The organism is Acidovorax sp. BLS4 (assembly GCF_032929295.1).
GTDB lineage: Bacteria > Pseudomonadota > Gammaproteobacteria > Burkholderiales > Burkholderiaceae_C > Paracidovorax.
Window position 1 is genome coordinate 4,206,594 of the sequence record NZ_CP136797.1, and the last position, 53,299, is coordinate 4,259,892.

A 53,299-nucleotide genomic window follows, 5' to 3' on the forward strand; every position below is an offset into this window, starting at 1 on the left:
CCAGCACTTGCAGAAGCGGTGGCGCTGGTGCCTCCATCTTCGTTGAGCTTGATTAACTGGCCGAGCACTTCGGTCATGTCGGCGAAGGCCTTGGCGGAGGCTCCCGTGGCGAGTGTGCGGGTTTCGGCCGCTGATCCTTCCCCTGCGTCTGAGAGGGCAAACAGTCGCTTCTCCACGGCGATGTAGTCTTCCTGGCGGCGGCGGTAGGTGTCGTAGAGCTGTTTTTCCTCGGATGAGGAGATCATCTGCTCGTAAGCGGAGAGGGCGGCGGGGAGCTTGGTCTCCAGTGCCCGTTTGAATTGTTCGAGCTGCAGCTGCCTGCCTTCCGGGCTGGATTCGAGGATGCGGCGCAGGCTGGCGCGGCGGCCATCATTCACGATGGCCCGGATGTCTCCTACCGCCCGCACGCTGGGCAGCCAGTTCGTGCCCAGTTCATTGGCATGGTGGTTGATGTTCTTTAGCTGCGCGAGGCCAAACACGCCCAGCACGAGCAGCAGCAAAAGCACGGTGCCAAAGCCCATCGCCAGACGGGCGCCGATCTTGAATTGGCGAAGTATTTGCATGGAGGCCCTCTTTGTGTGTAGATGTTTTTATCATATTTATCAAATATTGAATCGATGCTCGCGTTTACCCTGATGATTTGGTAGTTTTCTGTCTGTGGAACGTCTGTCATTTGATTAATATGATGATTTTGATTTTCATTTCGTTCATTCGCCAAGCCAAGGCGGCATGAATGCAGAGCCAGGCAACTCCGTCGTGAAAACGTTGCAGCAGGTCTCCAGCAGAACCCGCACAGATACCCGGGCGTCGGATGGGCTGAGGTCCATGCCCCGCTGACAAGGCAACCTCAAACAGGTCAGGGGGCTCCAGGCCATGCAGGCAAAGGGAGGCGACCCCGATGTCATCGGACCCTCGGGCGCTGAGGCCACCTGCGTTTTTCTGCGACTGCGCCGCAGCAAGCCCCCAAGGTCCAGGGAGCCTTTGCCACGGCGCAGCGGCATGGAATGCCCAAAAGCAAAACAAGCCGGAGAACCACGTGGTGGACGCGGCAGCCCCCATGACACAGTGGCTGCAAGAGGTCCTCAAGCACCACCGCATTCCCTATTCCGTGGAAGCGGGAGTCATTCGGGTGTGGGGCTATACCCGGCCTGGGCCGCAGCCAGATTGGCGTGAGAGGGGCGGCGGTCCATCACCGGAGTCGAGCGCTGTCTGACGGGCGGACGGGAAAGCCCCTGGCCGCGCCGTTGCACACATTGGCGGCGAAGATCGCTCGCCCAGCTCAGTGGTCCCGCATCATCAAATCCACCGACTTGCCCAGCTGCGCGAACATGAAATTCGGTGCGATGCGCGATGCGATCTTCAAGACGTTGCTCAACCCCGGCCGAATTTCCAGCGTGTCTTTTCGCAGCCCGGCCAAGGCATGTTTCACCAGGGTTTCGACCGGCATCGGGGTGACGCCGCCCACATCTTCCTTCGTGAAATCGCCAGAGAACAGCGAGGTATCCGTGCCCGGTGGCGCCAGCTCGAAGACCTGCACGCGGGTGCGTTTGAGCTGCAGTCGCAGCGACCGTGTATAGGCATGCAGGCCCGCCTTGGTCGCGCAGTAGATGGGCGCGATGGCCATGGGCACGAAAGCCAATCCCGAAGACACGTTGACGATCGCCGCGCGTGGCTGCTTTTTCAGGTGGGGCAGGAACATCTGGTTGACCCAGAGGGTGCCTTTCAGATTCGTTTCGACTTCCTGGGTCAGGCCTTGCAGATCGTCCGTGGGGCTCTGGAGATTGATCTTTCGCATGATGCCGGCGCAGTGGATGACGACGTTCAGTGCCGGAAACTCCTGGGGCAGCGGCTGGTGCATCGCGCGGATGGACGCGGGGTCGGCCACGTCGCAAACCCGGGTGTGGATGCCGGGGAGCGAGCGGCTCACGGCCGCCAGCTTGGCGGGGTTGCGGCCGGTGACGATCACGGTGTTGCCGAGGTGCAGAAGCTGCTTCGCCAGTTCCAGCCCGATGCCGGACGAACCGCCGGTGATCAGGACGGTGTTGTTGCTGATGTCCATGGTGTGGCCTTGTTGCCTGACGGTTGAAGGTGGAGATTGACGGTCGTTGGATTCCGCACGCAGCCTTCCAGGCGCCGCTGGGGAAATCGATGGGGTTGAAAGAGGCCAGGCCGTGAGGGCCCGGCCTGCGATCCGTCAGTGCATGGTGATGACGAGCCGTCCGGTCACGTGGCCTTGGGCGCTGAGTTCATGCGCGTCGGCGATGCGGTCCAGCGGAAAGGTCTGTTCGACGGGCAATTGGAATGCGCCGGCGTTGAACAGCGATGCCGCACCCGCCAGCGCCTTGCTGGCCAGGGCCGCGTCCATGGGTTCGAACGAGGTTTTGGCGCCGTGCTGCGGGGCCGACAGGTCGGAGATCGACAGCACTTTCGATGCGTCGCCGGTGATCGCCACCAGTTCCGGAATGACGCCGGAGCCGGCAATGTCGAGTGCGGCTTGAACGCCTTGCGGCGCCAGGGCGGCCACGCGATCGGCCAGCCCGGGCCCGTAGGTCGTCGGGGTGGCGCCCAGCGAGCGCAGGTAGTCGTGCTTGGCGGCGCTGGCGGTGCCGATCGTGCGGATGCCGGCGGCTTTGGCCAGCTGGATCACGGCCGATCCCACGCCCCCGGCGGCGCCGCTGACCAGGAGCGTCTCGCCCGGCTTCACACCCACTTCGGCAATGATGCGCGTGGCCGTTTCGACCGCGACCGGGTAGCCTGCGGCTTCTTCGAAAGACAGCCCCTGGGGCTTCGCGGCCCATTCCTGCAGGACGGCGTATTCGGCCATCGTGTCGATGCCCTTGCCGAAGACCGCATCGCCCACGGCCACGCCGGACACGCCTTCGCCCACGGCATCGACGATGCCTGCCGCGTCGAACCCGCTGCCGGCGGGCATGGCGATGGGCATCATCGCGTGCATGTAGCCGGCCCGCAGTTTCCAGTCGATCGGATTGACGCCTGCGGCTTTGACCGCGATGCGCACCTGGCCGGGGCCGGGCGCGGGCTTCGCGATGTCTTCGATGGCCAGAACCTCTGGACCACCGTATTGGTGAAACCGTACTGCTTTCATGGGGGCATTCCTTGCTGATGGGGTGGAGGGAGCGGGCAGTGAAGCGGGCCGGTTGGCGGCCACTGCTTGCCCACGCCGTGATTGTTCAGTGGCTCATGAATGGTGCATAGTCCGAGAAATCTGGACATGGCGTCTCATCAATGGAACAAAGCATGGACATCACGGCACTGGCCGATTTCAACCGGGTGGCGACCCACGGCGGGTTTGGCAGCGCCAGCCGCGCCAGCGGCGTGCCGAAGGCCACACTGTCCCGCCGGGTGCGGGCGCTGGAGGACGCCCTGGGCGTGCGCCTCGTCGAGCGCGGCACCCGCAAATTGCAGTTGACGCCGGAGGGCGCCCTCTTGCATTCGCGCACGGCCGATCCTTTCGGCGAGATCACGCAGGTGGTCGATGAGCTGAAGTCCGGCATCGGCCGGCCGCGCGGCGTGCTGCGCGTCAGCACACCGCTGCTGTTCGCGCACGTGGCGATGGGACAACTGGGCGCGGCGTTTCTGCGCGCGCACCCCGAGGTGCGGCTGGAGGTCACGGCGGAAGACCGCCTCGTCGATCTGGTGGGCGACGGTTACGACATCGTCGTGCGCTTCAATCCGCGGCCGGACGACACGCTGGTCGGCCGCTGCTTTTTGCGCGACCAGTTGCTGCTGGTCGCGCCGCCGGACTGGCCCCTGCCGCCAGCGAATGCCGCAGCACCCGGCGGCGGCATCGAACTCCCGGCGGTCATGCGCACGGGCCGCACCGTGGCGGGGGCCTGGACGGTGGTCGACCCGGCCGGCAGCGTGCGCACCTACCTGCCCAAGCCCCTGTTGCGCTACTCGACCCCGCTGCTCATCCGGAACGCGGTGCTCGCGGGCGCAGGCCCGGCCCTGGTGCCCCGGACCGCCGTGGCGCCGGACCTGGCCGCCGGGCGCATCGTCGAATGGGGCGTGGTGCAGGGGGCGGAACCCGAAGGCTGGGTGCTGCACGCATCACGCCGGCTCGTGAGCCCCAAGGTCACCGCCTTCGTGGATTTCCTCTGCGATCATTTCGCCTGAGGTGGGCATGCGCGAAAGCGCGCAAGGCCATCGGGCGCGGAAGCTAAAAATCGTTGGCGCTGCGGCTGGATGGCCGCGCCGTCGGCCCGGAGGGCGCGACGGCAGAGGCTGCGGCCTGCAACGCCTCCAGCGCATCCTGCCGCCACCACTCGGCGGCGGCGTAAAAGCCCTCCCACACGCAGCCGTTGCAGCCGCGGCCGCAGCAGGTGGTGGGTTCGGCCGGGGGCGGGCGCAGCGCGACGGCCCGCGCTGCAGCGCGCTCGATCAAGGTGGCGAACATCGCTCGCGCCCCGGGCAGGTCGGCCGAGGGGGCGGGCACCGCAGCGATCGGGAACGGGGCGGCCGGCCCGCGGGCGGCGGCTTCCTGCGTCAAGTCGCTGCTCCCCTCAGTAGCGCCGGCGGCCCCCATAGCGGCGCATGGCGTAGCGCACGAGGAACGCGCCGCCCAGCACCAGGGCGAACCAGCCCACCAGGGAGGCTTGCCGCATCATGTCCGCCACGCTGGACGACCGCGCCACGTAGGGTGCCAGCAGCACGATGAGGCCGATGAGCGCGCAGGTCACGCCCTTGAACAGCAACTCCTTGTCGTGCTTCTGATCGGGGCGGTGAACGGGGGGTGGGGGAAGGGGCATGTAGGCCAGTGCGGAAGGTGAAGACAGGGCCGATTATCCTTGTCGCCCTCGAACCCCCTCAAAAAAGCGAAAGACTCTCCATGGCCATCCAGTGGTTTCCCGGTCACATGCACCTCACGCGCAAGGCGATCGGCGAGCGCATCAAGGACATCGACGTGGTGATCGAACTGCTGGATGCGCGCCTGCCCGGCTCCAGCAGCAACCCGTTGCTGGCCGAGCTGACCGGGCACAAGCCGGCGGTCAAGGTGCTCAACAAGCAGGACGTGGCCGACCCCGCGCGCACGCCGCTGTGGCTCGACTGGTACAACGCCCGGTCGGAGACGCGCGCCATCGCGCTCGATGCCTCCGAGCCCGCGCCGGCCCGGCGCCTCGTCGATGCCTGCCACCAGCTGGCGCCGCAGCGCGGCGGTATGGCCAAGCCGATGCGGGTGCTGATCTGCGGCATTCCCAACGTGGGCAAGTCCACGCTCATCAACACGCTCAGCCAGAAAAGCCAGGCCAAGACGGGCGACGAGGCCGGCATCACCAAGCTGGAGCAGCGCATCACGCTGGCCGACGACTTCTATCTGTGGGACACGCCCGGCATGCTGTGGCCGCGCATCACCGTGCCCGAAAGCGGCTTCAAGCTGGCCGCCAGCGGCGCCATCGGCCGCAATGCATACGACGAGGAGGAGGTGGCGCTGGAACTGATCGGCTACCTCAAGCAGCACTACGTCCCGCTGATGGAGGCGCGCTACAAGCTGGGCCTGCCGGCGGGCGCCGTGGGCAACCTGCAGGACGAAGAGATCCTGGAGGCCGTGGCCCGCAAGCGCGGCGCCATCATGGCGGGCGGGCGCGTCAACCTGCAGAAGGCGGCCGAGCTGGTGATGACGGACTTCCGCACCGCCATCCTGGGCCGCATCACGCTGGAGACGCCCGAGGAGTTCGAGGTCTGGCAGGCCGAGGGCGCCCGGCAGGAAGCCTTGCGCGCCGCCAAGAAGGAAGCCCGGGGCCGCAAGCGCGGCAGCCGGGGCGGCGACGATGGCAATGGCCAGGGCGATTCGCAGGCGCCGGAGAGCGATGGCAACGGCGATGGCGACAGCGATGGGGGCGGGGACGGCGGCGGGGATTGACGCCCAGGCCTGCCGGTTTGAGTCAAAACCGGCCCATGCCCTAGTATCAATTGCCTGATTTGCTATTAAATATATAGCAAATCACGGGGCGTTACCGCTTTGCGCCGTACCCCCGTGCGCCGCATGCAGGCGCTGCTCCAGCACCGTGAACCAGCGCAGCAGGCGCGCCGCATGGTCCACGGCGTGGCGCGGCAGCGGGTGGCGCGGATCGGACTGCCGCTGGGCGCAGGTGATGCGCACCACCGGCGGCGCGCCGGGGGCGGCGGCCTCGATCTCCAGCTGGTAGGCGGCGTGTGCGTCGTCGGGCGCGTCGCCCGGCGCCTCGGTGCCGTTGCGCCAGCTCAGCTTGAGGGCCAGGCCCCAGGGCTCGCCCTGGTGCATGCAGGGCTGGCGCACGCCGACCCACACGTCGCCCTCCCACCAGCCGTTGCGCTCGCTGCCCCACCAGTCGTTGTATTGCTCGGTGAACACGGGCAACTGCGCCAGTGCCTCGATGCGCGCGGGGGACAACGCCGCCTCCAGCCGCCGCCACACGGGGTGGCCGGCGCGTGACTGGGCCGCGGCCCGGCGGGCATGGTCGAGCACGCCGTGCCATGCGTGCAGGCAGGCCTGCAGCGCGGCGGGGTCCCCATCCTCGGCCAGCGGTTCCCAGGGGCCGGGCACGCCTGCGGCATAGCGCCGGTGCATGACGGCCAGGCCGTCGCTGCGGGGCGGTGGCGGCGGCGCGCGCAGGCGGGCGGTCAGCCGCTGCCACCAGCCCTGGCGTGCGGTGCGGTCGTCGATGGACAGGTGAAAGTCCCAGGTCTTCCACACGGTCATGAACAGGCCGTCGCCGTAGGTGTCGCCCTCGTCGTCCACGTGCTGGCGGCACAGCAGGAAGTCGGTCTGGCCGAACCAGCCGGTGGCTTTCTTGTGGGCGGCATCGAGCAGGCGGGAGCGCAGCAACTGGCGCAGGTGGTTGGCGTGCATGGCGCCGCCCGGGCACAGCGCGGTGTCGCTCGCCAGGTCGGCGGCGATGGCGTCGGGGCTGCGCAGCACGGGCCGGCCGGCGTACAGCGCGGCCCGCACGGCGGCGCGGTCGGGCAGGGCGCCCAGGCGGCCGTCCTCGCCCACGGCCAGGCCGTGCAGGCAGGCCGGATCGAACACGGCGGCCAGCGGCTCCGCAGAGAATGCCGCCAGGTCCTGGCCGCCGAACGGGGCGCCGAAGGGGTAGGCCACCCGGTCCTCGCCGCCCGTGCGCAGGCCATAGCCGCCGGTGAACAGCGCCACCTGTGCGCCGAGCGAGCCGCCGACGTCCAGGCCGGGTCCGGCTGCCCCCGCCTCGGCCGGATCAGCACCGCCGCCCCACAGCAGCCCGTCCACCTGCAGGTCGCCGGTGATGACCACCGGCATGTTTTCCAACACCGCATGCCCCCAGTGCGCATCACCGCACACCACCAGGGCCGGGGCGGCCATGCCCGGTGCGGGGGCGGTGACGGCGCCCGCCACGTGCAGGTCGCCGTGCACCAGCAGCAGTGCGGGCGCGGGCGCGCCGGCAGGCAGGGCGAAGGCATCCGCCCACGTGCCGGGCGGCCAGGGCGTTGTCCCATCCCAGGCCAGTTCGGGCAGCGACAGAGGGCCCTCCACGCAGCACACCCGGCTGGTGTCCGCGAGCGGCGGGGCCGTGCCGTGCGCCCTGGCCAATGCCTCGCGCCAGCCACCGGGCCAGCGCGCATGCGCTTGCGTGAGCGGGAGCCACGTGATGGAGGGCGGGGTCATGGACAGGGGGGTGGGTTGCGCGGACCGCTCCCCAGGGCGGGGCCGGTGCCGGCGATCGTACAAGAGCCCCATTCCGGTGTCCGGCATGGCGTGACGGGGACCGCGCCGGGCCCTGCAAAGGCCGCGCGGTGCGGCTACGATGGCCGGCTTCCCCTCCACCTTCACCCCGGACGGGCCGCCGCAGCCAATGGCGCCCTCCGCCGCACCGCGATGACCCTCACCCCGCCCCTGTTCGAAGTCCTGCCCCGCGATCTGTCCGCCTACCGCGAGGGCAACACCGGCATCCCCTACGTGCACCGTTTCGCCTCGGGCCAGCCCGGGCCGCACGTGCTCATCAATGCGCTCACGCATGGCAACGAGATCTGCGGCATGGTGGCCGCCACGCACCTGCTGGACAGCGGCGTGCGCCCGTTGAAGGGCACGCTCACCATCAGTTTCGCCAACGTGCAGGCCTACGAATCGTTCGACGAGAGCCGACCGTTCGACAGCCGCCAGATCGACCACAACCTCAACCGCGTGTGGTCGGCCGCCGAGCTGGACGGCAGCCTGGACAGCATCGAGATGCGCCGCGCGCGCGAGCTGCGCCCCGTGGTGGCCGCGGCCGACCACGTGCTGGACATCCACTCCACCAGCCAGGACGTGGAGCCGTTCTGGGTGTACCCCGCCTATTCGCGCAATACCGAAGTGGCCTGCGCCATCGGCCGGCCGGGCGTGCACCTGCTCATGCCCAGCGGGCTGGGGTCGGGCACGCCGCTGATCCAGCACGGCCGCCTGGGGGAGGCGGGCGGCGCGGGCACGGGGCTGGTGGTGGAGTGCGGGCAGCACTTTTTGCGCTCGGCGGGCGAGGTGGCCACCACGGCGGCACTGGATTTTCTGGGGTACTTCGGGCTGATCGAACGCGAGCGGCCTGCGCCCGGTCCGCAGCGCCGCTACGAGCTGCTCCAAACCTGCATGGTGACGACGCCGGAGTTCCGCTTCACGCGGCCACTGGTGGGGTTCGAGGTGTTTGCCGAGGGCGAGCTGATCGCCACCGACGGCGCGCAGGAGATCCGCGCGCTGTGCGACGGCTGCACGGTGATGATGCCCACGCGCGCGCCCATCGTGGGCCGCGAGGCGGTGTACCTCACCCGCCCCGTGCCCTGAGTCTGAGGTTGAGAATGGCGTGCAGCGGCGGCGGGGGCGGCCGCCGCTGCAGCGGTTGGGTCATGAAATGGCGGGGGAGGTCAGGCGCTGGCCGGGGCCACGTGGTCTTCCTGCTCCGCCTGGCCGCCCTTGGGCAGGATCTTGCCGTCCTGCACGTAGAGCTCGTACTGGTCGCGCGGCATGGCGGCCAGGCCGGCGGCGTCGTTGTCCGCCGTCCAGCTCAGTGTCACGCTGTCGGGGGCGTGGGCGAGTTCGACCGGGCCCTCGGGAATGGCGATCGGCATGCCGTCGCCTTCGCGGTACGTGACTTCTCCGCGGATGGTGGCGTGTTGCTTCATGGGATGGTCCTCCTCGGGGTTGCGGGGGCTGCACGGAACCCGCGCAGCTGAAACCCATTACATGGCAGGCGCCAGGGCCGGCGTGTCGGACCCGTTCCCGAATTGCTGCGGTGCAAGAATCGCCGCCCGAAGGCGTCAGGCCGGCGGCGCGGCCGGAGCCGGCGCACCCCGCGCCAGCCGGGCGTCGTGCACCATCGCCAGGGCGTTGAGCCCCGCCACCCCCACGCCGGCCAGGCACGCAGCGCTCCACCCGCCGCGCTGCCAGGCGGCGGAGCCGAGCGCCGAGCCCAGCGCCGCCCCGGTGAAGTAGGTAGTCATGTAGACCGCGTTCAGGCGCGAACGGGCCTCGGGGGCCAACTGGTAGATCACGTTCTGGTTGCTGATGTGCACGCCCTGCAGCGCCAGGTCGATCGCCAGCATGCCCACCAGGAACCACGCGATGGACGTGCCCCCCAGCCACAGCGCCGCCCAGCTGGCCAGCACCAGCAGCACCGACACGCGGGTGGTGAGCTGCTCGCGCCCCTGGTCCGCCAGTCGGCCGGCCACGTTGGCCATCAGCGCCCCGGCCACGCCCGCCAGCCCGACCAGCCCGATCTGCGCATCGCCCAGGCGGTGGGCGGGGCCGGCCAGCATCAGGGCCATGGTGGAGAACAGCACGCTCACCGAGGCGAACGACAGCCCGCCCAGCAGCGCCCGGCTGCGCAGCCGCGGGTGCCGCCGCGCGAGCGTGCCCAGCGAGCGCAGCACCTGCCCGTAGCTCGGCGGGTGGGGGTTGCGCAGCGTGGGCAGGGCGAACCACAGCGCCGCGGCCACCACCAGCAGGGCCACGCCGCCCACGCGGTAGACCAGGTTCCAGCCGCCCAGGCCCGACAGCAGGCCGGCCACGCTGCGCGCGGCCAGGATACCGGTGAGCAGCCCGCTCATCACCAGGCCCACGGCCTGCCCGCTGCGCCCGGGCGCGGCCAGCGCGGCCGCCATGGGCACCAGCACCTGGGCGGCCACCGAGAACAGCCCCGTCATGAGCGTGCCCAGCGCCAGCAGCGCGAAGCGGTCGGCAAACCCGCTCAGGAACAGCCCCGCCGCCGCCAGCACCATGAGCGTGGCGATCAGCCGCCGCCGTTCCAGCTTGTCGCCCAGCGGCACCAGCAGCAGCAAGCCGACCGCGTAAGCCACCTGCGCGAAGGTGACGGTCAGCGCGGCCGTGCCCTCGGACACCTGCAGGTGCACGGCGATGGAGTGCAGCAGCGGCTGGTTGAAATAGTTGGCGCCCGCGCACAGGCCGCAGGCCACCGCCATCAGCAGCAGCACGGGGGTGGACAGGCCCGCAGACGTGTCGGGGCGGGAGGAGGATGGGGCGGCGGGCAGGGTACGGGATGGCATGCGGTGCGGGATTCTCGGAGGCGGGCGCGAAGGTGATGGGATGGAGTGGATGGAAGCGGCGGCCGGTCAGCCGGCAGGCACGTAGGCGAGGGCGTCGATCTCGAACAGCATGCCGTCGAGCGCCAGGCGCGGCACGGGAATCAGCGTGCAGGCGGGCGCCGGGGCGCCGGCCCACATCGCCATCAGGGCCTGGCCGAACGTCTGCAGCCGCTGCTCGCTGTGGTCCACGATGAGCACCGTGAGCTTGGCCACGTCCCGGGGCTGCGCGCCGGCCGCGGCGAGCGCGGTGCCGAGGTTGGCCAGGGCCTGGGCGACCTGCTGCGCGAAACCGTCGGCCAGCCGGCCCTGCACATCTTCACCGCCCTGTCCGGCCACGTGCACCGTGCGCGCCGCGCCTTGCGCCACGGCCAGGTGCGAATAGCCATTGGGGCGCGGGTCGTACAGGCCGTCCGGGTTGAGGAAGGACAGGGCGAGCGGGGCGGCGCGCTGGCCGCCGGGTGGCGGAACGTACGCGGCCGCGGCCGGGCCGTGGGGCTGCAGCGCGGGGGCGGATGTGTTGGCGGCGGACGGAGCGGATGGGGCAGGCGCGGAGGCGAGGGACATGGACCGGTGGGGATGAAGTGGAAAGTGGGCAGTATCAAACCTCAACTAAACTTGAGGTCAACCCTGGGCGACTTTTCGACTTTTGCCGTCGCCGCTTCGCTCCCGACGCTTGCCATGCCACCAGCCCACTCTGCCCGTCCGCCCCGTGCCACGCTCCCACCGGCATCCCCCGCCGCGCCCGGTCCCACCCCCGAACTGACGGTCGGCGAAGTCGCCGCGCGCAGCGGGCTGGCGGTGTCGGCGCTGCATTTCTACGAATCCAAGGGGCTCATCGCCAGCGTGCGCAGCACGGGCAACCAGCGGCGCTATCCGCGATCGGTGCTGCGGCGCGTGGCGGTCATCAAGGTGGCCCAGCGCATGGGCGTGCCGCTGTCGGGCATTGCCGAAGCCTTGCAGGCGCTGCCGCAGGGGCGCACGCCGACGGCGGCGGACTGGCGGCGCATGTCCGCGGCGTGGAAGAGCGATCTGGAAGACCGCATCCGCATGCTGACGCAGCTGCGGGACCAGCTCGACGGCTGCATCGGCTGCGGGTGCCTGTCGCTCAAGGACTGCCCGCTGCGCAACGCGCAGGACCTGCTGGCCCAGGCCGGCCCGGGGCCGCATTTCGAGGCCGCCGCCGCCCCTGCGGCTGCCGTTGCGGCGGCCGCCGCACCCGGGGCACCCGCCATGCCGCAGTGGATCTGGCCCGCGCCCAAGAAGAAAAAACAGCGGCCTGCGCTGTGAAACCAGGGCAGGCCGCTGTGGTTGGGCCGGGCGGCAGGGCCCGGCTCCGGTGGGGCCGTGGCCCGTTGCCGTTACTTGTTCTTCAGTTTGCCGCGCGGCATCACTGCGGTGATGGGGGCCATGGGGCGGTCGGAACCGCTTCCTTCCTTGGGGGGCGAAGTGTCCTTCTTGGGTTTCTTCGCCATCTTGTTGCTGCGCTGTTCGCCTTTGGCCATGGAGTGCTCCGTTGCGGGTCGCCGGATGGGACCGTGGCGCGATGGTACACGCCGAAGGCCGCTACTTGGTGTCCGGGTGGCTGTCGCGTTCCGTCAGGCGCTGCAGCAGCGGCACGGCGCTGAAGATCGCCAGCGCCAGCAGCGTGCTGAGCACCGCCGTGGCCTCCAGACCCAGGCCGGCCGCCACGCCGATGGCGGCGGTGAGCCAGATGCCGGCAGCCGTCGTCAGGCCCTTGACCTGGCTCTCGCCGTCGCCCTTGAGGATGGTGCCCGCGCCCAGGAAGCCCACGCCAGCCACGATGCCCTGCAGCACGCGGCTGTTGTCCCCCGCGCTGATGCCGGCCTGCTGCGCCACCAGCACGAACATCGCCGCGCCCATCGACACCAGCATGTGGGTTCGCACGCCGGCCGCCTTGCCCTTGTTCTCACGCTCCCAGCCCAGCAGGCCGCCCAGCAGGCCCGCGATGCCCAGGCGCACCACGATGCGCGTGGCCTGGCCCAGGTCGGTGAGGTCGGAGAATTCGGCGGCCACGGTGGTGGCGATCTGGTCCCACCAGCCCATCATCGACGGGCCCCGTGCAGGAGGAGGGAAAGGGGGCAGGTCTGGGTCATCCGGAAATACCTCATGAGAAAAATGAAAGGACGGGGTGCGGGGGAGCGCGTCACCGCCGACCAATGTCGGCGCCGAACCGCACCCCTTCCAGCGGCCATGGGCGACACATCAGGTAGGACGCGGCCGGTGGCACCGGGCGATCATCCGGCAGATCGCCAGGGCAGGGCGAACACGCGCTGCTGCCAGTCGATCGCATCGCCGGCGGTGTCCGGACCCGTGGCGGCGGCCGAGGGGGCTGCCGCCCAAGGGTCGGGCAACCCACTGTCCAGGGCCAGCCATTCGCCTGTGGCCGGGTGCGCCAGGCCCAGGTGCCAGGCGTGCAGCCACAGCCGCTGGCGGCCCAGGCGCTCGGCCCACCAGCGGTTGAGCGGGCCCTTGCCATGCGTGGCATCGCCCAGGATGGGGTGCGCCAGGTGCTTGAGGTGGCGGCGGATCTGGTGGCGCCGCCCGGTGGTGGGCAGGGCCTCCACCAGCGACGCGCGCGTGCCGGGAAAGCGCGGGTCGGCGGCCTCGGGCAGTTCCAGCCGGGCCAGGCAGCGCAGCGTGGTGTGGGCGTCCTGCACGGGGGCGTCGGGCGGGGCGTCGTCGGGGCGCAGGGCGTGGTCCACCTCGGCCGCATCGGGCATCCAGCCGCGCACCAGGGCGAGATAGCGCTTGCGCACCGCGTGGTGCTCGAAGGCCTGCGACAGCGCGCGCGCCGCGGCCGGGTGCAGCGCCATCACCAGCACGCCGCAGGTGCCCTTGTCCAGCCGGTGCACCGGGTACACGTGCTGCCCGATCTGGTCGCGCAGCGTTTGCATGACGAAGCGGGTTTCGCCCGCGTCCAGCCCCGTGCGGTGCACCAGCCAGCCGGCGGGCTTGTACACGGCGACGAGGTGCTCGTCGCGCCAGAGAATGTGCAGGGGGGGCATGCAGTGCGGAAAAGGGGAATGGGGCCGGGGCGGGGTCGGCGGGCAGGATAACCGCACCCTCCGCTTGTCGGGCCGGCCCTCAATGCGGTGGCACCGGGGCGGGCGCCCCCGCGCCCCAGGCGGCCACGATGCGCCCCAGGATCCGGATGCCCTGCTCGATCTGCTCCACCGTGAGGCTCGCATACCCCAGCACCCACCCGCCTGGCCGCGCCGGCCCGCCGCGCTGCGCGTCGGCGAACAGCGGCGACACGGGGTAGATGCCCACGCCCTGCGTGCGCGCGGCCTCGGCCAGGGCGGGCTCGTCCTGCGGCCGGACGAACGGCAGCCACAGCACGCCGTGCAGTCCCGCGGCCGTGCCCGCCAGCTCCGCGGTGGGCGGCAGGTGGCGGGCGATGGCATCGGCCAGCGCGGCGCGGCGGCGTTCGTGCTCGCGCCGGGTGCGCCGCACGTGGCGCTCGTACGCGCCGGTTTCGATCAGCGCGGCCAGCGTGCGCTGCTCCAGCACCGGCGCATGCCGGTCGGCCATGCGCTTGGCCTGGCGGAACACCGCCGCCAGGGCCGTGGGCAGCACGAGGTAGCTCAGGCGCAGTTGGGGCGACAGCGCCTTGGAGAAGGTACCCATGTAGATCACGCGGCCATCGGGGTCGATGGACTGCAGCGCGTCGATGGGGCGCTGGCCGTAGCGGAATTCGCCGTCGTAGTCGTCCTCGACGATCCACGCGCGGTGGCGCTGCGCCCATTGCAGCAGCGCCATGCGCCGGCCGATGGGCAGCACGCCGCCCAGGGGAAACTGGTGCGAGGGGGTCACATAGGCCAGGCGCACGCGGCCGTCCTCGGGCAGCTGCGCGGTGTCCAGGCCGTGCGCATCCACGGGCACGGCCCACAGGCCCGCGCCCGTGGCCTCGAAGCACCGGCGCGCCATGAGGTAGCCGGGCTCTTCGAAGGCGAAGGCGTCGCCCGCGTCCAGCAGCAGGCGCGCGCACAGGTCGATGCCTTGCTGGGAGCCGTGCACCACCAGGATCTGCTCGGTATCGCAGGCCAGCCCGCGCGCGCGCCGCAGATAGCCCTGGATGGCGCGGCGCAGGGCGGCATCGCCTTCGGGCGGGATGTAGCGCAGGCTGTGCTGGTGGCGCAGCAGTTCGGCCTGGTAGGCGCGGCGCCAGGCCAGCGCCGGGAAGTCGCGCGAGGCCACCGCGCCATACAGGAAATCGATGCGCGCGGGCTCCGCAGCGGGCAGCGCGGGCAGGTCCATGCCGGCCAGGCGCTGCCCGAAGGCAGACAACGCCGGGGCGGGCGGGCCCCCGCCGCCCGGGTCGGCCCGGGGCCGGGCGATGGCGGCGGGCGCCAGGGCGACGCGGGCCGCCCGCCCCGGGGCGGTGACCAGAAAGCCCTCCGCCGCCAATTGCTCGTAGGCCGCGGTGACCGTGGTGCGCGACACCGCCAGGTCCGTGGCCAGGGCCCGGGTGGACGGGGCCCGCGCGCCGGCGGCCAGCGTGCCGTCGGCGATCTGCGCGCGCAGCAGGTCGTAGATGCGGCGGCCGATGCCGGGCGGGGCAGGGGGGTGGAACTGGTCCATTGAAATGGTGAAAAACTGGCTCTTCGGATTGTGCCGGTTCTGCATGACAGTCTCGGGCACCGCATTCCGACCGAGCCCCTCCCATGTACATCCCACCGCATTTCGCCGAAAACCGGCCCGAAGCCCTGCAGCGCCTCCTGCGCGAGCACCCTCTGGGCACGCTGGTCACCCACGGCGAAGGGGGCCTGGACGCCGACCACCTGCCGTTCGAGTTCGACCCGGAGGTGGGCCCGTTCGGCCGGCTGTCGGCCCATGTGGCCCGCGCCAATCCGCTGTGGCAGCGCTGCCCCACGGGCACGCCGGTCATGGTGGTGTTCCACGGCCCGCAGTCCTATATCTCGCCCAACTGGTATCCGAGCAAGCACGAGTCGCACCGCCTGGTGCCGACCTGGAACTACGAGGTGGTGCACGCGCACGGGGTGCTGACCGTGCACGACGACGAGCGCTTCGTGCGCCGCATCGTGGCGCGGCTGACGCGCCAGCACGAGGCCGCCGAGCCCCGGCCCTGGAAGATGGGCGATTCGTCGCCCGAATTCATCAACGGCCTGCTGCAGCACATCGTGGGCATCGAGATCGCGCTCACCGCGCTGGTGGGCAAGTCCAAGCTGAGCCAGAACCGCGAGGCGCGCGACATCGCCGGCGCCGCCGACGCGCTGCAGTCGCGCGGCCAGGGGGACCTGGCCGGGAGGATGCGCCCGCCGTCCGCCCCCTGACGGGTGGGTGGCCGCGAGCGCCCCCGGCCGCTTGACCTGGGCGCTCATGGCACCATGTGGTCCATACCACCCCGGGCATTTCGCCCCGGGGGTGCCCGCATGGCCCCTGCCCAGGAATCGGATTGCAATGAAGACCATCGACGAGATGCTGAACCTTGACCTGCTGACCCACGAGCAGCATTTCCAGATCAGTGCATGGATCGCGCGCTCCAGCTCACCGGAGGACATCCTGCAGATGCCCGCGCCGTTGTGGCAGGCGGTGGAGCGCGCCAGCCAGACCATGGGCGTCAACGAAGACCTGCTGCGCCCTCCGGCGCTGGATGCCGGAAACGCCGCGCTTCCCTGACGTGCCGCGGGCCCTGCGCTGCCGGCCGCGCCTCAGCGCAGCACGCGGCACTGGCCGAATTCGCAGCGGATCGCCAGGGCGTCGCCGTTGCTGCAGGGCACGGTGTAGGTCTCGAAACCCGGTCCCTTGGCGGCCAGCCAGGCCATGGGCGTGGCGGTGCAGGACTGGTCGCGCGCAAGGCGCTCGGCATTGAACGTGTCGGTGCCGATGGCGCGCGCGGGCAGGGGCGTGTAGTCGGCGTGTGCCGAGCGGGCGGGCTGGTTGGGCTCCGGCACGGCGGCCACGGCCGGGTAGGTGCTGCCGGCGTATCCGCGCCCGGCCATGCAGTTGGCGACGATGCCCTGGCGCCGCTCCAGCGCCTGCACGCCCTGCGTGGCGCCGAGCGCCCCGCCGATCAGCGCCGAATCCTGCACCGCGTTGCGGCTGCCGCCCAGCGCCCAGACCACGGTGGCGGCCAGCACGGCGCCGGCGACCAGGCCGTCCACGGTCTCGCTGGCCACCCCGATCTGGCTGGCGTAGCGCTGGCAGTCGGCCAGATCGGCCGCCTGGCGCGCGGGATCGGTGGGATGACCCGCGCTGCCGGGCGCGCCGAGCGAGAGGCTGTCCGCGCCGCGCGTGGCGCAGCCGGCCAGGAACAGGGCCAGGACGCAGAGGGACAGCTTGCGCATCGAAAACTCCTTGCGGATTCGGTCGTACACCCGGCAGCAGGCCTGCAAGGCACCGGGCGCCGGCCCAGGGGCATTGGACAGCCAAACCGCTCCCGCTGCCAAGCCCCGGCTCCGGGTGCTCCGCACCATTGCCCAGGCCCAGTGCCCGACAATGCGCCCCATGACGATCCCCACGAAGAAAACCCTCCTGCCCCTGCAACTGCTGGTGCACCCGGACAAGAACGATCCCAACCCCCTGGTCCTGTACCACGGCCGCTGCGCCGACGGCTTCGGTGCCGCGCTGGCCGCCTGGCGCTACTACGGCGGCCAGGCCGAGTGCGTGGGCCTGTCGCACGGGCAGGTGCAGTCGGTGGACGACCTGCCCGCGCTCGAGGGCCGGGCGGTGTACATCCTCGACTTCTCTTTCGCGCCGGACATCCTGGGCGCCATCGACGAACGCGCCGCCAAGCTGGTCATGCTGGACCACCACAAGAGCGCTGCCGAAAAGCTCACCGGCTTTGCCTGCCGCTGCGGCGTGGTGCACTTCGACATGGACAAGTCGGGCGCGCGGCTGGCGTGGGAGTTCTTCTACCCCGACACCCCGCTGCCCGACCTGGTGCGCTACGTGGAAGACCGCGACATCTGGGCCTGGGCCTACCCCGAGAGCGCCGGCTACCTGGCCGCGCTGGACATGGAGCCCTTCGACTTCGCGCGCTGGGAGGCCATCGCCGCGTTCACGCCCGAGCAGTCCGCCGCCTTCGTCGCCCGCGGCAACGCCATGGACGAGAAGTTTCGCCATCTGGCCGCTGACGTGGCGGGCGGCGCGCAGCCGATCACGTTCAACGGCAAACAGGGCCTCATGGTCAATGCCCCGGGCGCCTTCCACAGCCTGATCGGCGAGATGCTGTCCAAGCAGTGCGGCACGTTCGCCCTGATGTGGATCGTCAGCAAGGAGGGCAAGGTGAAAGTGGGCCTGCGCTCGCAGCGCAACTTCGACTGCTCGGTGCTGGCCGAGAGCATGGGCGGCGGCGGCCATGCGCAGGCCTGCGGGTTCCGAATGGGGGCGGAGCGCCTGCCCGAGCTGCTGAGCGGCGTGTTCGATGCAGCGGCGTCCCCCGCTCCGGCGGCCGGGGCCGGAACGGCCGCCTGAGCCGGCCCCCAGGTGCGCCGGCCCGGCCTCAGGCCAGCTTGAGGTCGCGCGGCCGGGTCTGCGGGAACACGCGGGCCAGGGCCGCGGGCGACAGCCCGTAGGTGCGGGCGAACAGGCCGCCCAGCACGGCGCGGTAGTCGTTCAGAACGGGATAGTCGCGGTTCTGGAACAGGGTGGTGGCCGTCAGCGCCTGCTGCTCGCCCGCGATGCGCCCGCCCGCGATGCCCCCGCCCAGCACCCACATCACGCTGCCGTGGCCGTGGTCGGTGCCGCGGTTGCCGTTCTCGCGGAAGGTGCGGCCGAACTCGCTGATGGCGACGACCGTGGTGCGGTTCCACGCCGGCCCCATCTCGTTGGCGAAGGCCGCGAGGCCCCGGCCCAGCTCCTCGAAGCGGTTGGCCAGCGCGCCCGTGGCGTTGCCCTGGCCCACGTGCGTGTCCCACCCGCCCACGTCCACGAACCCCAGGTTGTAGCGCGACTGCATCAGCCGGGCCATGCGGCGTGCCGTGCCTTCGAAGCCCTTGGTGCTCAGCGCGTTGCGGCTGGCGGCATCCATCTCGCCCTGCATGGTGCGCGCCACCTCGTCGCGCGTCTGAAAGCCCTCGGCCACGGCGGCGGCCAGCGGCGTGCCCCCGTACATCGAGGCGATCAGCCCGGCCTGCCGGTCGTCGATGCCGGGCTTGGCCGCGCCCGCGGCGCCCAGGGCGGTGTTGGGCACGTCGTAGCCGCCACGCAGCACCAGCGGCAGCGTGTCGGTGAAGGCCATGGGCGACAGGTGGTCGTGCCAGCGCGGCTGCACGCCCAGTTCGGTGGCCAGGCGGTTGAGAAAGCCCGAGCGGTAGTCGCGCCGCCCGCCCACGGGCTGGCCCAGCTCGATGCTGTCCTGCGTGTCGAAGTGGCTGCGCGTGAGGTCTTCGGTGCCCGAGAACGGCACGAACGCCACCTGCTTCTTCTCGTACAGCGGCATCAGCGAGCCCGCCAGCGCCGGGTGCAGGCCCCAGTCGGCGGTGAGCGGCAGCGCGCCCCCGGCGTCGCCTGGCTTGGCGATGGCGATGTTGGGCCGCGTCTCGTAGTAGTAGCTGCTGGAGGTGGGCACGAGCAGGCTGGCGCAGTCGTAGCCGCCGCGCAGGAAGACCAGCAAAAAGCGTGCGTCCACCGCCTGCGGCGTGGCCGCGAGGCTGGCCTGCAGCACGCCCGGCGCGGCGAGCGCGGCCAGGGCCTGAAGGCACTGGCGGCGGGTGGGGGCGGGGCCGGCCCCGGAAGGGCCGGGGCGGCGGGGGGTGAAGAAGTGCGTCATGGCGAAGCCTTTCAGCGGAACAGCGGAACAGCGAAACGGGGGGGCGAGGCGGGGATGGGCTGCGGGTGGCGGAGAGCGCCGTGCGGCCGGGCCGCGTCAGGCGTACATGAACTCCGGCGCGCTGAGCAGGAAGGTGTTCCATTCCAGCGGCGAGGCCGCGCGCGCCAGCGCCACGCGGGTGGCCGGGGCCAGCTGCGGCTCCAGCGCGCGGTAGTAGGCGCTCTGGGCCAGCGCCGGGGGCGCCACGCGCGGCGGCGGTGCGCCGTCGGGGCGGTAGAGCGCGGCCGCGCCCGCGCCGGCCAGGGCCCGCGCCACCTCGAAGCGCACGGCCATCTGGCCCGAGCTGGTCCACGCGGCCGAATCGAGCGGGTAGCCGTCGGGCGTGGCGCGGCCATACAAGGGCTCTGCCAGGCGCTGCAGCCACGACAGGGCCGGATCGGGGTTGGCCAGCACGCGGTCGGCATAGCCCATGCGCAGGCCGGCCATCACGTACTGCACCGGGTCGCGCAGCCGCTTGCCCAGCGAGGCCTGGAACGGCGCGCTGGCGAACAGCGTCTGCAGCACGGCGGCGATGTGGCCGTCGCTGCGGGTGAACGACTCGGCCATGGCCTCCAGCAGCGCCGGGGGCGGCGCATCGCCCACCAGGTAGGTGGCGAGCTTGCGCGACACGAAGCGCGCCGTGGCCGGGGCGCGGGCCAGGCGGTCGAGCGCCTCGTCCAGCTCGGCCATGCCCTGGCCCTGCAGCGGCTGGCCCAGCAGCTCCTTGGGGCCCCAGTCGTGGCGCTGGGGGTGGAATTCGTACAGGCCGTGGCGCACGTACTGGCGCGTCCACTCGGCTTTGAGCTTCGGGGGCGGCTCGCCCAGCGGGCGCAGCGACACGCCGTGGCCGGTGAGCACGCGCGCCATCTCCTGCACGTCGCGCTGGCTGTAGCCGCCGTCCACGCCCAGGGTGTGCAGCTCCATCAGCTCGCGCGCGTAGTTTTCGTTGATGCGGTTGGCGGCGTTCTGCGCGTTGTCCAGATAGCGCAGCATGGCGGGGTGGCGCACGGTGGCGCCGAGCAGGTCCCGAAAGCGCCCCAGCGCGTGCGGGCGGATGGCGCGGTCCTCGTAGTCGCCCACCATGGCGCGGATGTCGGCCTTGCCGGCGAAGACGCTGAAGTGGTTCATCCAGAACCAGGTCATCTTCTCCTGCAGCTGCGCGGGCGAGTACACGGCCCGCAGCACGAAGCGGCGCTCGGCCTCGCGCTGCAGGGCCCGCATGTCGCGCTGGTAGGTCTCCTGCGCGGCCTTGCGCGCCTCCTCGTCGGGCAGGTCCTTGATGGCCTGCTGGCGGCCCTGCATGTCGATGGCCAGCACCTCCATGGGGGTGCGGGTGATGGCCATGGCGTCGATCTGGGCCTGGGCCTCGGGCGGCAGGGCTGCGGGGGCGGAGCGCAGCTGGGCGGCCAGGTAGCCCGCCGTGCCGGCCTCGGCCAGCGCCTGCTGCGAGGCCGCCGTGGCGCCCCACGAAATGCGGTCCAGCAGGCGCACGCTGCCGGCATCGTCCAGCCCGGGAGGCGCGCCCCCCGGACTGCTGGCGGCCCAGGCGCCGCCGCCGGCGGCGGCGAGCGACACGGCAGTCCATCCCAGCCAGTGCCTGCGGGTGAGGGGCAGGGCGGTCGAAGCGGAGGGCGAGGGGGTCATGGCAGGGCTCCATGGGGAAAACGGTGCCCATGGTGCAGCGCGGCGCGGGGCGCGGCAAGGGGGGCCGCAGGGGTTTTACGCCCGGGATACAGATGTATCCGCGGCAGCCAAAAAAGCTTCAAGCCAAAACCGCCCGCAGCGCAATGTCCACTAGAGCATATTGCTATCGAAATATGAGCGAATGAGCGGGCTGCTGACTTTTTGGTAACCGCTGTCAACCGCTGGGCGTTCAGCGTCAGCGGCGCTGGCGTTCCTCGCTCGCTTCCTCGAAGCGGTCCACGTCGCGCAGGGGCTTGAACAGGAGCGTCCAGGCGCCCACCACCGCCAGGGTGCACAGCCCGCCCGCCACCGCGGCCGGCACGGCGCCCAGCCACGCCGCGCTGGTGCCGGCGCGGAACTCGCCCAGCTCGTTGGACGAGCCGATGAACAGCATGTTGACCGCGTTCACCCGCCCGCGCATGGCATCGGGCGTGGAAAACTGCACCAGCGCCCCGCGGATGTACACGCTCACCATGTCGGCCGCGCCGGCCACCATCAGGGCCAGGAACGACAGCAGGAACCAGTGCGACAGAGAGAACACCAGGTTGGCCGCGCCGAAGATCGCCACCGCGATGAACATGCGCCGTCCCACGTGGCGGTTGAAGGGCCGCAGGGTCAGGAACAGCCCCGCGCCCACCTCGCCGATGGCGATGGCGCTGCGCAGCGCGCCCAGGCCCTGCGGACCCACGTGCAGCACCTCGTGCGCGTAGATGGGCAGCAGCGCCACCACGCCGCCCAGCAGCACGGCGAACAGGTCCAGCGAGATCGTGCCCAGGATGATCGGGCGCGTGCGGATGAAGTGGATGCCCGCGCCGAAGCGGTCCCACATGCGGCCCTGCGTCGGCGAGGGCGGCGCGGCATACGCCACCGTCACGCGCGACAGCAGCAGCGCGCCCAGCGCGAAGCCCGCGCAGCACACGGGGTAGGTGAACGAGGCGCCGCCGGTGGCATACAGCACCCCGCCGATCAGCGGGCCGGTGATGCTGGCCAGGCGCATCAGCATGCTGTTGGTGGCCATGGCCTGCGCCAGCTGGGCGCGCGGCACGATCTGCGGCAGCAGGCTTTGCAGCGCCGGTCCCGAGAACGCCCGCGAGCAGCCGAACAGCACCAGCGCCGCATAGATGCCCGCCACGCCCGCCGTGCCGTGCCCCGACAGCCACCACAGCAGCGCGCTGCACACCGCGCCCACCGACCAGCTCACGGCCAGGATGTGCCGGCGGCTGGCGCGGTCGATCAGGTCGCCGGCCGGCAGCAGCAGGCACAGCATGGGCAGGAACTGCGCGAGGCCCACGTAGGCCAGGGCGATGGGCTCGCGCGTGAGGTCGTACACCTGCCAGGCCACGACCACGGCCTGCACCTGGGTGGCGAACACGGCCACCAGGCGGGCGATCAGGAAGGCGAGGAAGCCGCGGTGCCGGTAGACGCTTTCGGTGCCAGGAACGGGGGGAGCGGGGGAGGCGGTGGGAAGGTCGGGCACGGCGCTGGGGAGGCTGGAGGGTGGCTGGCCGGAGCCTGTGCGGCCAGCGGACGGGCGGACGCGGCGGGCGGCTCCAACGGTGGGAAGTCAGCGCCGCATGCTACCGGTTTATCCGTGCGGGTGCTGTCGCCGGTAGTCCCAGGGGGCGCGCGGGCGCTTTTGCGACCACAGCCCGGTGTGGCTGGCCTGGGCCTGGCGCTGCAGCGCCGCCAGCTGCGGGTAGGCGGCCGCGCGCGGCGTGTACACCCAGGCGAGCCCGGCGCGCACCTGGGCCGTGGCCGCATCGCCCTGGCCGCAGCGCACGTGCGCCACGGTGCGGCCGTAGGCGTCGCGGGCCACGGTCTGCAGCGTGGCTTTCTGCCGCAGGCACAGGCGCGCAAGGTTCTGGCGGGACGGCGGGCCGAACGCCTGGCGGCGCTCGGGCGCGTCGATGGCGGCCAGGCGCACCTGGATCGGGCGGCGGTCGCCGCAGCGGGCGGTGAGGGTGTCGCCGTCGCTGACGGCGACGACCAGGCAGAGCAGGGTGGCGATGGGCACGGGGGATCGGAGCGGGGGAGGGGATGCAATGAAGGCGGGCGCAGGGGCCGTGCCGGCCGCGCACTATAGCCGCACCCCGGAAAGGCGCCGGCCGCGCCCGGCCGCCACTGCCCAAAATGCAGGCACCGGGCTGCAAGCCACTGCCTGCGCCGATCCGGCGGGTTGTCCCTGGGGTTGTCCACAGAACGGCCCACAGAGGGCGGGCATAACTTCGGCATGCGGTGGAGGGGCGCTCGCAACGCAGGCGCTCCAGGCGAAAAATGCTCCCAGGACAATCAGTACTAGGGCATTGCGCTATCAAAAAAGTAGCGTGTTACTGGCCAGCCTGAAACCACTGGATACACTGCCGTCCGCATGCGCCCCCTGACGTGGCTGCGCAGGCAGACAGCACACGACACCAAGGACACGAGGGCATGGCAACGGGGCACGACACATCCACATCCACATCCCCATTCGATTTCGCGCGGGCGGCGTGCCGCCGTGGCAGGGCCCGAGCGGCCGGCATCGCGCTCGCGGGCCTGGGCGCGCTCGGTACGGCGTCGCTGCCCGCCCAGGCCAGCGGCGCACCCCAGCCCTGGGGCCAGCGCCTGGTGCAAACCCAGGAACTGCCGGCCGAAGCGCTGGCGAAGTTCGCGCTGTTCCAGGACCGAAAAGACACCGCCGATGCGGACCGCTCCGCAGGCGCACCGCCCCAGACCCAGGCCTGGACGGGCGAGGAGATGGCGCTGCCCCGCAGCGGCAACCCCTACACGCTGGTGGTGTGGGTCTCGGGCGTGGCGCTGGCCGACGGGGATGCCAGCGCGCGCTGGATGGCGGGCTGGTCCATCCATGGCGCATCGCGCGTGGGTGCCGTGCCCCAGGTCGCCGCACGGGGCGTGCGCGCCGGCCAGGTCGTGGAGATGGCCGGCGCCGCGGCGCCCTTGAGCTTCAAGGAAGACCGCACGGTCCCGCCGGTGCTGGAGTTCGCAGGGGTGAGCAATCTGCGCATGGACCGGGTGCGGCTGGAGGTGTGGTCGGGCATGCGCTCGTCCAACCCGGTGGAACGGCTCATGCCGTGGATGCCCCTTTTCACCGGGGCCGTGTTTCTGGGCCTGATGCTGTGGTGGCGCCGCCGTTGAGCGGGCGGCGGGGCAGCGACGGTGGGGCGGCGGCGCCGGGCCTTGGGGCCCGCGCGCGTCCAGTCACAGGTCCAGCGGCTTCCCGGGCTTCCACGCATCGGCGCGCCGCCGCGCTTCGGCGATATCGACCGGGCCCATCCTGCGGGCCAGCAGCTGAAGGTGCACAGCCCCGTAGCGGGGCAGGGTGAGCGGGTCTTCCGGGTTGCCGCGGCCCAGGCGGTCGGCCAGTTCCAGCAACATGTAGGCGGCAACGGGCCGCTGGGCCACGGTGGCTGCGCCGTTGGCATAGAGGTCGCCCAGCCGGTACAGCCCGGCCGCATCGCCCTGGCGCGCCGCGCGCAGGTACCAGTTCTCGGTCAGCGACATCTGGCGGGGTTCTCCGCCGCGGCCCTCCTGGTAGATGGCGCCCAGCCGCACCGCCGCCAGGCTGGAGCCCTGGTGGGCGGCCCGGGTCAGCCACTGTATGGACTCGGCATGGTCCCTGGGGATGCCGTTGCCCTCGTCCAGCATGGCCGACAGCAGCACCATGGCCCGCAGGTGCCCTTGCTGGGCCATGGCCCGCACGGTGGGCAGAACGTCCAGGCCCTGGCCGCGGCGCCACTGGGTCTCGGCCGCACCGAGCCGGGCCAGTTGTTCCATGCCTTCCCGCTGCGCCGCGATCTGCAGGGCGCGCGCATCGCTTTCGGCGCGGGCGATGCGTTCGGCGGCCTGGGCCTTGTTGTGGTTCCACTTCCAGCCCATCAGCGCCATCAGCACCACCACGCCGCCGGCCAGGACGATCAGGGTCCAGGGCTTGTCGCCGGGGGCGGCGGCCGGCCGGGCGCGGGCGCCCTCGGGCTTTTGCCGCGCCGCCACGCTGGTGGGAAGCACCTTGTCGTAGGCCACCTCGCACCGGGGGCACTGCCAGGCCGGTGCGGTATCGGTGGCCTGCCGGGTGTGACTGCAGCGCGGGCACACGCGCGCGGCAGCGGCGCGGACGGCCTCGGGCGTCTCGACGGGTTCGAGCGAAAGATCAGCGGGGTTCACGGTTCCATTCCTTTTGGGGGAGCGATTGTGCTGCGCCTGCCCGGCCCGAAGCGCCAGCGGCTCGAATATTCGGCAAAAAAGCCGCCAGCACAATGAAATCCAGGGCATATTGCTATCAATTAAGTAGCGATTCATGCGCTATCCCCCAGGCTCTGCGGGCACCGTCGCCGCCTGCCAGGTCCCCGGCGCCAGCCCGTCCAGCGAATAAGGCCCGATGGCGGCGCGGATCAGCCGCAAGGTGGGCAGGCCGACCGCCGCGGTCATGCGCCGCACCTGGCGGTTGCGGCCTTCCCGGATGACCAGTTCGATCCAGGCGGTAGGAATGCGCTGGCGCACGCGAATGGGCGGGTCGCGCTCCCACACGGCGGGCGGCGGCTCCAGGCGGCGTGCCCGGGCCGGGCGGGTGGGGCCGTCGTTCAGCTGCACGCCGTCGCGCAGCGCGGCCAGGGCGGCTTCGTCGGGTGTGCCCTCCACCTGCACCCAGTACGTCTTTTCCATCTTGAAGCGCGGATCGGCGATGCGCGCCTGCAGCGCGCCGTCGCTGGTGAGCAGCAGCAGCCCTTCGCTGTCGGCGTCCAGCCGGCCCGCCACGTACACGCCGGGCAGGTCGATGAAATCCTGCAGCCCGCGCCAGCGCCCCTCGGGCGTGAACTGGCTCAGCACGCCGTAGGGCTTGTGAAAGCGGATGAGGCGGGGCGTGCCGGGGGCGGCGGTGGCTGCCGCAGGGGATCGGGCGAGGGGGCGTACGGCCGGCGGCCGGAGTGGGCGGGATGGGCGCGATGGGCCAGGAGCGCGCGGTGAGTGGGGCGGGGTCGGCATGGGGCGGCAAGCATAGCGCGGTGGGCGTCCCACGCCGTGGTGACCGACGCCCTACAGCAGGGCGTGCCGCTCGCGCAGGCTTTCAGTCGCTGCCGCCCGCCACGGCGCGCACGCCGGCCGCGCCCACGTCCACCGCCGTGCCCACCACGGTGGCGCCGACCTTCACCGTGGTCGCCACCACCGTCACCGCGGCATCGCCCACGGCCACCACGGCGCAGCCGCTGCACAGCACCGCCATCGCCGCGAGCGCGGCACCCAGAAAAGATCGCATGGAAACCACCCAAAAAGGCCAGGGGATCGAAGGCGGAAATTGTCGCTGCCCGCTCCGCGAAGCGGCCCGTTCTTTACCTGCCCGTGTCGGCCCGGCGCAACGCCCGTCTGGCTCAGACGGGCAGGAAGAGCGCCGGGTCCACCATCGTGCGGTTGAGCATCACGCCCCAGTGCAGGTGCGGCCCGGTCACGCGGCCGGTGGCGCCCACCGCGCCCAGGCGGTCGCCGGTCTGCAACTGGTCGCCGACCTTGGCGTCGATGGCGCTCAGGTGGGCATAGACGGTGAGCAGCCCGCCGCCATGGTCCAGCCACACGGTGCCGCCGCTGAAGAAATATTCGCCGGTGTCGATCACCCGGCCCGGCAGCGGCGCGACGATGGCCGTGCCCTTGGCTGCGGCGATGTCCATGCCGCTGTGCGGATTGCGCGATTGCCCGTTGAACACCCGCCGCAGCCCGAACGAGCTGGACCGGGGGCCCGGCACCGGGACGTGCATGCGCAGGTCGGCCGGCTTGGGCAGCGGTGTGGAAAACGCCGCCGTCACCTGCCGCTGGTGTTCGCGCTCGCGCTCGAAGCGGGCGTTGTCCTCGGCGGAGAGGTCCACGGTGCGCGGCGCGACGCTCAGGCGCTGCTCGCGGTACTTCTTGGGCGCGATGGTGTAGGGCACCTTGCGCGCTGCATCGCCCTCGGTGGCCGAACCCCGCACCACGATCCCGGCGGCCCCCGCCTGGGCCGCCAGCGGGATGCCGACGATGGCCGTCCACTCGATCGCATCGCCCAGCACGAGCACCGGCACGTCGCCCGCGCCTTCGTCCACGTGCGCCACCGGCCGCGTGGCCGCCGGCCCCAGCGACAGGCGCGCCACGCCGCCGGGCACTTGCGATGCACGGGGCCAGACGGACGGCGCTGGCGAATGCGCGCTGGCCCGGGGCTTGGCCGCTTGGACGGGGCCCTGCCAGGCCAGCAGGCCCAGCGTGGCCACGAGGGCGGTGCGCCGGCTGGCCTGCAGAGAAAGGGAGGGGGGAGTGCGGTGGTCTGCCATGGCGCGGGCGAAGGGAAGAGGGGAAGCCGGCAGTTTAGCGACGGCGCCTGCGCCCGCGCGCGCCAAGCCCTGGCATGCGCGGACGGCTCGGGAGATACCCTGCCTTGGCCACGCCAGGGCCGCCGGGCGGCGCCGGCCCCGGTACGATGCCCTGCATGCGCCGCGCATGCCCGTTTTCGCCCTTCCATCCGGTTGCCGCGGGCCCTTGGCCGGGTCCGCTGGCACCGCCGTCACCGGCGCAGGCGCTGCCCTCCGGCCTTCGCCCCTTCGGCTCCTGAATTGCGCCATGCCGCCTGCCGCCCGCCCCCATTCCCCACCGCCCGGCGGATCGCCGGCGCGCCGCGCGGCCGATGGCGTCCTGCCACCGCCCCCGGGCCTGCGGGGCCGGATCGACCGGGCGCTGTTCGGCCAAAGCAAGCAGGTGCGCATCCGCATGTCGCAGTGCCTGCTGGCGTTCGGCCTGCTGTGCCTGATCGCCCTGGTGCAGCAGGCCGAGGTGATGCTGGGGCTGGTGGACGCCAGGCAGGCCTATCCGCTGACCGCCTTCGCGCTGGGCACCAGCTTCGTCTGCTGCCTGCTCGTGCGCAGCGGCCAGGGCCGGCGGCTGGCGCCGCACGATCCGTCGCTCTCCATGCTGCAGTCGGTGCTGGCGGCCACGGCGCTCGGCTGGGCCTATGCCATCACCGGGCCCGCGCGCGGTGCGCTGCTGGGCCTGCTGGCACCGCTGTTCCTGCTGGGCGGCATGTTCCAGCTGCGGGCGGGGCAGACGCGCGTGCTCATGGCGTACTGGCTGGTGCTCGTGACCGGGGTCATGCTGTGGCGCACGTCGGGCGAGTCGCCGCGCTACGACCCGCGCGTGGAGGTCATCCACTGGGCCTTCTCGCTCATCGTGGTGACGGCGGTGGCCGCGCTGGCCATCCGCATCGGCCGCCTGCGCAGCCGCCTGGCCCGGCAGAAGGCCACCCTCACCGAGGCGCTGGAGCTGAGCCGCAAACTCGCCGAGCACGATGCGCTGACCGGCCTGCTCAACCGGCGCGCCATGGGCGACCTGCTCACCCTGCACTGGACGGTGGGCGCCGCGGTGCACCCGCAGGACGGCCGGCCGGGCGAGCCCGCCACGGCGCCGATGGCCATGGCCATGATGGACATCGACCACTTCAAGCAGGTGAACGACACGCACGGGCATGCGGTGGGCGACGCTGTGCTGCAGCGCTTCGCCGAGATCGCCCAGGCCGGCGTGCGCGGGCGCGACGTGCTCTCGCGCTGGGGCGGGGAAGAGTTCCTGCTGCTCATGCCCGGCACCGGCCAAAGCGGTGCGATGCGCGTGCTGGAGCGGCTGCGCGGCCAGATGGAGCGCGGCGGCTTCGAGGCGCTGGCCCCGGGCCTGGCGGTGACGTTCTCCGCTGGCGTGGCCGAGCGCGTGCCCGGCGAGCCCCACGCCGCCACCGTGGAGCGGGCCGACAAGGCGCTCTACCGCGCCAAGCACAACGGCCGCAACCGCTTCGAAGCCGGCTGACCGCCGCAGGCCGGCGGCACGCACGCCCCCGCGCAGCGCGCTGCCACGGCCCCGTGCCCTGGCCGAGTTGGAGGCGTGGGCTTACAAGGGCGCAGCCGGCGCCCACCCACAATCGCGCACATGAAAAAAACAGGCCGCACCCTGCTCACCGTAGCACTCACCTTCGTGGCCACCACCGCCATCGTGCTGTTCGCGCTGAACTTCACCGCCGGCGAGAAGAAAGTGCAGCACCAGATCCCGCGCCTGTACACCACCGCCCACCCGCAGTACGAACGCGCCATGGGCAGCCTGCTGGGCCCGGGCATCACCAGCGGCAACGAGGTGGTGGAACTGCTCAACGGCGACCAGATCTTTCCGCCCATGCTGGCCGCCATCCGGGCCGCGCAGAAAAGCGTCACCTTCGAAACCTACATCTACTGGTCCGGCGACATCGGCAAGCAGTTCGCCGATGCCCTGAGCGAGCGCGCCCGTGCCGGCGTGAAGGTGCATGTGCTGCTGGACTGGGTGGGCAGCTCCAAGATGGACGAGAGCTACTTCACCGAGATGAAGGCGGCCGGCGTGGAGGTCGAGAAATTCCACAAACCCCACTGGTACAACCTGGCCCGCCTGAACAACCGCACCCACCGCAAGCTGCTCGTCACCGACGGACTGGTGGGCTTCACCGGCGGGGTGGGCATCGCACCCGCATGGACCGGCAACGCGCAGGACCCCGACCACTGGCGCGATTCGCACTACCAGGTCAAGGGCCCGGCGGTCGCGCAGATGCAGGCCACCTTCCTGGACAACTGGCTCAAGGTCACGGGCAAGGTGATGCATGGCGAGGCGTACTTTCCCGCCATCGCCCAGAGCGGCACGCAGAAGGCGCAGATGTTCTCCAGCTCCCCCTCCAGCGGCAGCGAGAGCATGCAGCTCATGTACCACCTGGCCATCACCTCGTCCGAGCGCAGCCTGGACCTGTCGGTGGCGTATTTCGTGCCCGACGACCTGACCCGGCAGCTGATGCTGGACGCCCTGGCGCGCGGCGTGCGCATCCGGCTCATCACGCCCGGCGAGCACACCGACACCGAAACCGTCAAGGCCGCCTCCCGCGCCACCTGGGGCGAACTGCTGCAGGCCGGCGCCGAGATCTACGAGTACGAGCCCACCATGTACCACTGCAAGGTCATGATCGTGGACCAGCTCATGGTGTCGGTGGGCTCCACCAACTTCGACAACCGCTCGTTCCGGTTGAACGACGAGGCCAACCTGAACGTGTACGACGCACCATTCGCGCAACGCCAGACGGCCGTGTTCGAAGACGACCTGAAAAGGTCGCGGCGGGTGACCCATCAGGACTGGCTGGATCGGCCGATGAAGGAGAAGCTGGCCGAGCGGATGGCGTCGCTGCTCGGCTCGCAGCTCTGATCCGCGGTGGCCGGCGGGGCACCTGCCCCAGCCTCTCACGGCGCGTTGGCCGAAGGCGGGTGCCGTCTCGGGTGGCGAATTCCAGGGCGGCGCCAGCCTTGCATGGCGCGTCCACCGGCTCCCGGCCGGCCCACGCTTTTCCGCTTACATTCCATGCTCCGAGAGGGCGGGACGCGTGCGTCAGCGCCCTGACTTCTTTGCATCAGGGCGGGAAAATTGAGCTCCACAACCGTATCGGCAGGCACTACGTCGCAGTGCGCGCAGCTTGCGCAGGCCATCGTTCAAAACGTAGAGAAGGTGCTGGAGGGCAAGCGCCCCCAGATCGAGCTGGCCTTGGCCGCGATCATGGCCGGCGGGCATCTTCTGATCGAAGACGTGCCAGGGCTGGGCAAGACGATGCTGGCGCGCGCACTGGCGGTGTCGGTGGGGCTGTCGTTCAAGCGCATCCAGTTCACGGCGGACCTGATGCCGTCCGACATCGTGGGCGGACCGGTCTACAACCCCAAGGATGGCAGCTTCATGCTGCGCCCCGGCCCGGTGTTTGCCAACATCGTGCTGGCCGATGAAATCAACCGTGCGAATCCCCGCGCCCAATCGGCGCTGCTGGAATGCATGGAGGAAGGGCAGATCACCCTGGACGGGCAGACCCTGCCGCTGCCTGCGCCCTTCGCCGTGCTGGCCACGCAGAACCCCATCGACATGGCGGGCACCTACCCCCTGCCGGAGGCCCAGCTCGACCGGTTTCTGATCCGCCTGTCGCTGGGCTATCCCGACAGCGACACCGAGGCCGGGCTCATCACGAGCCAGCAGTTTTCCCACCCCATCCAACGCCTGCAGCCGGTTTGCGGCGCCGGGCAGTTCGAGCAACTGGTGGCCGGTGCGCGCAACGTGTCGATCACGCCGGAGGTGGCCCAGTTCATCACCGCGATCGTGTCGGGCACCCGCAGGCATCCGGCGATCCGGTTCGGCGCCAGCCCGCGGGGCACGCTGGGCCTGGCGCGCATGGCGCGGGCGCTCAGTTGCATCCGGGGGCGTTCCTATGTGGACCCGGCCGTCGTGCGCGAAGCGGCAGTGCCTGTGCTGGCCCACCGCATCATCGTGCAGACACAGGGCGCGCAGCCCAAGCCGGCGGCCGACCTGATCCAGGACATCCTGCTGTCGCAGCGCACGCCGGTGTAGGGCGCAGGGCATGGAGCGCTGGCTTTCCAGGTCGCGGGTGTTGCTCGCGCTGTGCGGGGTGCTGCTCGCCGCAGCGCTCAATCGCCGCGACCCCATGGTCTACGGCATGTTCCTTTTTCTCGCGACCGTGACCGTGCTGGGGTTCGTGGTGCCTTGGCTTTCATTGCGCACCACCACCGTGCGGCTGCAGACCGCTGCCGGCACCGAGGTGAACGAAGGCACCGCATGCGATCTGAACATCGTGGTGGAGCGGCGTGCCCGTTGGCCCGCCTTTTTGGTCGAGATCGAAACCGAGTGGGAGTGGGCTTCGCAACGCGTGGTGCTGCGCCAGACCTTGCCGATCGTCCGAGCGCGGAAAAGCGCGCCTGCATCAGGAACGGCGCTGGCTGGCGTGGTGCGCTTTCCGTGCCGCGGACATTACCGGCTGGTGGCGGTGCGCCTGTCCAGCGGCTTTCCTCTGGGATTGGTCCACGCACGCCACAGCATGCAGTGCCCGGACATCGCCCTGCATGTGCTGCCGCGTGCGCAACCGGTGCACTGGCCGCTGCCATGGAGCGTGGCGGCCGACCCGCGTGGCGAGTTGACCTTGCGGCAAAGGGGGGCGTCGTTCGAATTGGGCGCAATGCGCGCATACCAGCACGGAGATGCCGTGGGCCGCGTGAACTGGCGCGCGTCGGCCCGCGCTGGTGAACTGGTGATCCAGCACTTTCAGCAAACCGGTGCCATCCGCTTGCGCGTGGTGGTGCATGCCCCTTCGCTGCCGGCCTTGGGGAATGCGGACAGCGCGGGTGAGCAGACCATTCGCCTGGCGGTTGGCGTGTGCGACGCGGCTGCGGCCCACGGTGCGCAGTTGTTCCTCTATGGGAGTGCCGACCTGTCGCCGGTGCAGGATGCTGCCTTGGCACGCCGTGCGCTGGCCGCAGCCTTGCCTGCCGGCGAAGACGGTTTGCGCTGGGCCAGCGCCCGCGCGGCGAACGACGCCGCTGCCGGGGAGCAGGTGGCGTTGGTGATCCCCTGCGATCTGCCGGTCATGGCGTTGCAGTCGGCGCTGGCCGAATGGAGCGGCCTGGATTGCGCCGTGGTGGTCTGCATCGCCCTCGGACGCGCCGGCACGACCGCGCAAACCACCGCGGCCGCGCAACTGTGTCGGACCGCCGCCAGCGCAGGGTGTGCCACTTTCATGGAGGTCGCAACGTGACGCCCGGTGACACCCCATGGGCCCTGCCCATCGCCGCCCGCAGGCCTTCCGCACCGGCACCTTCGCCCGCGCTTCAGAGCCGTGGCGTGATCGTGTTCGCGGGATTGAGCTATCTTTTCATCGCGTTTGCGTTTTCGTACCTGGACCGCAGATTCAGGGGATTCGGCTTCGAAAGCCTGCTGTGGCTGGTGTGGGCCTTGCTTGGCTTCGGTGCGGGCGCGATCCATCTGAAGCGGCCCGAAGGCGCAGGCAGAACCCAGTGGCGTGTGCTGGGCTTGCTCGGGTTCGTCCTTGCGCTGTTTCCTGGCGTGGCGCTGTACGCCTTTCCCCGATGGGTGTGCGTGGCCCTGCTCATCGTCATGGGAGCCCGCGCTGCCACGATGCGAACCCGGCGCGATTTCTACCTCACCCTCACGGTCGTCTTCGCCGTGAGCTTCATGGTGGCGACGCACTACAACGCCGACTGGAGCCTCTGGTTCTATCTGGGGCCGGCCTGGCTGTTCGGGGCCCTCGCGCTCGCATGGCTGCACGCGGAGGGCGTGGCCATTTCGCGCGCCACCAAACTGTCGATGGCGATCGGCTTCGTGGGGCTGTCGTTCCTGCTGGCGTCGATGCTCTTTCTTTTTGCGCCCCGGCCACCCGTACTGGGCTTCGGCTTTTTGCCGCCCGGCGCCGACGTGCCCGGCCTGTTCGATAAACCGGCGGGCGACGCGGGAGGGGCGGCTGGCCAAAGCAGCCGGCCGGATGGCGGCGGTGCGGGGCCGGCACAGGGCGGTTCCCAGGGGGGCGTCACGCCACAGCCAGGAGGTTTGGCACAGCAGTGGGGCCGTATGTTGGACCACATGCGCGAGGCGGCGCGCGACCGTTCCGTGCCGCAGTGGCAGCGCAGTGTCATCCAGGGGGCGGTCGGTGTCGCCCAGGGGTGGTTGGATCGACTGGCCAGCACCCATGGCACGACACGACCGGCGGGCGGTGCGGGGACCGGGGCGGGCGAGGGCGCAGGCACGCTGGAATCCCCAGCGACCACTGGCGCGGCCCGACGGCTCAGTCTCCTCGACCTGTTGCTCTGCGTGGCGCTTTTTCTGGCCGCCGTGCTGCTGTTCCGCTACCGTTATCGGATTGGGCTTGCGGCCGCACTGAGCGTGTCCTGGCTCCTGGCCCGGCCGTTTCCCGCGCAATCGATGTGGCTGTCTGCCCGGGCCATGACCTGGTGCCTGCGGGTTCGTCGCCATCCACCCCTGCCGGGCCAATCGGTGCGCGAGCATTGGTCGTCCCTCGAGGGTGCGGCGCCTATGGCCCGTCAATGGCTGGGCTATGCCTTGGAGAGCTATTGCGCCACGCGCTTCGGTGGCGTTCCGGCCACCCGCCAGCGCGCGCTGCACATGCGGCAGGCGGTGCAGGGCACCTGCGACCTTCTGATGGGTGCGATGCCCGAGCTGGGACGTTGATGCCGGTCGCTCAACCGGGGTGGGCGTTGATCGGGTCGGAACCGGCCGGGGGGCGTGCCATCCCCGTCAAAAATACGAGGAAGCAACCGAATGACTGAAAAGACCGTGCCCCAGTGGCTCAAGGGAGTGGTGCTGATTTTTCTGGTGCTGCTGGCGCTGATGGTGTTCACCAACCGCGACCGAATGGACGTGTACGGCCGCTATTTCCGCGAGACCTCGCCGTCCGTGACGCTGCGCCTGGCCGAGCTGTCGTCCACCATGGACGAAGCCGCGCTCAAGCAGCACTTCGCCGGCGTGCCTTTGCGCTGTGTGGGCCAAGCCCCGGGCGCGGACAGCCTGGGCGATCGCGTTTGCTACGCGACCGTCAGCCAGGCGGACGGCCACGGCGCCCTGACCCTGGCCAATTTCTTCCGGGAGGGTCACTTGGTGCGAACCATGGTGCACGTGCCCTGGTGGGTGCACGGCGCCTGGATCGACCGTTTCAATGCGGCCTATGGCACGCCCCGCCAGGCAGGCAAGGTCTCCGCCTGGGGCGGCCCGGTGCTGCGCTGGAACATGCCCAACGGCTATGTGGACTTCAACCGGGACCGCAGCTTCAATCCGCTGGAATGGAACGTCATCCTGTGGACGGGGCGCTGAGGCGCGTGCGAACGGGTGCATGCCCCGTGAGGGCCGCCCTGTTTTATCTCGCTGGCGGCGTCGACTGGATGAACGCCTCCACATCGTCCACCACCGGCGCGACCCAGCGCAGCGGCCACGCGAATGCGCCGATGAGCGTGGTATGGCTGGCGCGGGGATACGACTTCAGCGTGACCGGCACGCCAGCGGCCTGCAGCTTCTGCGCCATCTGCTGGGTGCTGCGCTCCGGGCTCACGAGCCGGTCGTTGACCGGGGCCGCCAGAAAGGTGCGCGGCGCACCAGGGTGTGCGAACTCGATGGGCTGGGCCTTGGGCGGGTAGTTCGGGTGGAAAAACACCGGCTGCGCTTGCGGGTTGTCGGTGGGAAAGAAGTCGTACGGCCCCGCCAGGCCGATCCAGCCGGCAAGCTCGTTCGGCGTGTGGCCCGTGGGCTGCAGCCAGCGCGGGTCCAGCGCCAGCATCGCCGCGTTGTAGCCGCCGGCACTGTGGCCCATGGCGAACACCCGTTTCGGGTCGCCACCCCACTGCGCCGCATGGTCCAGGCCATAGGCCACGGCCAGTGCGCTGTCCTGCAGGAATTCGGGGTAGCGCACCTCGGGGTAGAGGCGGTAGTCGGCCACCATCGTCAGAACGCCCCGTGCCGCGAGCGCTTCGCCCAGGAACAGGTAGTCGCCGCGCTCGCCGCTGTTCCAGGAGCCGCCATAGAAGAACACCGCGACCGGCCAGCCGGCCGCTGGCGCCGTCGTTTTCGGCCGGTAGATGTCCAGTTGCTGGCGCGGCAGCGTGCCGTAGGCCACGCCGGCCTGGACGGTATGGCTGTCCTTGGCCGTGAGCGCATTGAGCGTGCCGACCGCGGAGCAACCGGTCAGCCACGCGGCCAAGGCCAGGATGCCGGTGACTTGCCATGCCGCGCGGGCCCATGAACGGTGAGGGTGTTTCAATCGCGCCTCCAAGTGGGTGGTCCGGCGATCGGGCCGGGACACAGGCGACAGGCCGGTGCCGGGCGGATTATGGTTGGCGCGCCAGCGCCGTGGCCGTCAGAGATGACGCCGCCATGGAGCGGGTGTCACTGCCGAAATCGCGATGCTTCCGAACCGGCCTTGCCCGCGGATGTCAGGCGGCGGCCGGGAGCGCTGGTACCCGCTGTGCACGGTAGCTGGCCGTGCCGGACGCCCAGGCCACCAGACGGTCGATGTTGGGGTGCTTGCCGGGGTGGGCGTGTGCATCGGCCGTGTGCTCTGCGTACCACTCCAGGCCCAGGCTGGCCGCTGCGGGCGTGATGGTGCCGCCGTACAAGGTGGACAACGCGTTGTAGACCGCCAGGGAGCCTGCTTGTCCGGGCTTGTTTTCCAGCGTGGCGATGACCTGTCCGTCCGGGTCCAGCAGGTGCAGGGCAGAGAGGTCGGCAACGGATGGGAGTTGTTGAAGGCGCGAGGAAAAGTTCATTCTCGAAATCGGGAGTGGTATGCGTCCCTGGCGCTGGATGGCCAGGGACTTCCATCGTTGGATAACGGGACCGGCCCGCGACGGCGACGGCCGCCGTTGTCCGGGCCGGCTGTTGCGTTGGCTTACTTGCCCCAGGAGTCCTTCAGGCCCACGGCCAGATTGAACACCGGCTTGCCTGCCGCGTGGTCCTTGCTGTCCGCCACGAAGTACCCGTGCCGCTCGAACTGGAACTGGTCGCCCGGTCGGGCGTTGGCCAGTGAGGGCTCCACAATGGCCGTCACGACCTTCAGGCTGTCCGGGTTCAGCAGCGTGAGGAAGTCTTTCCCGCCGGCATCGGGCTGCGCATCGGTGAAGAGCCGGTCGTACATGCGCACCTCCGCCTTCACGCCATCGGCCACGCCCACCCAGGTGATGGCGGCCTTCACCTTCACGGTGTCGGCGCCGGGGGTGCCGCTCTTGGTGTCGGGCACCACGGTGGCCAGCACTTCGGTGATCCGGCCATCGGCGTCCTTGTTGCAGCCCGTGCATTCGATCACGTAGCCGCCCTTGAGGCGCACCTTGTTGCCGGGGAACAGGCGCTTGTATCCCTTGGGGGGCACTTCCTCGAAGTCTTCGCGCTCGATCCACACCGCCTTGCCGATCGTGAAATGGCGCAGGGGCGATTCGGTGCCCTCGGGCGGGTGGGGCAGGGCGGGCAGGCTGCAGGGCTCCAGGTGGCCGGCACCCATCACCTCGTCCCAGTTGGTCAGCACCAGCTTGACGGGGTTGAGCACCGCCATGCCACGGTGGGCCTTGGCTTCCAGGTCTTCGCGCAGGCAGCCTTCCAGCGTGCTGTAGTCGATCCAGCTGTAGTCCTTGGTCACGCCGATGCGTTCGCAGAACAGGCGGATCGATTCGGGCGTGTAGCCACGGCGGCGCAGGCCGACGATGGTGGGCATGCGGGGATCGTCCCAGCCGGTCACGATGCCGTTGTCCACCAGGTGCTTGAGCTTGCGCTTGCTGGTGACCACGTAGGTGAGGTTCAGGCGCGCGAACTCGTACTGGCGCGGCTGCGGCGCGGCGATGAGGCCGCCTTCCACCAGACGGTCCATGAGCCAGTCGTAGAAGGGGCGCTGGTCTTCGAATTCCAGCGTGCAGATGCTGTGGGTGATGTGCTCCAGCGCGTCCTCGATGGGGTGGGCGAAGGTGTACATCGGGTAGATGCACCACTGGTTGCCGGTGTTGTGGTGCTCGGCGTGCTTGATGCGGTAGATGGCCGGGTCGCGCAGGTTGATGTTGGGCGAGGCCATGTCAATCTTCGCGCGCAGCACGGCGGCGCCGTCGGGCAGCTTGCCCTCGCGCATTTCGCGAAAGCGCGCGAGGTTTTCGGCCACGGTGCGGCTGCGAAAGGGGCTGTCCACGCCGGGTTTGCCGAAGTCGCCACGGTTGGCGCGCATCTCGTCGGGGGTCTGCTCGTCCACGTAGGCCTTGCCGTTTTCGATCAGGTACTCGGCCGCGCGGTACATGAAGTCGAAATAGTTGCTGGCGTAGTACAGGTGGTCGGCGCCGTCGCCGCTGGCCTTCCAGTCGAAGCCGAGCCAATGCACGGCGTCGATGATGGCGTCCACGTACTCCTGGTCTTCCTTCTCCGGGTTGGTGTCGTCGAAGCGCAGGTGGCACACGCCGCCGTAGTCGGCGGCCAGTCCGAAATTCAGGCAGATGCTCTTGGCATGGCCGACGTGCAGGTAGCCGTTGGGTTCGGGGGGGAAACGCGTGCGGATCTTCGCCGGGTCGGGCTGCCCGCCGGCATGGTGGGCCGCATCGCCGGGCGTGCCGCCCCAGCGCGCCTGGGCATGCGTGCCCTTGGCGAGATCGCTCTCTATGATCTGGCGAAGAAAATTGCTGGGCTTGGCCGCGGCGTTGGAGGAGGGGTCGAGGGGGGCTGGGGAACTCATGGCGGCATTCTAGGCGGCGGTGCCGGGGGCGTTACCGGGTGAAACACAGCGCGCTACGTCCAGAAACAACATTGCAGGCGGTTTGTGCCATCCTTTCGGACATGTGATGCGTTGAGCATCCACGGGCGTCCCGCGATGGCGGGGCTCCCATCCAAAGGAGATTTCCATGACGAACAGCCGCTCTCTCTCAGCCATGGCCGCCACCGCCGGCGTGGCGCTCGCCCTCCTGGCGGGCACCGGTGCCGCCCAGGCACGCGATATTTCCTGGTCTGTGGGCATCGGGGCGCCCGGCGTGGCGGTCGGTGTCGGAGGCGGTGGCTACCCCGTCGTGGTGGCACCGCCGGCCTACTACCCGCCGCCCCGTCCCGTCTACTACGGCCCGCCCCCGGTGGTCTACGCACCCCCGCCCGTCTACTACCCGCCGCCACGGCCGGTGTACTACGCGCCCCCGCCTCCGGTGGTGGTCGCCCCCTACGGGTACTACGGCGGCGGCCGCCACTGGCACGGACGGGACCGGGGCTACTACGGTCGCTGAAACCCATCGCTGTCCCCTGGCTGCTCATGCAGTCCCAACGGCCCCTCGGGGCCGTTTTCTTTGGGAGCGCCACGCATAATTCGCCCTGTTCGCGTTCGCCGACTGGCGGCGACGCCTTGCCTGGAGTGCTGGCCCTGTGAAAACCGTCTTTGTCCTCAACGGACCCAATCTGAACCTGCTCGGCACGCGCGAGCCCTCGGTGTACGGCGTGCACACGCTGGCCGACGTAGAGCGGCTGTGCGCCCAGGCGTGCGAGCGCCACGGGTTTGCGCTGCAGTTCCGCCAGAGCAACCATGAGGGCGACTTGGTGGACTGGATCCATGAGGCCGGCCGCCTCCACGGTGCTGGCGAACTGGCCGGCGTGGTGCTGAATGCCGCGGCCTACACCCACACCAGCGTGGCACTGCTGGATGCCGTCAAGGGCACGGGCGTGCCGCTGGTGGAGTTGCACATCAGCAACGTGCATGCCCGCGAAGCCTTCCGCCACCATTCCTATCTGTCCGGCGTGGCGCGCGCGGTGATGTGCGGGTTCGGCGTGCAGGGCTATCCGCTGGCCATCGACGGCCTGGCGGGATGGTGACGGTGCCCACCGCCCCAGTGGCCCACCCCGGATCTGCCGGGGCCGCGGCGCCCGATGGCACCCCGCCCGAAGTGCGGCGCCTGCAGGCGCTGGCCACGCGGCACGCCACGCCTTGCGGCGACGGCGATCTGGTGTGGCACGCCTGGGGCCCGGCCGTGCCCGGGCAGCCGCCGCTGGTGCTGCTGCACGGCGGCAGCGGCAGCTGGACCCACTGGGTGCGCAACATCGAAGACCTGGTCGCGGCGGGCCACCAGGTCTGGGTTCCGGATCTGCCCGGTTTCGGGGAGTCCGCTCTGCCCCCCGCTGGCGCCGATGCCGACGCGCTGGTCGAGCCGCTGTGCGAGGGCATGCGCGCGCTGTGGGGGCCGCAGCCCTGCGATCTGGTGGGGTTCTCTTTCGGCGGCATGGTGGCGGGCCTGCTGCTGGCCGACCACCCCGAGCTGGCCCGGCAACTGGTCATCGTGGGCGCGCCGGCCATGGGCGTGGTGCCGCACCGCCAGTTCGAACTGAAAGCCTGGCGGCACCTGCCCGCGGACCAGCAGGCGCAGGTGCACCGCCACAACCTGGCCGTGCTGATGCTGCAGGACCCGGCGCTCATCGAAGGCCTGGCGCTGGGTCTGCACGTGGCCAACGTGGTGCGCGACCGCATGCCGCGCCGCCGGCTGGCGCACACCGACATCCTGGCGCGCTCGCTGCCCCGGGTGACCTGCCCGGTGCACGCCATCTATGGCCGCAACGATGCCCTCTACAAGCGCTGGATCGTGGAGCTCGAGGCGGCGTTCCGGGCGGTGGTGCCGGACTTCCGCGGCCTGGTCTTCATCCCCGAGGCCGGCCACTGGGTGCAGTTCGAACAGCCCCGGCCCTTCATGGCCGCGTTGCTGGCCGCGCTGGCGGACGGGGCGCAGCCGGCTGCCGTATCCCTGGCGGCCGGCCGATGACCGCGCCGCCGGCGGCCTTCGTGCCCCAGGTGGACGAGCGTGAGGTGGAGATCACCGCCATGCGGGCACAGGGCGCTGGCGGGCAGAACGTCAACAAGGTGTCCAGCGCAGTGCACCTGCGCTTCGATATCGCAGCGTCTTCGTTGCCCGACGGCGTGAAGGAGCGCCTGCTCGCGCTGCGCGACAGCCGGATCACGCAGGAGGGCGTGCTGGTCATCAAGGCCCAACAGTACCGCAGCCAGGAAGCCAACCGCCTCGATGGACTCCAGCGCCTGCAGGCCCTGGTGGCCAGCGTGGCGCAGCCGCCGCGCACCCGCCGGGCCACCAAGCCGACCTATGGCTCCAAGCAGCGCCGCCTGGAATCCAAAAGCGTGCGCTCGGGCATCAAGGCGCTGCGCGGCCCGGTGCGAGACTGAAAAGGCGTGGGGCGTCCCGGAGAGCGTTCGCTGGCCCGTGGCGGCACAGGCTGCGCCGATCGCCGCGGGGGTTGGAACCGCCGCCACCGACCCCATCTGTCGGCAACCGAGGAATCTTCATGTCCGATCTGGAACGGGCCCGCGCACCCACCGACAGCGGCAGGAATGCCGAACTCCCCGCGCTGTATCTCTCCCATGGCGCCCCGCTGTTCGCGGTGGACGCCGGCGAAACCGGCCCGGCCCTCACCCGCTGGGGCCAGGAGGTCCAGGCGCGCTTTCCGCACCTTCGCGGGGTGGTGGTCATGTCGCCGCACTGGATGCCGCGATCGCCAAAAGTGATGACCGGGCCGCAGCCCGCCACGTGGCACGATTTCGGTGGATTTCCGCCGGCCCTGTATGCCTTGCGCTACCCGGCCGCAGGCGCCCCGGCCCTGGCCGAAACGGTGCTGGCGCGCCTGCGTGCGGCCGGCATCGCGGCCGAAGGCGATGCGGAGCGGCCCTTCGACCATGGCGCCTGGGTGCCGCTGATGCACCTGTTTCCCGACGCCCGGCTGCCCGTGGTGCAGGTGGCCCTGCCGTCCAGCGCCGGGCCTGCCGAGGTCTACGCCATGGGCGCCGCGTTGCAGGGCCTGCGCAGCGAAGGCGTGCTGGTGGTGGGCTCCGGCAGCATGACGCACAACCTGGCCGAGTTCTTTGGCGGCGCCAACGAGCCCTTGCCCTATGTGACCGAATTCAGCCGCTGGATCGAAGACGCCGTGCAGCGGCGCGACTGGCCCGCGCTGCTGGACTACCGGCGGCAGGCCCCGCATGCCGAGCGCGCCCACCCCAGCGAAGACCATTTCCTGCCCTTGTTTTTCGCCCTGGGCGCCGCTGGCCCCGAGGCGCAGGCGCACTACCTGAGCCGGGAGGTCCGCTATGGCGCCCTGGCCATGGACGCCTTCGCCCTGCGGTCCGCGGCATGAACTCCCCGGGCCCCGTTCCACTCCAACCCCGATTCGCAACCCTTCATCCCTGCCTTGAACGCCTTTTCAGGGCACCCATCGATGCTTGATCTGCCGCTTCCCTTCCTGAACCGCCCCGCCGCGGCCCACACCACCTCTCCCTGGCTGCTCGTTCTCATGCACGGCGTGGGCAGCAACGAGGGCGACCTGTTCGGCCTGGCCCCCTACGTTCCCCCGCATTTCCATGTCGTGAGCCTGCGCGCGCCGCATGCCATGGGGCCCGGCTCCCATGCGTGGTTCGAATTTTCCGTGCTGCCCGATGGCAGCCGTTCCATCCATGAGCCGCAGGAGGCGGCCAGCCGCTCGCTGGTGGCGCTCACGGTGGAGGCCGCCGCGCTGCAACTGGGCGTGCCCCCCGAGCGGGTGGTGGTGGGCGGTTTCAGCCAGGGCGGCATCATGGCCTTGTCCCTGCTGTTCACCCGGCCGGAGCTGCTGCACGCCGCCATGGTGTGGCACAGCCGGCTGCTGCCCCAGGCGATGCCGTTCGCCGCCGCGGCCGAGAGCCTGCGCGGCAAGCCGCTCTGGGTGAGCCATGGCGTGCAGGACAACGTGATTCCCCTGGCCCAGGCCCACGCCATCCGCGACCATGCCCGGGGGCTGTCGCTGGACCTGACCTACCGCGAATACCCCGGAGCGCACGAGATCCGGCAGGCCGAACTGACCGATGCCATGGGATGGCTGGGCGGACTGCAGCACCCGCAGCCGCAGGCCGCGCGCTGAGCGGCTGACCGATGGGCCCCGCGGGTCCACCGTTCCTTGCGTGGACCCCGGCCGGCTTGCATCGGCCACCGAGCGGTGCACGACACCCCCCATGCCAGCGGTGACCGGACCCGTCACACGGCGTTACGGCCCGGTGGAGTCCATCGCTTCCAATCGATGGGCGGCCGCGGGGCATCTTGTCTTTCTACCGCGGCTTTCCCGAAACCCAAGAAAAGGAGGCATTCATGCCTGAACGTGACACGGTGGAGTTGCGGCCCGCGCAGCAGGCTTCGCGCGCCTGGATTCCGTGGGTGGTCGCTGGCGCGCTGGGCGCCGGCGCGGCCTGGTGGTTCTGGGGGCGCCCGGCGTCCGAGCCGGTGGCATTGCCGCCCGTGGCCAGCCAGTCCGCGTCCCAGGCCGCCGCGCCGCCCGCATCCGCGGCCTCCGGACCCCAGAACCCCATGGACACGGTGCAGCCGCCCGACACCAAACTCCCCACCCTGGCCGAATCGGACCGCCCCCTGACCGATGCGGTCACGGGATGGGTCGGGGCGGACTCGGTAGCGTCGCTGCTGCGCATGGACGGCTTCGTGCAGCGCGCGGTCGCCACGGTGGACAACCTGTCGCGCCAGAGCGCGCCGTCCCGCCTGTGGCCCGTGCAGCCCATGCCGCAGCGGTTCCTGGTGGATGGCGAGGGCAGCGAGACGGAGACGATCGCCGCCACCAATGCGGGCCGCTACCGCGCCTTCGTCATGCTGGCCGAAGCCATTCCGCAGGACCAGGCCGTTGCGCTGTACGCCCGGCTGTACCCGCTGTTCCAGCAGGCGTACGAAGAGCTGGGCTTTCCGCGCCGCTACTTCAACGACCGGCTGGTGGCCACGCTGGACAACCTGCTGCAGGCGCCCGAGCCCACCGGCCCGGTGCAGGTGCAGCTCACCAAGGTGACCGGCGAGGTGCCCTCCACGCGCCCCTGGGTGCGCTACGAATTCGCCGACCCGAAGCTGCAGGCCCTGTCCAGCGGCCAGAAGATCCTCGTGCGCATGGGCGTGGAGAACGAGCGGCGGATGAAAACCGTGCTGGCCGAGCTGCGCCGCCGGGTCGCGACGGGCGAGATGGCGCGCAAGCCCTGAGCGCCACGGGCGCGCCGGCCCTGCTGCGGCCGGCGCGCGCCGCGCCTCGCCGTCCGGTGAACGCGGCCCCTTCCCGCGGTTTCACTTCTGCGGTTTCATTTCTGATCTTTCACTTCAAGGAGCTTCCCACCATGTTCGTTGCCATGAACCGTTTCCGCATCGCCCCCGGCCGTGAGGAGGAGTTCGTCGAGATCTGGCGCCAGCGCGACAGCCATCTGGCGCAGGTGCCGGGCTTCCAGGCCTTCCACCTGCTGCGGGGCGACACGACGCCCGAGCACACGCTGTTCGCCTCGCACACCGTCTGGGCGTCGCGCGCGGATTTCGAGGCGTGGACCCGCTCCGACGCCTTCCGGGCCGCGCACGCGGGCGCGGGGCAAAAGCGCGATCTGTACTTGGGGCCGCCGCAGCTGGAACTGTTCGAATCCGCGCTGTGAGCGCCTGCGCCGGCCAGGCGGGCGATTGCTATACAAATAATAGCAATGAGGGCAATGAAATCTAGGGCGTGAAGGGGTTTTTACTCACAATCCCCGGCGGTAGAAGGCGTCCAGCGTGGGCATCAGGTCCGGGAACTCGGCGGCGAACGTCGCCCGGTCCACGAAGTACGCCTCGCACGCCACGGCGAAGAATTCGGCCGGGGCCGTCGCGCCGTAGGCATCCAGCCAGGGCCATTCGCCGCCAAAGCGCTCGGCGATGATCACGCGCTCCCGGAAGGCGTCGTAGGCCGGCTGCCACGCCGCGCGCCAGGCCTGCCGCGCCGCCTGCGCGCCGGTGGTGCCCAGAAAGCCCGGTGGCAGGGACGGGTAGCCGTCCGCGTTGCCGTTGCGCATGTCCAGCTTGTGCACGAACTCGTGGATGACCACGCTCATGCCCCGGTCCTGGCCGCTGCCCGCGCTGTCCACGGCCGGCCAGCTCAGCATGACCGGGCCCCGGTGCATGGCCTCGCCCAGCAGCACCTCGGTGTAGTCGTGCACCACGCCGGCCTCGTCGGTGGACTGCCGGCGCGCCACGGCCTCGCCGGGGTGGACCACGATGCCCACGAAATCGTCGTACCAGTCGAGTGCCTGGGCGGGCGTGCCCCAGTGCAGCACGGGCAGGCACGCCTGGGCCGCGATGGCGACCGCCATGGCATCGGTGACCTGCAGGCCGTGCGCGCCGGTGAATTCCTTGCGCTGCAGAAAGAGGGCGCTGAGTGCCCTCAGCTTGGCCTGGTCCTGCAGCGGCAGGGCGGACAGGAACGGATAGCGCTGCAGGGTCTGCAGCCAGAGCGGGGCGGAGATCTCCGGCACGGGGGCGACGGTCGCGCGCACGCGGTGCCAGAGTTTGTTCCAGAGAGCAGGCATGAAAGAGGGGAGGGCCTGCTCGCGCACTCCCTGGCGGAAAAAGAGATGCCGCCTACATGGGGACGGCGGCGAGCCGTTCCAAGCCCCGGCCGGGCGACAGGCGCAGCACCTCGGCGCGCGGCGGGCGGGCGGCCGCGTCCCAGTCGCTCAGCACCACGCGCTGCAGGCCCGGCTCCAGAGCGTGGACGGCGGGGCGGTGCGTGTGGCCGTGGATCAGCGTGCGGGCGCCTGCGGCCTGCAGCCACTGCCGCGTGGCCGGGCCGTCCAGATCGGCGTAGGCGGCCTCGCCGGACTGCTTGCGCGCCTCGCTCTGCTCGCGGATGCCGCGGGCCTGCGCGCGCCGCACGGCCAGCGGCTGGGACAGGAACCGCTGCTGCCACTCCGTGCTGCGGGCCTGGGCGCGAAAGCGCTGGTAGTCCACATCGTCCAGGCAGAGCAGGTCGCCGTGGCTGAGCACGGTGCGTTCGCCGCCGAACTGCAGCACCGTCGGGTCGTGCAGCCCGGTCAGGCCGCAGTGGGCGAGAAAGCGCGGCCCGACCAGGAAGTCGCGATTGCCGTGCATGAAGAACACCGGCCGCTGGCGGGCCGCCTCGCGCAGCAGGGCGCCGCATTCGGCCTCGAAGGCGCCCTCGGCATCGTCGATGCAGTCGTCACCCACCCACACTTCGAACAGGTCGCCCAGGATGAACACCGCGCTCGCGTCGGTGGTCCGCAGATAGCGTCGCCAGGCCTCGAACGTGGCGGGCTCGCTGGCCTGCAGGTGCAGGTCGGAAATGAATTCGACCGTGCGCCAGTCCGAAGGAGCGGCAAGCTCCTCGAACCGGGGCACGGTCGTGGTCACGGGGCGGGCGGGGATGGGTGCGCCGCGGTCGCCGCGATTACAGGGCGACGGCCTTCTCGATGATCACGTCGTCCTTGGGCACGTCGTCATGGAAGCCCTTGCGGCCGGTCTTCACGCCCTTGATGGCATCCACCACTTCGGTGCCCTTGACCACCTTGCCGAACACGGCATAGCCCCAGCCCTGGGCGGACGGCGCGGTGTGGTTCAGGAAGCCGTTGTCGGCCACGTTGATGAAGAACTGGGCGGTGGCCGAGTGCGGATCGCTCGTGCGGGCCATGGCCACGGTGTAGTTGGCGTTCTTCAGGCCGTTGTTGGCCTCGTTCTCGATCGGGGCTTCGGTGCCCTTTTGGTTCATGCCGGGCTCGAACCCGCCGCCCTGCACCATGAAGCCGGGGATCACGCGGTGGAAGATCGTGTTGTCGTAGTGGCCCTTCTTCACGTAGGCCAGGAAGTTCTCGGTGGACTTCGGCGCCTTTTCGGCATCGAGTTCGAGGGTGATGACGCCGTGGCCGGCGATGTGCAGTTCGACTTGGGGGTTGCTCATGGGATTCCTTGGAAAGCGTTGGGGGCCGGAAGGGCCGTGGTGTGTACAGGGGCCGGTGGGCTTTACTTGACCACGGTGGCGGAGGTGATGACGACGGGCGTCGTGGGCACGTTCTGGTGCATGCCCTTGTTGCCCGTGGACACGGCCTTGATCTTGTCCACCACGTCGGTGCCCGAAACCACCTTGCCGAACACGGCGTAGCCGTTGCCTTCACCGGTGGCGTTGAGCATGGCGTTGTCCTTCACGTTGATGAAGAACTGCGAGGTGGCCGAGTCCGGATTGCCGGTGCGAGCCATGGCGATGGTGTAGTTGTCGTTCTTGAGGCCGTTGTTGGCCTCCAGCGGGATCGGTGCCTTGGTGGGCTTTTGCTGCATGTCGGGCGTGAAGCCGCCGCCCTGGATCATGAAGCCGTTGATCACGCGGTGAAAGACGGTGCCGTCGTAGTGCTTGTCCTTCACATAGGACAGGAAGTTGTCCACCGTCTTCGGGGCCTTGGCGGGATCGAGCTGGACCACGATGTCGCCCAGCGACGTGGCGAGCTTCACCTTGGGGGCCGCCGCGTCCTGCGCCTGGGCGGGTGCTACGGAAACGATAGCTGCCAGCGCCATGCCGGCCAGCGCCAGGGTCGAATTTCTTCTGGAAATCATCCAATCACTCCTTCGAAAAATATCTGCCATTGGTTGCCCTTGCGGGTCCAGTACTGGCGCTTGACGGGGCCGGTGCGGGCCCCTTCGATGACCTCGCCGAACGTTACCACCATGGTGTCGGAGGCATCCGTCCAGCGCAGCAGGGTCTTGTCCTTGAGCTGGATCGGCCGCCCGCGCAGCGCGCGCGTTTCCGCGCCCAGCTGCTTGGAAAACTCCTGCAGCGGCATCTTGCCGTAGCTCTGGAACGTGGGGGCGTAAAACCCCATCAGGCGCTGCAGGTCGCCCTGCGACTTGGCGGTGCGCCAGGCATCCAGCACCGCATCGAACGCCTTGCGGTCGGCCTGCACGCTGTGCGGCGGCACCCATTGCAGCTGCCGTGCGATCACCACCGGCGTGGAGCGTGGCTCCACCGTGCGCAGGATGCGCTCCAGGTCCGGGTTGGCCAGGGCCAGGCACCCGTCGGTGGCCAGCGGCGCGCGCGAGAACTGGTCCGGCGGCGTGCCGTGCAGCCAGATGCCGCTGCCCGTCTTGCCGCGGCTCTGGTCCAGCGGATTGGGGTAGTTGATGGGCAGGGCGCCGGCGCCGTAGAAGTCCTTGAGCGTGGCCGGGTCCAGGCGGCTCGTGATGAAGTACACGCCCAGCGGCGTGCGCTGGTCGCCCTCGATGAGCTTTTCGATGCCGAGCTTGCCCACCGAGGCGTAGTAGTCGGCTACGAGTTCCAGCCCGTTGGGCGTGTTCTCGAACAGGTAGAGCCGCGAGCGCGACGCATCGACCGCGATCGCGTGCCGCGAACGCAGCGACAGCTCGATGAACTGGGCGGGAATGGTGCGCGCCTGGGGGCGCACCCGCAGGGCGTCCGTGCGCTGTCGCGACTCCGCGCGCAGCTCGGCCAGCACGTCGGCGGCTTCCTGCGGCGGCGGGGCATCGCCCTGGCCGGCCGGCACGTCGCCCATCTGCCGCAGCGGCCGCGTGCGGGCCGACAGCAGGTCGCCCAGCGCCAGTTGCGCGAGCTGGAAGTTGGGGTGGTCGCGCACCAAGCTCTCGGCCTTGGCCAGGGCCTCGCGGCCCTTGCCTTCGCCGGTGAGGCGATAGACCTCCATGAGGCGCTTTTCCGCCTGCCCATCGGCGAGCGGGGCGATGCGCACGGGCGCCGTGCGCGCGTTCTTGCCCACGCCGCGCAGCTTGTCGCCCTGGGCGTGCGCGGGCCAGGCTGCCGCGAGCAGCGACAGCACCATGCCCGCCGCCATGCCGCGGCTCCAGGGGGAACGTCCCGCAGGCATGCGAGGCTTCAAGCGGGAACGAATGCGGCGCGGTGCGCCAGCAGAGGGCAAGGGAGCATCCCGAAGGCGATGGTGGAGCGCGTCACCGAAACGATCGCCATCAACCGCCGGTGGCCTCGCGCACGATGGTCCACTGGCCGCCGGTGTTCACCAGGTCCAGGGTCTTGCGGCTGTTCACGCTGTAGCTGCCGGAGCTGTAGCCCTGGCGAAAGCGCGCCTGCGCCTTGTTGCCGTTCACGGAAATGCGCAGGTCGTTCACGCTGACGTTGATCTTGGCGCGGCCGACGATGCGGTCGCGGCGCTCTTTTTCCCAGGCTGCGTGGCTTTGCTTGCCGTTGGGCGTGTAGTTCTTGTCGTAGGCGCCCAGGTAGGCGTTCATGTCCTGGCTCTCCCAGGCCTTGGCCCAGGCGTGCACTGCGGCGGACACTTCCCGTTCCGCCGCGGCGGCGGCGCTGGAGGCGGTGTTGCCCGTCACTGCGGGAGCGGGGGCCGGAGCCGGGGTGGGCGCCGGTGCAGCGGCCACGGCCGGTGCCGCCGGGGTGGGCGCGGGGGCCGGCACAGGGGTGGCTGGCGCCGGGGACGCCGCCACGGGCGCGGGTGCCGGGGCGGGGCGGGGAGCCGCCGCGGCCACGGGCGCAGCCGCGGGTGCCTTGGCGGTGGAGGCCTTGGCCTCGGTCGAGAACAGGTCGCGGATCAGTGCCAGCTTGGGCTTGACCGAGCTTGCGTGCGTGGCATCGAGCTGCAGCGCCTTGTTGTAGGCCTGGCTGGCCAGCTTGGCGTAGATGTCGCCCAGGTTTTCATGCGCGGTGGCATAGCTGGGGTTGGTGCGGATGGCCATCTCGAGCGCGGTGCGCGCCTTGTCGAGCTGGTTCTGGTTGGCGTACAGCACGGCCAGGTTGTTGTAGGGCTCGGGCAGCTCGGGATAGTCTTCCGTGAGCTTCGTGAAGGTGGCCACCGCTTCGGTCTGCTTGCCCGAATCCGCCTGGGCCACGCCGCGCAGGAAGCGCAATTGCGGGTCGCGGGGGTTGGCGGTGAGCCGCTGGTCGGCCTTGGCCAGGGCATCCGCCGGCTTGCCTGCCTTGAGCAACTGGGTGATCTCGGCATAGTCGTCCGCGTGGGCCAGCGGGGCACCCAACAAGGCCGACAGGGCAATCAGGCGCAGGAGATGGGCAAGGGTGCGTTGTGGATGCTTCATGGGCGGACGGGAATGGTTGGAGGTGTCAAGCCGTAACGGGGGCTTATACTGCGGCGGATTGTAGCTGAGGGGTTTGTCATGCCGGTACGCTGTTGCCGCTCCTGATTTTGCATGTGCGCACCGCCGCGCACGGCCCTTCCGGGAGGCTCCCGCCTCTTTGCGCAGCCCCTGCCAGGGCGCCGGCTGCACCATCCACCCCTTGACTGAATTTCCATGAGTTTGCGTATCTACAACACGCTGTCGCGTGCGCTGGAGCCTTTTTCTCCGCTGGAGCCCGGACATGTGCGCATGTATGTCTGCGGCATGACCATTTATGACCTGTGTCACATCGGCCACGCCCGCATGATGATGGCGTTTGACGTGGTGCAGCGCTGGCTCAAGAGCAGCGGCCTGCGCGTGACCTATGTGCGCAACATCACCGACATCGATGACAAGATCATCCGGCGCGCGGTGGAGCGCGGCATCACCATCCGCGAGCTGACCGACGAGATGATCGCCGCCATGCACCAGGACATCGGCGCTTTGGGCATCGAGCCGCCCTCCATCGAGCCGCGCGCCACCGAATACGTGCCGCAGATGCTCGCGCTGATCGGCGCTCTGGAAGACAAGGGTCTGGCCTACCGTGCCAGCGGCGGCGACGTGAACTATGCGGTGCGCAAGTTCGCGGGCTACGGCAAGCTGTCCGGCAAGTCGCTCGACGAATTGCGCGCGGGCGAGCGCGTGGCCGTGGCCGACGGCAAGGACGATCCGCTGGACTTCGTGCTGTGGAAGTCCGCCAAGCCCGAGGAGCCGCCCGAAGCCAAGTGGGACAGCCCCTTCGGCGCCGGCCGGCCCGGCTGGCACATCGAGTGCTCGGCCATGAGCTGCGCCACGCTGGGCGAGAGCTTCGACATCCATGGCGGCGGCGCCGACCTGCAGTTTCCGCACCACGAAAACGAGATCGCGCAGAGCGAAGGCGCCACCGGCAAGCCGCTGGCGCGCTTCTGGGTGCACAACGGCTTCGTGCGCGTGGACAACGAGAAGATGAGCAAGTCGCTCGGCAACTTCTTCACCATCCGCGACGTGCTGGCCAGGTACGACGCCGAGACCGTGCGCTTTTTCATCGTGCGCGCCCATTACCGCAGCGCCCTCAACTACAGCGACGCCCACCTGGACGACGCGCGCGCCGCACTCAAGCGCCTCTATACGGCATTGAGCCTGGTCGCGCCAGCGCCCACGCCCTCGATCGACTGGACCGATCCCTACGCGGCCCGGTTCAAGGCCGCCATGGACGAAGACTTCGGCACCCCCGAGGCCGTCGCCGTGCTGTTCGATCTGGCCGGCGAGGTCAACCGCACGCAGTCGCCGCAGACCGCCGGACTGCTGAAGGCGCTGGCCAGTTGCCTGGGCCTGCTGCAGGGCGATCCGCAAGCCTTCCTGAAGGCCGGCGCCACGCTGGACGAAGCCGCCATCCAGGCACAGATCGCCGCGCGCGCCGCCGCCAAGGCCGCGAAGGACTTCGCCGAGGCCGACCGCATCCGCAAGGCGCTGCTGGAGCAGGGCATCGTCCTCAAGGACTCCGCTGCCGGCACGACCTGGGAGGCAGCGCAGTGAGCGGTTCCTGGATGAAGCGGCCTTTGGCGCCGGTGAAATTTCTGGTGCGGGCGGGATAAGCGGTGGCTGCGACGAAAAAGACAGCCCATGACGGGCCGCAACTGATCGCGCCCGCGTATTGGGCCGAGGCCTGCAAGCACCTCGTCAAGAAAGACCGCGTGATGAAGCGGCTCATCCCGCAACTGGGCGACGTGGCCCTGCGCCAGCGCGGCGATGCGTTCACCACGCTGGCGCGCAGCATCGTCGGCCAGCAGGTGTCGGTGGCGTCCGCGCAGAAGGTATGGGACCGTTTCGCGGCCCTGCCGCGCACCATGACGCCGGCCAGTGTGCTCAAACTCAAGGTGGACGACATGCGCGGCGCAGGCCTGTCCGCGCGCAAGGTGGACTATCTGGTCGATCTGGCGCTGCACTTCGATACCGGCAAGCTGCACGTCAAGGACTGGGATGCGATGGACGACGAGGCCATCACGGAGGAGCTGATCGCCATCCGCGGCATCGGCCGCTGGACGGCGGACATGTTCCTCATCTTCCACCTGGCCCGCCCGAACGTCATGCCGCTGGACGATGCCACCCTGATCCAGGGCATCAGCCAGCACTATTTTTCGGGTGATCCCGTGAGCCGCAGCGATGCCCGCGAAGTGGCAGAGGCCTGGAAGCCCTGGTGCAGCGTGGCGAGTTGGTATATTTGGCGGTCGCTCGCCCCGTTGCCGGTGGACTATTGACGCCCTCGCGGGAGGGCGCGGCAACCGATGCTGCGTCCGTGCCCGTGGTGCTGGCCTGAACAGGGCGAGGAGCCCAAGGAGAATTACGTTGGCGAAAAAAACCTTTCTGGATTTCGAGCAGCCGATTGCCGAGCTCGAAGGAAAAATCGAAGAACTGCGCTACGTGCAGACCGAAAGCGCCGTCGATATTTCGGAAGAGATCGACCAGCTCAGCAAGAAGAGCCACCAGCTCACCAAAGACATCTACAGCGATCTGTCGCCCTGGCAGATCACCAAGATCGCCCGCCATCCCGAGCGCCCCTACACGCTCGACTACGTGCGCGACATCTTCACCGACTTCGTCGAGCTGCACGGCGACCGCCACTTCGCCGATGACCTGTCCATCGTCGGGGGCCTGGCCCGCTTCAACGGGCATGCCTGCATGGTGCTGGGCCACCAGAAGGGCCGCGACACCAAGGAGCGCGCCGCGCGCAACTTCGGCATGAGCCGCCCCGAGGGCTACCGCAAGGCCCTGCGCCTCATGAAGACGGCCGAGAAGTTCAAGCTGCCGGTGTTCACCTTCGTGGACACGCCTGGCGCCTATCCCGGCATCGATGCCGAAGAACGCGGCCAGTCCGAGGCCATCGGCCGCAACATCTTCGAGATGGCGCAACTGGAAGTGCCCATCATCACCACCGTGATCGGCGAGGGCGGCTCCGGCGGCGCGCTGGCCATCAGCGTGGCCGACCAGGTGGTGATGCTGCAATACTCCATCTACTCGGTGATCAGCCCCGAAGGCTGTGCCTCCATCCTCTGGAAGACCAGCGACAAGGCGCAGGACGCGGCCGATGCCATGGGCATCACGGCGCACCGCCTCAAGGCCCTGGGCCTCGTGGACAAGATCGTGAGCGAGCCCGTGGGCGGCGCCCACCGCGACCACAAGCAGATGGCCGCCTTCCTCAAGCGAGCGCTGGGCGATGCCTTCCGCCAACTGGCCGATCTCAAGCCCAAGGAACTGCTGGACCGCCGCTACGAGCGCCTGCAAAGCTACGGCCGATTCACCGACACCAAGGCCGAGACGCGCTGAAGCACAGGGCTCCGGCACCACGCCCCATGCCATGAACCCAGCGGCCCTTCGGGGCCGTTTTGCATGGAAGTCGCTGCCATCACAGCCCTTTGAAACGTCCCTTTGGCATGACGCAATCCTTCGACGCCGCCATGGCGGCCTTCGCACCGGCCCTGCCGCTGGCCGTGGGGCTGAGCGGCGGGGCCGACTCCACCGCGCTGCTGCTGGCCTGCGCAGGGCGGTGGCCCGGCCAGGTGCATGCGTTCCATGTGCACCATGGGCTGCAGGCGGCGGCCGATGGCTTCGAGCGCCACTGCGCGGACCTGTGCCAGCGCCAGGGCGTGCCGCTCCAGGTGGCGCGCGTGGACGCACGCCCCGCGCCGGGCCAAAGCCCGGAAGACACCGCCCGCCGGATGCGGTACGAGGCTTTTGCGGGTCTGGCGCAAGTAACACTAGGGCATACCGCTATAAAAACAATAGCATTGGCCCAGCACGCCGACGACCAGGTCGAAACCCTGCTGCTGGCGCTGTCGCGGGGCGCTGGCGTGCCGGGTCTGGCGTCCATGCCTGCGCACTGGCAGCGCGATGGCCTCGACTGGCATCGGCCCCTGCTGCGGGTGGCCGGCGCCGATGTTCGCGCCTGGCTGGTGGCGCGGGGCGAGGCGTGGGTGGAAGACCCCACCAATGGCGACGAGCACTACACGCGCAACCGGATCCGCCACCGGCT

At 70.2% G+C, this 53,299-nt stretch carries 58 protein-coding genes (2 of these 58 only partly in view); 27 read left to right on the forward strand and 31 right to left on the reverse strand.

The window, feature by feature from the left end:
* On the reverse strand, positions 1-563 hold the start of the coding sequence (locus R1Z03_RS19330; protein ID WP_317354085.1) for a methyl-accepting chemotaxis protein. It extends 1,108 nt beyond the left edge of the window; the window shows 563 of its 1,671 coding nt (coding positions 1-563); the start codon lies at positions 561-563; its stop codon lies off the left edge, out of view.
* Positions 564-898: 335 nt separating this feature from the next.
* On the opposite strand from R1Z03_RS19330, the gene R1Z03_RS24970 reads away from it, so the two are divergent.
* The gene (locus R1Z03_RS24970; RefSeq protein WP_372588171.1) at positions 899-1,213 is read left to right on the forward strand and encodes a DUF6678 family protein; all 315 of its coding nucleotides are present in this window, start codon (positions 899-901) and stop codon (positions 1,211-1,213) included.
* A gap of 66 nt (positions 1,214-1,279) precedes the next feature.
* Here the strand turns inward: R1Z03_RS24970 and R1Z03_RS19335 are convergent, their stop codons facing one another.
* Complete coding sequence (locus tag R1Z03_RS19335; protein ID WP_317354086.1) at positions 1,280-2,059, reverse strand: SDR family NAD(P)-dependent oxidoreductase; 780 nt, start codon at positions 2,057-2,059, stop codon at positions 1,280-1,282.
* 135 nt (positions 2,060-2,194) lie between these two features.
* Positions 2,195-3,106 carry an NADP-dependent oxidoreductase gene (locus R1Z03_RS19340; RefSeq protein WP_317354089.1) on the reverse strand — a complete coding sequence of 304 codons (912 nt, stop codon included), beginning with the start codon at positions 3,104-3,106 and terminating at the stop codon, positions 2,195-2,197.
* A gap of 152 nt (positions 3,107-3,258) precedes the next feature.
* Between R1Z03_RS19340 and R1Z03_RS19345 the strand changes: the two genes are divergently transcribed.
* Positions 3,259-4,137, forward strand: coding sequence for a LysR family transcriptional regulator (locus R1Z03_RS19345; protein ID WP_272564035.1), 879 nt, complete (start codon positions 3,259-3,261; stop codon positions 4,135-4,137).
* 43 nt (positions 4,138-4,180) lie between these two features.
* On the opposite strand, the gene R1Z03_RS19350 is transcribed toward R1Z03_RS19345, so the two are convergent.
* Positions 4,181-4,510, reverse strand: coding sequence for an oxidoreductase-like domain-containing protein (locus tag R1Z03_RS19350; RefSeq protein ID WP_317354094.1), 330 nt, complete (start codon positions 4,508-4,510; stop codon positions 4,181-4,183).
* Positions 4,511-4,523: 13 nt separating this feature from the next.
* Entirely contained in the window at positions 4,524-4,769 is a 246-nt protein-coding gene (locus R1Z03_RS19355) for a hypothetical protein (RefSeq protein ID WP_272564034.1), read from the reverse strand.
* An 80-nt stretch (positions 4,770-4,849) separates the two neighbouring features.
* Here R1Z03_RS19355 and ylqF point away from each other — a divergent pair, with 80 nt between their 5' ends.
* Positions 4,850-5,881: a ribosome biogenesis GTPase YlqF gene (ylqF, locus tag R1Z03_RS19360; RefSeq protein WP_317354097.1), complete on the forward strand. Its 1,032-nt coding sequence runs from the start codon at positions 4,850-4,852 to the stop codon at positions 5,879-5,881.
* Between the two features lie 81 nt (positions 5,882-5,962).
* Here the strand turns inward: ylqF and R1Z03_RS19365 are convergent, their stop codons facing one another.
* Positions 5,963-7,639 carry a hypothetical protein gene (locus R1Z03_RS19365; RefSeq protein WP_317354099.1) on the reverse strand — a complete coding sequence of 559 codons (1,677 nt, stop codon included), beginning with the start codon at positions 7,637-7,639 and terminating at the stop codon, positions 5,963-5,965.
* Between the two features lie 210 nt (positions 7,640-7,849).
* On the opposite strand from R1Z03_RS19365, the gene R1Z03_RS19370 reads away from it, so the two are divergent.
* The gene (locus tag R1Z03_RS19370) at positions 7,850-8,782 is read left to right on the forward strand and encodes a succinylglutamate desuccinylase/aspartoacylase family protein (RefSeq protein WP_317354102.1); all 933 of its coding nucleotides are present in this window, start codon (positions 7,850-7,852) and stop codon (positions 8,780-8,782) included.
* Between the two features lie 80 nt (positions 8,783-8,862).
* On the opposite strand, the gene R1Z03_RS19375 is transcribed toward R1Z03_RS19370, so the two are convergent.
* From R1Z03_RS19375 to R1Z03_RS19385, 3 genes are all read right to left on the reverse strand, one after another.
* Positions 8,863-9,120 carry a hypothetical protein gene (locus tag R1Z03_RS19375; RefSeq protein WP_272564030.1) on the reverse strand — a complete coding sequence of 86 codons (258 nt, stop codon included), beginning with the start codon at positions 9,118-9,120 and terminating at the stop codon, positions 8,863-8,865.
* Between the two features lie 135 nt (positions 9,121-9,255).
* A complete protein-coding gene (locus tag R1Z03_RS19380) occupies positions 9,256-10,500 on the reverse strand; it encodes an MFS transporter (protein WP_317354107.1) in 1,245 nt (414 codons plus the stop codon).
* A 66-nt stretch (positions 10,501-10,566) separates the two neighbouring features.
* Complete coding sequence (locus tag R1Z03_RS19385) at positions 10,567-11,103, reverse strand: RidA family protein (RefSeq protein WP_317354110.1); 537 nt, start codon at positions 11,101-11,103, stop codon at positions 10,567-10,569.
* 114 nt (positions 11,104-11,217) lie between these two features.
* Between R1Z03_RS19385 and soxR the strand changes: the two genes are divergently transcribed.
* The gene (soxR, locus tag R1Z03_RS19390; protein ID WP_317354113.1) at positions 11,218-11,826 is read left to right on the forward strand and encodes a redox-sensitive transcriptional activator SoxR; all 609 of its coding nucleotides are present in this window, start codon (positions 11,218-11,220) and stop codon (positions 11,824-11,826) included.
* Positions 11,827-11,897: 71 nt separating this feature from the next.
* Here soxR and R1Z03_RS19395 read toward each other — a convergent pair whose 3' ends face one another.
* The 4 genes from R1Z03_RS19395 to R1Z03_RS19410 all read right to left on the reverse strand — a co-directional run bounded on the left by R1Z03_RS19395 (position 11,898) and on the right by R1Z03_RS19410 (position 15,141).
* Entirely contained in the window at positions 11,898-12,041 is a 144-nt protein-coding gene (locus tag R1Z03_RS19395) for a hypothetical protein (RefSeq protein ID WP_272564027.1), read from the reverse strand.
* Positions 12,042-12,102: 61 nt separating this feature from the next.
* Positions 12,103-12,606, reverse strand: coding sequence for an MgtC/SapB family protein (locus R1Z03_RS19400; protein WP_272569737.1), 504 nt, complete (start codon positions 12,604-12,606; stop codon positions 12,103-12,105).
* A 188-nt stretch (positions 12,607-12,794) separates the two neighbouring features.
* Positions 12,795-13,565, reverse strand: a complete 771-nt coding sequence (locus tag R1Z03_RS19405; RefSeq protein ID WP_317354119.1) for a pseudouridine synthase — start codon at positions 13,563-13,565, stop codon at positions 12,795-12,797.
* A gap of 79 nt (positions 13,566-13,644) precedes the next feature.
* A complete protein-coding gene (locus R1Z03_RS19410; protein ID WP_317354122.1) occupies positions 13,645-15,141 on the reverse strand; it encodes a PLP-dependent aminotransferase family protein in 1,497 nt (498 codons plus the stop codon).
* Between the two features lie 83 nt (positions 15,142-15,224).
* Here R1Z03_RS19410 and R1Z03_RS19415 point away from each other — a divergent pair, with 83 nt between their 5' ends.
* Both R1Z03_RS19415 and R1Z03_RS19420 read left to right on the forward strand, forming a co-directional pair.
* Positions 15,225-15,854 carry an FMN-binding negative transcriptional regulator gene (locus tag R1Z03_RS19415; RefSeq protein ID WP_284403473.1) on the forward strand — a complete coding sequence of 210 codons (630 nt, stop codon included), beginning with the start codon at positions 15,225-15,227 and terminating at the stop codon, positions 15,852-15,854.
* A 127-nt stretch (positions 15,855-15,981) separates the two neighbouring features.
* Entirely contained in the window at positions 15,982-16,200 is a 219-nt protein-coding gene (locus R1Z03_RS19420) for a hypothetical protein (protein WP_272564024.1), read from the forward strand.
* A 32-nt stretch (positions 16,201-16,232) separates the two neighbouring features.
* Here the strand turns inward: R1Z03_RS19420 and R1Z03_RS19425 are convergent, their stop codons facing one another.
* Entirely contained in the window at positions 16,233-16,868 is a 636-nt protein-coding gene (locus R1Z03_RS19425) for a glycine zipper family protein (protein WP_317354129.1), read from the reverse strand.
* A 160-nt stretch (positions 16,869-17,028) separates the two neighbouring features.
* On the opposite strand from R1Z03_RS19425, the gene R1Z03_RS19430 reads away from it, so the two are divergent.
* The gene (locus R1Z03_RS19430) at positions 17,029-17,997 is read left to right on the forward strand and encodes a DHHA1 domain-containing protein (RefSeq protein ID WP_317354132.1); all 969 of its coding nucleotides are present in this window, start codon (positions 17,029-17,031) and stop codon (positions 17,995-17,997) included.
* Between the two features lie 28 nt (positions 17,998-18,025).
* On the opposite strand, the gene R1Z03_RS19435 is transcribed toward R1Z03_RS19430, so the two are convergent.
* The 4 genes from R1Z03_RS19435 to R1Z03_RS19450 all read right to left on the reverse strand — a co-directional run bounded on the left by R1Z03_RS19435 (position 18,026) and on the right by R1Z03_RS19450 (position 23,030).
* On the reverse strand, positions 18,026-19,294 hold the full coding sequence (locus tag R1Z03_RS19435; protein WP_317354135.1) for a DUF1501 domain-containing protein: 1,269 nt from the start codon (positions 19,292-19,294) through the stop codon (positions 18,026-18,028).
* 96 nt (positions 19,295-19,390) lie between these two features.
* Positions 19,391-20,977, reverse strand: a complete 1,587-nt coding sequence (locus R1Z03_RS19440) for a DUF1800 domain-containing protein (protein WP_317354138.1) — start codon at positions 20,975-20,977, stop codon at positions 19,391-19,393.
* A gap of 235 nt (positions 20,978-21,212) precedes the next feature.
* Positions 21,213-22,493 carry an MFS transporter gene (locus R1Z03_RS19445; protein ID WP_317354141.1) on the reverse strand — a complete coding sequence of 427 codons (1,281 nt, stop codon included), beginning with the start codon at positions 22,491-22,493 and terminating at the stop codon, positions 21,213-21,215.
* Between the two features lie 108 nt (positions 22,494-22,601).
* Entirely contained in the window at positions 22,602-23,030 is a 429-nt protein-coding gene (locus R1Z03_RS19450) for a thermonuclease family protein (RefSeq protein ID WP_284403489.1), read from the reverse strand.
* A 413-nt stretch (positions 23,031-23,443) separates the two neighbouring features.
* Here R1Z03_RS19450 and R1Z03_RS19455 point away from each other — a divergent pair, with 413 nt between their 5' ends.
* The gene (locus tag R1Z03_RS19455) at positions 23,444-24,148 is read left to right on the forward strand and encodes a hypothetical protein (RefSeq protein ID WP_317354147.1); all 705 of its coding nucleotides are present in this window, start codon (positions 23,444-23,446) and stop codon (positions 24,146-24,148) included.
* 63 nt (positions 24,149-24,211) lie between these two features.
* Here R1Z03_RS19455 and R1Z03_RS19460 read toward each other — a convergent pair whose 3' ends face one another.
* The 4 genes from R1Z03_RS19460 to R1Z03_RS19475 form a co-directional block, all read right to left on the reverse strand.
* Entirely contained in the window at positions 24,212-25,174 is a 963-nt protein-coding gene (locus R1Z03_RS19460; protein ID WP_317354150.1) for a tetratricopeptide repeat protein, read from the reverse strand.
* A 138-nt stretch (positions 25,175-25,312) separates the two neighbouring features.
* Complete coding sequence (locus tag R1Z03_RS19465; RefSeq protein WP_372588172.1) at positions 25,313-25,993, reverse strand: pseudouridine synthase; 681 nt, start codon at positions 25,991-25,993, stop codon at positions 25,313-25,315.
* A gap of 82 nt (positions 25,994-26,075) precedes the next feature.
* Positions 26,076-26,264: a hypothetical protein gene (locus R1Z03_RS19470; RefSeq protein WP_272564016.1), complete on the reverse strand. Its 189-nt coding sequence runs from the start codon at positions 26,262-26,264 to the stop codon at positions 26,076-26,078.
* A 112-nt stretch (positions 26,265-26,376) separates the two neighbouring features.
* Positions 26,377-27,303 (reverse strand): peptidoglycan DD-metalloendopeptidase family protein, encoded by a 927-nt coding sequence (locus R1Z03_RS19475; protein WP_317354153.1) that lies wholly within the window; start codon positions 27,301-27,303, stop codon positions 26,377-26,379.
* 286 nt (positions 27,304-27,589) lie between these two features.
* Between R1Z03_RS19475 and R1Z03_RS19480 the strand changes: the two genes are divergently transcribed.
* The 6 genes from R1Z03_RS19480 (at position 27,590) to R1Z03_RS19505 (ending at position 34,687) form a co-directional block, all read left to right on the forward strand.
* Positions 27,590-28,819: a diguanylate cyclase gene (locus tag R1Z03_RS19480; protein WP_317354156.1), complete on the forward strand. Its 1,230-nt coding sequence runs from the start codon at positions 27,590-27,592 to the stop codon at positions 28,817-28,819.
* A 120-nt stretch (positions 28,820-28,939) separates the two neighbouring features.
* The gene (locus R1Z03_RS19485) at positions 28,940-30,223 is read left to right on the forward strand and encodes a phospholipase D-like domain-containing protein (protein WP_317354159.1); all 1,284 of its coding nucleotides are present in this window, start codon (positions 28,940-28,942) and stop codon (positions 30,221-30,223) included.
* Between the two features lie 216 nt (positions 30,224-30,439).
* Positions 30,440-31,402, forward strand: a complete 963-nt coding sequence (locus R1Z03_RS19490) for a MoxR family ATPase (protein ID WP_317354162.1) — start codon at positions 30,440-30,442, stop codon at positions 31,400-31,402.
* A 10-nt stretch (positions 31,403-31,412) separates the two neighbouring features.
* Positions 31,413-32,600, forward strand: a complete 1,188-nt coding sequence (locus R1Z03_RS19495; RefSeq protein WP_317354164.1) for a DUF58 domain-containing protein — start codon at positions 31,413-31,415, stop codon at positions 32,598-32,600.
* On the forward strand, positions 32,597-34,048 hold the full coding sequence (locus tag R1Z03_RS19500) for a hypothetical protein (protein ID WP_317354167.1): 1,452 nt from the start codon (positions 32,597-32,599) through the stop codon (positions 34,046-34,048). Before R1Z03_RS19495 ends, R1Z03_RS19500 begins: the two co-directional genes overlap by 4 nt.
* 90 nt (positions 34,049-34,138) lie before the next feature.
* Positions 34,139-34,687 carry a hypothetical protein gene (locus tag R1Z03_RS19505; RefSeq protein ID WP_317354170.1) on the forward strand — a complete coding sequence of 183 codons (549 nt, stop codon included), beginning with the start codon at positions 34,139-34,141 and terminating at the stop codon, positions 34,685-34,687.
* Between the two features lie 43 nt (positions 34,688-34,730).
* Here R1Z03_RS19505 and R1Z03_RS19510 read toward each other — a convergent pair whose 3' ends face one another.
* From R1Z03_RS19510 to R1Z03_RS19520, 3 genes are all read right to left on the reverse strand, one after another.
* The gene (locus R1Z03_RS19510) at positions 34,731-35,627 is read right to left on the reverse strand and encodes an alpha/beta hydrolase (protein ID WP_317354172.1); all 897 of its coding nucleotides are present in this window, start codon (positions 35,625-35,627) and stop codon (positions 34,731-34,733) included.
* Between the two features lie 172 nt (positions 35,628-35,799).
* Entirely contained in the window at positions 35,800-36,132 is a 333-nt protein-coding gene (locus R1Z03_RS19515; protein WP_317354175.1) for a DUF2322 family protein, read from the reverse strand.
* A 122-nt stretch (positions 36,133-36,254) separates the two neighbouring features.
* Positions 36,255-38,066, reverse strand: a complete 1,812-nt coding sequence (locus tag R1Z03_RS19520) for a glutamine--tRNA ligase/YqeY domain fusion protein (protein WP_272564008.1) — start codon at positions 38,064-38,066, stop codon at positions 36,255-36,257.
* Between the two features lie 166 nt (positions 38,067-38,232).
* Here R1Z03_RS19520 and R1Z03_RS19525 point away from each other — a divergent pair, with 166 nt between their 5' ends.
* From R1Z03_RS19525 to R1Z03_RS19560, 8 genes are all read left to right on the forward strand, one after another.
* Positions 38,233-38,601 carry a hypothetical protein gene (locus R1Z03_RS19525; RefSeq protein WP_284428763.1) on the forward strand — a complete coding sequence of 123 codons (369 nt, stop codon included), beginning with the start codon at positions 38,233-38,235 and terminating at the stop codon, positions 38,599-38,601.
* Between the two features lie 136 nt (positions 38,602-38,737).
* Complete coding sequence (gene aroQ / locus R1Z03_RS19530) at positions 38,738-39,181, forward strand: type II 3-dehydroquinate dehydratase (RefSeq protein WP_272564006.1); 444 nt, start codon at positions 38,738-38,740, stop codon at positions 39,179-39,181.
* Positions 39,175-40,119, forward strand: a complete 945-nt coding sequence (locus tag R1Z03_RS19535; RefSeq protein ID WP_372588173.1) for an alpha/beta fold hydrolase — start codon at positions 39,175-39,177, stop codon at positions 40,117-40,119. Before aroQ ends, R1Z03_RS19535 begins: the two co-directional genes overlap by 7 nt.
* The gene (arfB, locus tag R1Z03_RS19540; protein WP_272564004.1) at positions 40,116-40,535 is read left to right on the forward strand and encodes an alternative ribosome rescue aminoacyl-tRNA hydrolase ArfB; all 420 of its coding nucleotides are present in this window, start codon (positions 40,116-40,118) and stop codon (positions 40,533-40,535) included. The genes R1Z03_RS19535 and arfB overlap by 4 nt, the downstream gene beginning before the upstream one ends.
* A gap of 119 nt (positions 40,536-40,654) precedes the next feature.
* Positions 40,655-41,497: a class III extradiol ring-cleavage dioxygenase gene (locus tag R1Z03_RS19545; protein WP_317354182.1), complete on the forward strand. Its 843-nt coding sequence runs from the start codon at positions 40,655-40,657 to the stop codon at positions 41,495-41,497.
* Between the two features lie 81 nt (positions 41,498-41,578).
* Positions 41,579-42,256, forward strand: coding sequence for an alpha/beta hydrolase (locus R1Z03_RS19550; protein ID WP_284427850.1), 678 nt, complete (start codon positions 41,579-41,581; stop codon positions 42,254-42,256).
* 224 nt (positions 42,257-42,480) lie between these two features.
* Complete coding sequence (locus R1Z03_RS19555) at positions 42,481-43,365, forward strand: DUF3014 domain-containing protein (RefSeq protein ID WP_317354185.1); 885 nt, start codon at positions 42,481-42,483, stop codon at positions 43,363-43,365.
* A gap of 131 nt (positions 43,366-43,496) precedes the next feature.
* The gene (locus R1Z03_RS19560) at positions 43,497-43,799 is read left to right on the forward strand and encodes an antibiotic biosynthesis monooxygenase (RefSeq protein ID WP_284403518.1); all 303 of its coding nucleotides are present in this window, start codon (positions 43,497-43,499) and stop codon (positions 43,797-43,799) included.
* 84 nt (positions 43,800-43,883) lie between these two features.
* Here R1Z03_RS19560 and R1Z03_RS19565 read toward each other — a convergent pair whose 3' ends face one another.
* The 6 genes from R1Z03_RS19565 to R1Z03_RS19590 all read right to left on the reverse strand — a co-directional run bounded on the left by R1Z03_RS19565 (position 43,884) and on the right by R1Z03_RS19590 (position 49,212).
* On the reverse strand, positions 43,884-44,705 hold the full coding sequence (locus R1Z03_RS19565) for a zinc-dependent peptidase (protein ID WP_317354190.1): 822 nt from the start codon (positions 44,703-44,705) through the stop codon (positions 43,884-43,886).
* Positions 44,706-44,757: 52 nt separating this feature from the next.
* On the reverse strand, positions 44,758-45,546 hold the full coding sequence (locus R1Z03_RS19570) for a UDP-2,3-diacylglucosamine diphosphatase (protein ID WP_317354193.1): 789 nt from the start codon (positions 45,544-45,546) through the stop codon (positions 44,758-44,760).
* Between the two features lie 37 nt (positions 45,547-45,583).
* Positions 45,584-46,090: a peptidylprolyl isomerase gene (locus R1Z03_RS19575; protein WP_284402562.1), complete on the reverse strand. Its 507-nt coding sequence runs from the start codon at positions 46,088-46,090 to the stop codon at positions 45,584-45,586.
* A 62-nt stretch (positions 46,091-46,152) separates the two neighbouring features.
* Entirely contained in the window at positions 46,153-46,737 is a 585-nt protein-coding gene (locus R1Z03_RS19580) for a peptidylprolyl isomerase (protein ID WP_284402561.1), read from the reverse strand.
* Positions 46,734-48,017: a murein L,D-transpeptidase family protein gene (locus R1Z03_RS19585; protein ID WP_372588174.1), complete on the reverse strand. Its 1,284-nt coding sequence runs from the start codon at positions 48,015-48,017 to the stop codon at positions 46,734-46,736. Before R1Z03_RS19585 ends, R1Z03_RS19580 begins: the two co-directional genes overlap by 4 nt.
* A 100-nt stretch (positions 48,018-48,117) precedes the next feature.
* The gene (locus R1Z03_RS19590) at positions 48,118-49,212 is read right to left on the reverse strand and encodes a tetratricopeptide repeat protein (protein WP_317354201.1); all 1,095 of its coding nucleotides are present in this window, start codon (positions 49,210-49,212) and stop codon (positions 48,118-48,120) included.
* Positions 49,213-49,425: 213 nt separating this feature from the next.
* On the opposite strand from R1Z03_RS19590, the gene cysS reads away from it, so the two are divergent.
* From cysS to tilS, 4 genes are all read left to right on the forward strand, one after another.
* A complete protein-coding gene (gene cysS / locus R1Z03_RS19595; RefSeq protein ID WP_317354204.1) occupies positions 49,426-50,805 on the forward strand; it encodes a cysteine--tRNA ligase in 1,380 nt (459 codons plus the stop codon).
* 62 nt (positions 50,806-50,867) lie between these two features.
* Positions 50,868-51,527 carry a DNA-3-methyladenine glycosylase gene (locus R1Z03_RS19600; RefSeq protein ID WP_272563992.1) on the forward strand — a complete coding sequence of 220 codons (660 nt, stop codon included), beginning with the start codon at positions 50,868-50,870 and terminating at the stop codon, positions 51,525-51,527.
* 88 nt (positions 51,528-51,615) lie between these two features.
* Complete coding sequence (locus tag R1Z03_RS19605) at positions 51,616-52,593, forward strand: acetyl-CoA carboxylase carboxyltransferase subunit alpha (protein WP_272563991.1); 978 nt, start codon at positions 51,616-51,618, stop codon at positions 52,591-52,593.
* A gap of 107 nt (positions 52,594-52,700) precedes the next feature.
* Positions 52,701-53,299, forward strand: the 5' portion of a protein-coding gene (tilS, locus tag R1Z03_RS19610; RefSeq protein WP_317354208.1) for a tRNA lysidine(34) synthetase TilS. The gene runs 352 nt beyond the window's last position; only the first 599 of its 951 coding nucleotides appear in the window; it begins with the start codon at positions 52,701-52,703; its stop codon lies beyond the right edge, outside the window.

What these genes read in the sequence shown, in the direction of transcription:
- R1Z03_RS24970 (WP_372588171.1), top strand. Translation starts at nt 899, where the DNA reads ATGTCATCGGACCCTCGGGCGCTGAGGCCACCTGCGTTTTTCTGCGAC.
- R1Z03_RS19335 (WP_317354086.1), bottom strand. Translation starts at nt 2,059, where the DNA reads ATGGACATCAGCAACAACACCGTCCTGATCACCGGCGGTTCGTCCGGC.
- R1Z03_RS19340 (WP_317354089.1), bottom strand. Translation starts at nt 3,106, where the DNA reads ATGAAAGCAGTACGGTTTCACCAATACGGTGGTCCAGAGGTTCTGGCC.
- R1Z03_RS19345 (WP_272564035.1), top strand. Translation starts at nt 3,259, where the DNA reads ATGGACATCACGGCACTGGCCGATTTCAACCGGGTGGCGACCCACGGC.
- R1Z03_RS19355 (WP_272564034.1), bottom strand. Translation starts at nt 4,769, where the DNA reads ATGCCCCTTCCCCCACCCCCCGTTCACCGCCCCGATCAGAAGCACGAC.
- ylqF (WP_317354097.1), top strand. Translation starts at nt 4,850, where the DNA reads ATGGCCATCCAGTGGTTTCCCGGTCACATGCACCTCACGCGCAAGGCG.
- R1Z03_RS19365 (WP_317354099.1), bottom strand. Translation starts at nt 7,639, where the DNA reads ATGACCCCGCCCTCCATCACGTGGCTCCCGCTCACGCAAGCGCATGCG.
- R1Z03_RS19370 (WP_317354102.1), top strand. Translation starts at nt 7,850, where the DNA reads ATGACCCTCACCCCGCCCCTGTTCGAAGTCCTGCCCCGCGATCTGTCC.
- R1Z03_RS19375 (WP_272564030.1), bottom strand. Translation starts at nt 9,120, where the DNA reads ATGAAGCAACACGCCACCATCCGCGGAGAAGTCACGTACCGCGAAGGC.
- R1Z03_RS19380 (WP_317354107.1), bottom strand. Translation starts at nt 10,500, where the DNA reads ATGCCATCCCGTACCCTGCCCGCCGCCCCATCCTCCTCCCGCCCCGAC.
- R1Z03_RS19385 (WP_317354110.1), bottom strand. Translation starts at nt 11,103, where the DNA reads ATGTCCCTCGCCTCCGCGCCTGCCCCATCCGCTCCGTCCGCCGCCAAC.
- soxR (WP_317354113.1), top strand. Translation starts at nt 11,218, where the DNA reads ATGCCACCAGCCCACTCTGCCCGTCCGCCCCGTGCCACGCTCCCACCG.
- R1Z03_RS19395 (WP_272564027.1), bottom strand. Translation starts at nt 12,041, where the DNA reads ATGGCCAAAGGCGAACAGCGCAGCAACAAGATGGCGAAGAAACCCAAG.
- R1Z03_RS19400 (WP_272569737.1), bottom strand. Translation starts at nt 12,606, where the DNA reads ATGATGGGCTGGTGGGACCAGATCGCCACCACCGTGGCCGCCGAATTC.
- R1Z03_RS19405 (WP_317354119.1), bottom strand. Translation starts at nt 13,565, where the DNA reads ATGCCCCCCCTGCACATTCTCTGGCGCGACGAGCACCTCGTCGCCGTG.
- R1Z03_RS19410 (WP_317354122.1), bottom strand. Translation starts at nt 15,141, where the DNA reads ATGGACCAGTTCCACCCCCCTGCCCCGCCCGGCATCGGCCGCCGCATC.
- R1Z03_RS19415 (WP_284403473.1), top strand. Translation starts at nt 15,225, where the DNA reads ATGTACATCCCACCGCATTTCGCCGAAAACCGGCCCGAAGCCCTGCAG.
- R1Z03_RS19420 (WP_272564024.1), top strand. Translation starts at nt 15,982, where the DNA reads ATGAAGACCATCGACGAGATGCTGAACCTTGACCTGCTGACCCACGAG.
- R1Z03_RS19425 (WP_317354129.1), bottom strand. Translation starts at nt 16,868, where the DNA reads ATGCGCAAGCTGTCCCTCTGCGTCCTGGCCCTGTTCCTGGCCGGCTGC.
- R1Z03_RS19430 (WP_317354132.1), top strand. Translation starts at nt 17,029, where the DNA reads ATGACGATCCCCACGAAGAAAACCCTCCTGCCCCTGCAACTGCTGGTG.
- R1Z03_RS19435 (WP_317354135.1), bottom strand. Translation starts at nt 19,294, where the DNA reads ATGACGCACTTCTTCACCCCCCGCCGCCCCGGCCCTTCCGGGGCCGGC.
- R1Z03_RS19440 (WP_317354138.1), bottom strand. Translation starts at nt 20,977, where the DNA reads ATGACCCCCTCGCCCTCCGCTTCGACCGCCCTGCCCCTCACCCGCAGG.
- R1Z03_RS19455 (WP_317354147.1), top strand. Translation starts at nt 23,444, where the DNA reads ATGGCAACGGGGCACGACACATCCACATCCACATCCCCATTCGATTTC.
- R1Z03_RS19465 (WP_372588172.1), bottom strand. Translation starts at nt 25,993, where the DNA reads ATGCCGACCCCGCCCCACTCACCGCGCGCTCCTGGCCCATCGCGCCCA.
- R1Z03_RS19470 (WP_272564016.1), bottom strand. Translation starts at nt 26,264, where the DNA reads ATGCGATCTTTTCTGGGTGCCGCGCTCGCGGCGATGGCGGTGCTGTGC.
- R1Z03_RS19475 (WP_317354153.1), bottom strand. Translation starts at nt 27,303, where the DNA reads ATGGCAGACCACCGCACTCCCCCCTCCCTTTCTCTGCAGGCCAGCCGG.
- R1Z03_RS19480 (WP_317354156.1), top strand. Translation starts at nt 27,590, where the DNA reads ATGCCGCCTGCCGCCCGCCCCCATTCCCCACCGCCCGGCGGATCGCCG.
- R1Z03_RS19485 (WP_317354159.1), top strand. Translation starts at nt 28,940, where the DNA reads ATGAAAAAAACAGGCCGCACCCTGCTCACCGTAGCACTCACCTTCGTG.
- R1Z03_RS19495 (WP_317354164.1), top strand. Translation starts at nt 31,413, where the DNA reads ATGGAGCGCTGGCTTTCCAGGTCGCGGGTGTTGCTCGCGCTGTGCGGG.
- R1Z03_RS19505 (WP_317354170.1), top strand. Translation starts at nt 34,139, where the DNA reads ATGACTGAAAAGACCGTGCCCCAGTGGCTCAAGGGAGTGGTGCTGATT.
- R1Z03_RS19515 (WP_317354175.1), bottom strand. Translation starts at nt 36,132, where the DNA reads ATGAACTTTTCCTCGCGCCTTCAACAACTCCCATCCGTTGCCGACCTC.
- R1Z03_RS19520 (WP_272564008.1), bottom strand. Translation starts at nt 38,066, where the DNA reads ATGAGTTCCCCAGCCCCCCTCGACCCCTCCTCCAACGCCGCGGCCAAG.
- R1Z03_RS19525 (WP_284428763.1), top strand. Translation starts at nt 38,233, where the DNA reads ATGACGAACAGCCGCTCTCTCTCAGCCATGGCCGCCACCGCCGGCGTG.
- R1Z03_RS19535 (WP_372588173.1), top strand. Translation starts at nt 39,175, where the DNA reads ATGGTGACGGTGCCCACCGCCCCAGTGGCCCACCCCGGATCTGCCGGG.
- arfB (WP_272564004.1), top strand. Translation starts at nt 40,116, where the DNA reads ATGACCGCGCCGCCGGCGGCCTTCGTGCCCCAGGTGGACGAGCGTGAG.
- R1Z03_RS19545 (WP_317354182.1), top strand. Translation starts at nt 40,655, where the DNA reads ATGTCCGATCTGGAACGGGCCCGCGCACCCACCGACAGCGGCAGGAAT.
- R1Z03_RS19550 (WP_284427850.1), top strand. Translation starts at nt 41,579, where the DNA reads ATGCTTGATCTGCCGCTTCCCTTCCTGAACCGCCCCGCCGCGGCCCAC.
- R1Z03_RS19555 (WP_317354185.1), top strand. Translation starts at nt 42,481, where the DNA reads ATGCCTGAACGTGACACGGTGGAGTTGCGGCCCGCGCAGCAGGCTTCG.
- R1Z03_RS19560 (WP_284403518.1), top strand. Translation starts at nt 43,497, where the DNA reads ATGTTCGTTGCCATGAACCGTTTCCGCATCGCCCCCGGCCGTGAGGAG.
- R1Z03_RS19565 (WP_317354190.1), bottom strand. Translation starts at nt 44,705, where the DNA reads ATGCCTGCTCTCTGGAACAAACTCTGGCACCGCGTGCGCGCGACCGTC.
- R1Z03_RS19575 (WP_284402562.1), bottom strand. Translation starts at nt 46,090, where the DNA reads ATGAGCAACCCCCAAGTCGAACTGCACATCGCCGGCCACGGCGTCATC.
- R1Z03_RS19580 (WP_284402561.1), bottom strand. Translation starts at nt 46,737, where the DNA reads ATGATTTCCAGAAGAAATTCGACCCTGGCGCTGGCCGGCATGGCGCTG.
- R1Z03_RS19585 (WP_372588174.1), bottom strand. Translation starts at nt 48,017, where the DNA reads ATGCCTGCGGGACGTTCCCCCTGGAGCCGCGGCATGGCGGCGGGCATG.
- R1Z03_RS19590 (WP_317354201.1), bottom strand. Translation starts at nt 49,212, where the DNA reads ATGAAGCATCCACAACGCACCCTTGCCCATCTCCTGCGCCTGATTGCC.
- cysS (WP_317354204.1), top strand. Translation starts at nt 49,426, where the DNA reads ATGAGTTTGCGTATCTACAACACGCTGTCGCGTGCGCTGGAGCCTTTT.